Source organism: Pseudomonas sp. FBCC-B1667 (assembly GCF_059133255.1).
In genome coordinates this window covers 1,726,331-1,784,001 of the sequence record NZ_CP101437.1, presented here as the reverse complement: position 1 = coordinate 1,784,001, position 57,671 = coordinate 1,726,331, and the positions used below count along the sequence as shown (strand labels likewise).

The 57,671-nt window shown below is 57.2% G+C and carries 48 protein-coding genes (2 of these 48 running past the window's edge); 14 read left to right on the top strand and 34 right to left on the bottom strand.

The annotated features are described in order from the left end of the window. From NL116_RS07910 to aceK, 5 genes are all read right to left on the bottom strand, one after another. A protein-coding gene (locus tag NL116_RS07910) for an anti-sigma factor family protein (protein ID WP_494376701.1) crosses the window boundary here: on the bottom strand, positions 1–191 show its 5' portion. Its footprint begins 46 nt before the window's first position; the window shows 191 of its 237 coding nt (coding positions 1–191); it begins with the start codon at positions 189–191; its stop codon lies off the left edge, out of view. Next, positions 185–799: an RNA polymerase sigma factor gene (locus NL116_RS07905; protein WP_494376700.1), complete on the bottom strand. Its 615-nt coding sequence runs from the start codon at positions 797–799 to the stop codon at positions 185–187. The genes NL116_RS07910 and NL116_RS07905 overlap by 7 nt, the downstream gene beginning before the upstream one ends. A gap of 143 nt (positions 800–942) precedes the next feature. Then, on the bottom strand, positions 943–2,064 hold the full coding sequence (locus NL116_RS07900) for a beta-ketoacyl-ACP synthase III (protein ID WP_494376699.1): 1,122 nt from the start codon (positions 2,062–2,064) through the stop codon (positions 943–945). A 331-nt stretch (positions 2,065–2,395) separates the two neighbouring features. Continuing rightward, entirely contained in the window at positions 2,396–6,307 is a 3,912-nt protein-coding gene (gene hrpA / locus NL116_RS07895) for an ATP-dependent RNA helicase HrpA (RefSeq protein WP_494376698.1), read from the bottom strand. Between the two features lie 114 nt (positions 6,308–6,421). After that, positions 6,422–8,140: a bifunctional isocitrate dehydrogenase kinase/phosphatase gene (aceK, locus tag NL116_RS07890; RefSeq protein ID WP_494376697.1), complete on the bottom strand. Its 1,719-nt coding sequence runs from the start codon at positions 8,138–8,140 to the stop codon at positions 6,422–6,424. A 157-nt stretch (positions 8,141–8,297) separates the two neighbouring features. On the opposite strand from aceK, the gene NL116_RS07885 reads away from it, so the two are divergent. Beyond that, a complete protein-coding gene (locus NL116_RS07885) occupies positions 8,298–9,206 on the top strand; it encodes a DMT family transporter (protein ID WP_494376696.1) in 909 nt (302 codons plus the stop codon). Positions 9,207–9,337: 131 nt separating this feature from the next. Here the strand turns inward: NL116_RS07885 and NL116_RS07880 are convergent, their stop codons facing one another. The 6 genes from NL116_RS07880 to NL116_RS07855 all read right to left on the bottom strand — a co-directional run bounded on the left by NL116_RS07880 (position 9,338) and on the right by NL116_RS07855 (position 16,797). Continuing rightward, entirely contained in the window at positions 9,338–10,918 is a 1,581-nt protein-coding gene (locus NL116_RS07880) for an aldehyde dehydrogenase (NADP(+)) (protein WP_494376695.1), read from the bottom strand. Positions 10,919–10,939: 21 nt separating this feature from the next. Beyond that, positions 10,940–11,935 (bottom strand): AraD1 family protein, encoded by a 996-nt coding sequence (gene araD1 / locus NL116_RS07875; RefSeq protein ID WP_494376694.1) that lies wholly within the window; start codon positions 11,933–11,935, stop codon positions 10,940–10,942. Positions 11,936–11,987: 52 nt separating this feature from the next. Next, positions 11,988–13,163 (bottom strand): L-rhamnonate dehydratase, encoded by a 1,176-nt coding sequence (locus NL116_RS07870; RefSeq protein ID WP_494376693.1) that lies wholly within the window; start codon positions 13,161–13,163, stop codon positions 11,988–11,990. 328 nt (positions 13,164–13,491) lie between these two features. Then, positions 13,492–14,496 carry a 4-hydroxythreonine-4-phosphate dehydrogenase PdxA gene (locus tag NL116_RS07865; RefSeq protein ID WP_494376692.1) on the bottom strand — a complete coding sequence of 335 codons (1,005 nt, stop codon included), beginning with the start codon at positions 14,494–14,496 and terminating at the stop codon, positions 13,492–13,494. Next, positions 14,493–15,449, bottom strand: coding sequence for an amidohydrolase family protein (locus NL116_RS07860; protein WP_494376691.1), 957 nt, complete (start codon positions 15,447–15,449; stop codon positions 14,493–14,495). Before NL116_RS07860 ends, NL116_RS07865 begins: the two co-directional genes overlap by 4 nt. After that, a complete protein-coding gene (locus NL116_RS07855) occupies positions 15,442–16,797 on the bottom strand; it encodes an MFS transporter (RefSeq protein WP_494376690.1) in 1,356 nt (451 codons plus the stop codon). Before NL116_RS07855 ends, NL116_RS07860 begins: the two co-directional genes overlap by 8 nt. Positions 16,798–17,176: 379 nt before the next feature. On the opposite strand from NL116_RS07855, the gene NL116_RS07850 reads away from it, so the two are divergent. The 4 genes from NL116_RS07850 to NL116_RS07835 all read left to right on the top strand — a co-directional run bounded on the left by NL116_RS07850 (position 17,177) and on the right by NL116_RS07835 (position 21,320). Continuing rightward, entirely contained in the window at positions 17,177–18,193 is a 1,017-nt protein-coding gene (locus NL116_RS07850) for a Bug family tripartite tricarboxylate transporter substrate binding protein (RefSeq protein WP_494376689.1), read from the top strand. A gap of 52 nt (positions 18,194–18,245) precedes the next feature. Then, complete coding sequence (locus NL116_RS07845) at positions 18,246–18,779, top strand: tripartite tricarboxylate transporter TctB family protein (protein WP_494376688.1); 534 nt, start codon at positions 18,246–18,248, stop codon at positions 18,777–18,779. Further along, positions 18,776–20,305, top strand: a complete 1,530-nt coding sequence (locus NL116_RS07840; protein WP_494376687.1) for a tripartite tricarboxylate transporter permease — start codon at positions 18,776–18,778, stop codon at positions 20,303–20,305. The genes NL116_RS07845 and NL116_RS07840 overlap by 4 nt, the downstream gene beginning before the upstream one ends. A gap of 70 nt (positions 20,306–20,375) precedes the next feature. Then, positions 20,376–21,320 carry a LysR family transcriptional regulator gene (locus tag NL116_RS07835; RefSeq protein WP_494376686.1) on the top strand — a complete coding sequence of 315 codons (945 nt, stop codon included), beginning with the start codon at positions 20,376–20,378 and terminating at the stop codon, positions 21,318–21,320. A gap of 39 nt (positions 21,321–21,359) precedes the next feature. On the opposite strand, the gene NL116_RS07830 is transcribed toward NL116_RS07835, so the two are convergent. Beyond that, positions 21,360–22,223: a DMT family transporter gene (locus NL116_RS07830; RefSeq protein ID WP_494376685.1), complete on the bottom strand. Its 864-nt coding sequence runs from the start codon at positions 22,221–22,223 to the stop codon at positions 21,360–21,362. A gap of 96 nt (positions 22,224–22,319) precedes the next feature. Beyond that, positions 22,320–22,484: a hypothetical protein gene (locus NL116_RS07825; RefSeq protein WP_494376684.1), complete on the bottom strand. Its 165-nt coding sequence runs from the start codon at positions 22,482–22,484 to the stop codon at positions 22,320–22,322. 778 nt (positions 22,485–23,262) lie between these two features. Between NL116_RS07825 and cysD the strand changes: the two genes are divergently transcribed. Then, a complete protein-coding gene (gene cysD / locus NL116_RS07820; RefSeq protein WP_494378021.1) occupies positions 23,263–24,168 on the top strand; it encodes a sulfate adenylyltransferase subunit CysD in 906 nt (301 codons plus the stop codon). Continuing rightward, positions 24,168–26,063, top strand: a complete 1,896-nt coding sequence (gene cysN / locus NL116_RS07815; RefSeq protein WP_494376683.1) for a sulfate adenylyltransferase subunit CysN — start codon at positions 24,168–24,170, stop codon at positions 26,061–26,063. Before cysD ends, cysN begins: the two co-directional genes overlap by 1 nt. A gap of 137 nt (positions 26,064–26,200) precedes the next feature. On the opposite strand, the gene NL116_RS07810 is transcribed toward cysN, so the two are convergent. The 17 genes from NL116_RS07810 to cysK form a co-directional block, all read right to left on the bottom strand. After that, on the bottom strand, positions 26,201–26,647 hold the full coding sequence (locus NL116_RS07810; RefSeq protein WP_494376682.1) for a hypothetical protein: 447 nt from the start codon (positions 26,645–26,647) through the stop codon (positions 26,201–26,203). A gap of 25 nt (positions 26,648–26,672) precedes the next feature. Beyond that, positions 26,673–27,755 (bottom strand): glycosyltransferase, encoded by a 1,083-nt coding sequence (locus NL116_RS07805; protein WP_494376681.1) that lies wholly within the window; start codon positions 27,753–27,755, stop codon positions 26,673–26,675. Continuing rightward, positions 27,755–28,714 carry a glycosyltransferase gene (locus tag NL116_RS07800; protein ID WP_494376680.1) on the bottom strand — a complete coding sequence of 320 codons (960 nt, stop codon included), beginning with the start codon at positions 28,712–28,714 and terminating at the stop codon, positions 27,755–27,757. The genes NL116_RS07805 and NL116_RS07800 overlap by 1 nt, the downstream gene beginning before the upstream one ends. After that, positions 28,714–29,370: an acetyltransferase gene (locus NL116_RS07795; protein ID WP_494376679.1), complete on the bottom strand. Its 657-nt coding sequence runs from the start codon at positions 29,368–29,370 to the stop codon at positions 28,714–28,716. The genes NL116_RS07800 and NL116_RS07795 overlap by 1 nt, the downstream gene beginning before the upstream one ends. 57 nt (positions 29,371–29,427) lie before the next feature. After that, entirely contained in the window at positions 29,428–30,606 is a 1,179-nt protein-coding gene (locus NL116_RS07790; protein WP_494376678.1) for a glycosyltransferase, read from the bottom strand. Continuing rightward, positions 30,596–33,256: a glycosyltransferase gene (locus NL116_RS07785; protein ID WP_494376677.1), complete on the bottom strand. Its 2,661-nt coding sequence runs from the start codon at positions 33,254–33,256 to the stop codon at positions 30,596–30,598. The genes NL116_RS07790 and NL116_RS07785 overlap by 11 nt, the downstream gene beginning before the upstream one ends. A gap of 25 nt (positions 33,257–33,281) precedes the next feature. After that, positions 33,282–34,367 carry a DegT/DnrJ/EryC1/StrS family aminotransferase gene (locus NL116_RS07780; RefSeq protein ID WP_494376676.1) on the bottom strand — a complete coding sequence of 362 codons (1,086 nt, stop codon included), beginning with the start codon at positions 34,365–34,367 and terminating at the stop codon, positions 33,282–33,284. A gap of 29 nt (positions 34,368–34,396) precedes the next feature. Continuing rightward, on the bottom strand, positions 34,397–36,553 hold the full coding sequence (locus NL116_RS07775) for a sulfotransferase family protein (RefSeq protein WP_494376675.1): 2,157 nt from the start codon (positions 36,551–36,553) through the stop codon (positions 34,397–34,399). A 164-nt stretch (positions 36,554–36,717) separates the two neighbouring features. Beyond that, the gene (locus tag NL116_RS07770; RefSeq protein WP_494376674.1) at positions 36,718–38,049 is read right to left on the bottom strand and encodes an ABC transporter ATP-binding protein; all 1,332 of its coding nucleotides are present in this window, start codon (positions 38,047–38,049) and stop codon (positions 36,718–36,720) included. Next, positions 38,039–38,857 carry an ABC transporter permease gene (locus tag NL116_RS07765; RefSeq protein ID WP_494376673.1) on the bottom strand — a complete coding sequence of 273 codons (819 nt, stop codon included), beginning with the start codon at positions 38,855–38,857 and terminating at the stop codon, positions 38,039–38,041. Before NL116_RS07765 ends, NL116_RS07770 begins: the two co-directional genes overlap by 11 nt. Next, a complete protein-coding gene (gene rfbC / locus NL116_RS07760; protein WP_494376672.1) occupies positions 38,857–39,402 on the bottom strand; it encodes a dTDP-4-dehydrorhamnose 3,5-epimerase in 546 nt (181 codons plus the stop codon). The genes NL116_RS07765 and rfbC overlap by 1 nt, the downstream gene beginning before the upstream one ends. Continuing rightward, a complete protein-coding gene (rfbA, locus tag NL116_RS07755; RefSeq protein WP_494378020.1) occupies positions 39,402–40,283 on the bottom strand; it encodes a glucose-1-phosphate thymidylyltransferase RfbA in 882 nt (293 codons plus the stop codon). The genes rfbC and rfbA overlap by 1 nt, the downstream gene beginning before the upstream one ends. Positions 40,284–40,288: 5 nt before the next feature. Further along, a complete protein-coding gene (gene rfbD / locus NL116_RS07750; protein WP_494376671.1) occupies positions 40,289–41,185 on the bottom strand; it encodes a dTDP-4-dehydrorhamnose reductase in 897 nt (298 codons plus the stop codon). After that, positions 41,182–42,252, bottom strand: a complete 1,071-nt coding sequence (gene rfbB, locus NL116_RS07745) for a dTDP-glucose 4,6-dehydratase (RefSeq protein ID WP_494376670.1) — start codon at positions 42,250–42,252, stop codon at positions 41,182–41,184. The genes rfbD and rfbB overlap by 4 nt, the downstream gene beginning before the upstream one ends. 4 nt (positions 42,253–42,256) lie before the next feature. After that, positions 42,257–43,240 carry a glycosyltransferase family 2 protein gene (locus NL116_RS07740; RefSeq protein ID WP_494376669.1) on the bottom strand — a complete coding sequence of 328 codons (984 nt, stop codon included), beginning with the start codon at positions 43,238–43,240 and terminating at the stop codon, positions 42,257–42,259. A gap of 479 nt (positions 43,241–43,719) precedes the next feature. Continuing rightward, positions 43,720–44,658: an aspartyl/asparaginyl beta-hydroxylase domain-containing protein gene (locus NL116_RS07735; RefSeq protein WP_494376668.1), complete on the bottom strand. Its 939-nt coding sequence runs from the start codon at positions 44,656–44,658 to the stop codon at positions 43,720–43,722. 214 nt (positions 44,659–44,872) lie between these two features. Further along, positions 44,873–45,847 carry a cysteine synthase A gene (gene cysK, locus NL116_RS07730; RefSeq protein ID WP_494376667.1) on the bottom strand — a complete coding sequence of 325 codons (975 nt, stop codon included), beginning with the start codon at positions 45,845–45,847 and terminating at the stop codon, positions 44,873–44,875. A gap of 127 nt (positions 45,848–45,974) precedes the next feature. Here cysK and NL116_RS07725 point away from each other — a divergent pair, with 127 nt between their 5' ends. From NL116_RS07725 to NL116_RS07715, 3 genes are all read left to right on the top strand, one after another. Continuing rightward, positions 45,975–47,051: a DUF748 domain-containing protein gene (locus tag NL116_RS07725; RefSeq protein WP_494378019.1), complete on the top strand. Its 1,077-nt coding sequence runs from the start codon at positions 45,975–45,977 to the stop codon at positions 47,049–47,051. A 165-nt stretch (positions 47,052–47,216) separates the two neighbouring features. Beyond that, positions 47,217–48,062 (top strand): AAA family ATPase, encoded by an 846-nt coding sequence (locus tag NL116_RS07720; protein WP_010462104.1) that lies wholly within the window; start codon positions 47,217–47,219, stop codon positions 48,060–48,062. A 12-nt stretch (positions 48,063–48,074) separates the two neighbouring features. Next, on the top strand, positions 48,075–49,253 hold the full coding sequence (locus NL116_RS07715) for a vWA domain-containing protein (protein ID WP_027925858.1): 1,179 nt from the start codon (positions 48,075–48,077) through the stop codon (positions 49,251–49,253). A gap of 117 nt (positions 49,254–49,370) precedes the next feature. Here NL116_RS07715 and NL116_RS07710 read toward each other — a convergent pair whose 3' ends face one another. The 4 genes from NL116_RS07710 to NL116_RS07695 are packed head-to-tail and all read right to left on the bottom strand — an operon-like array spanning position 49,371 to position 53,078. Continuing rightward, positions 49,371–50,297 (bottom strand): 5-oxoprolinase subunit C family protein, encoded by a 927-nt coding sequence (locus tag NL116_RS07710; protein WP_494376666.1) that lies wholly within the window; start codon positions 50,295–50,297, stop codon positions 49,371–49,373. Then, entirely contained in the window at positions 50,294–50,998 is a 705-nt protein-coding gene (gene pxpB / locus NL116_RS07705; RefSeq protein WP_494376665.1) for a 5-oxoprolinase subunit PxpB, read from the bottom strand. Before pxpB ends, NL116_RS07710 begins: the two co-directional genes overlap by 4 nt. Then, the gene (locus tag NL116_RS07700; RefSeq protein ID WP_494376664.1) at positions 50,995–51,747 is read right to left on the bottom strand and encodes a 5-oxoprolinase subunit PxpA; all 753 of its coding nucleotides are present in this window, start codon (positions 51,745–51,747) and stop codon (positions 50,995–50,997) included. The genes pxpB and NL116_RS07700 overlap by 4 nt, the downstream gene beginning before the upstream one ends. A 44-nt stretch (positions 51,748–51,791) precedes the next feature. Then, entirely contained in the window at positions 51,792–53,078 is a 1,287-nt protein-coding gene (locus tag NL116_RS07695) for an MFS transporter (RefSeq protein WP_494376663.1), read from the bottom strand. Positions 53,079–53,227: 149 nt separating this feature from the next. Between NL116_RS07695 and NL116_RS07690 the strand changes: the two genes are divergently transcribed. The 4 genes from NL116_RS07690 to NL116_RS07675 all read left to right on the top strand — a co-directional run. Beyond that, positions 53,228–54,157, top strand: a complete 930-nt coding sequence (locus NL116_RS07690) for a LysR family transcriptional regulator (protein WP_494376662.1) — start codon at positions 53,228–53,230, stop codon at positions 54,155–54,157. Positions 54,158–54,268: 111 nt separating this feature from the next. After that, positions 54,269–56,191, top strand: a complete 1,923-nt coding sequence (locus NL116_RS07685) for an IucA/IucC family protein (protein WP_494376661.1) — start codon at positions 54,269–54,271, stop codon at positions 56,189–56,191. Beyond that, positions 56,181–57,392 (top strand): MFS transporter, encoded by a 1,212-nt coding sequence (locus tag NL116_RS07680; protein WP_494376660.1) that lies wholly within the window; start codon positions 56,181–56,183, stop codon positions 57,390–57,392. The genes NL116_RS07685 and NL116_RS07680 overlap by 11 nt, the downstream gene beginning before the upstream one ends. Positions 57,393–57,404: 12 nt before the next feature. Continuing rightward, positions 57,405–57,671 carry the start of a TonB-dependent receptor gene (locus NL116_RS07675; protein ID WP_494376659.1) on the top strand. Its footprint extends 1,842 nt past the window's final position, so the window shows 267 of its 2,109 coding nt (coding positions 1–267); its start codon is at positions 57,405–57,407; its stop codon lies beyond the right edge, outside the window.

Below are 57,671 nucleotides of genomic sequence, written 5' to 3'. Positions count from 1 at the left end.
GTATCGGCGTCCGGCACGGAATCCTCGGGCATGGCGCGCAATGTCGCCTGCATCACCCGCATCTGACGAATGAACCGCCGGCAATTAGGGCAGAACATCAGGTGATGACGCACCATCAGCCGCTCACGAAAACTCAACTGCCCGTCAAGGTAATCGCTGGAACGTGCCACTTGTTCCTTACAGGTCAGCATTCGCCGGTTTCCTCAAAATGTTCTACGGTCGCAAAGACCTTCAGCCGTGCCCGATGCAGCAGCACACGAACATTGGAGAGCGAGATTTCCAGAAGATTACAGATCTCCTCCAGCTCCAGCCCCTGCCGCTCGCGAAGTAATAACACACTGCTTTGCAGTTCCGACAGGCTGAGCAGCGTGTGTTCCAGGCACTCGCGCAGCTCGTTTTCGGTCAGTAGCGCTTCCGGGGTGTCCTGATGCCAGGCAAACGGCGCCACCAGCCAATGACCATCGCCGGGTGAAAAACGATCATCATCGATGGTGCCATGGGGCGACGGCAGGTCATCGAGGAGCACTTCACGACGGTTTTGTTTGTATCGACCTTTTGCCGCATTGGCGGTAATGGTCAGCAACCAGGTCTTGAGGCTCGAACGCGCCTCGAATCTGCTCAGGTTACGCACTACAGATAGCCATGCATCCTGGACGATTTCGTCGGCATGCCGGCTGCCCACAATCGCATAGGCCACCGCGCGCATGGCGCTCTGGTAAGTGCTGACTAATTCTTTGAAAGCCTTTTGCTCGCCGGCCAGTAATCGCGCAAGCAGTTGCGAATCGTCAGCCGCCATCAATCAATCCCCTTGTTCAGACGTCGAAAATGACGACGGCAAGACTTCGCCCGCTGCGCAGTCCTGCCGTCATTTCCGAAAACTACAGTGTCCTGACGGTTTCGACTGTAGGAAACGTCCTAACCATCCAATGAAAAAAGTTCGGCTCAACGCTTGCGCAGAATCACACTGCCAATCGAATAACCGGCGCCAAACGAACTGAGCACGGCGAGCGAGCCAGCAGCCAGATCATCCTGGTTCTTGTGAAACGCAATCACCGAACCGGCGGAGCTGGTGTTGGCGTAGGTGTCGAGAATCACCGGAGCTTCTTCTTCGGTGGCCTCGCGACCCAGCAGTTTCTTGACGATCAGGTGGTTCATGCTGAGGTTGGCCTGGTGCAGCCAGAAGCGCTTCACGTCACCAATGTTGAGTTTGTTCTCGTCCAGGTGCGTGGCGATCAGCTCGGCAACCATCGGGCACACGTCGCGGAACACCTTGCGGCCTTCCTGCACGAACAGTTTGTCCTTGGCACCGATGCCCTCTTCCGCGGCGCGGTTGAGGAAGCCGAAGTTGTTGCGGATGTTGTTGGAGAACTTGGTCAGCAGCTTGGTGCTGACGATGTCGAACTGGTACTTGGAGGTCGCCAGGTCCGCACGTTCGATGATCACGGCCGTGGCCGCGTCACCGAAAATGAAGTGGCTGTCGCGATCACGGAAGTTCAAGTGACCGGTGCAGACTTCCGGGTTGACCATCAGAATCGCCCGAGCCTGGCCCAGTTGCACGCTGTTGGCCGCTGCCTGAATGCCGAAGGTTGCCGAGGAGCAGGCCACGTTCATGTCGAAACCGAAGCCCTGGATGCCCAGCGCTTCCTGCACTTCGATGGCGATGGCCGGGTAGGCGCGTTGCAGGTTGGAGCAGGCGACGATCACGCCGTCGATGTCCGCGGCAGTCTTGCCAGCGCGCTGCAAGGCTTGTTCGGCAGCGCCGATGGCCATTTGGCAGAGCACCGACCATTCGTCGTTCGAACGCTCCGGCAGGCGTGGTGCCATGCGTTGCGGATCGAGAATGCCTTCCTTGTCCATGACAAAGCGGCTTTTGATGCCGGAGGCTTTTTCAATAAACGCAGCGCTGGACTCGGTCAAGGCTTCGACTTCGCCACGGGCAATGGCCTCGGCGTTGTCGGCGTTGAATATTGCGACGTAGGCGTTGAAAGACTGCACCAGCTCTTCGTTGGAGATGCTGTTGGCCGGGGTATACAGGCCGGTGCCGCTGATGACGACGTTATGCATGGTCGTTTCTCTAATCTGTTCAGGCAGAAAGCATTGGCACCGACGTACCAATACAAAAAGGGTCTGTTCCCGTCACGGGAAGCCGGACAGGCATCGCTTTATTCCGTCGCGCCCGGACCTTGAAAGGCTCAAAACCGCGGGGCCGGCGTTTATAGGCGCGAAGTTTGCCATAAACGTTAGATTTTGGCGCCTTTTGCGCGAGTAACGGCGTACCTAAAATGCGGGAGCGAGCTTGCTCGCGATGAGGCCAGTACATTCAATATCAACGTTGTCTGACAGTCCGTCATCGCGAGCAAGCTCGCTCCCACAGGTTTTGTGGCGAGCCCCGGTTTCAGGGTTCGACCTGAGTCCACTGTTTATTCAGGCGTTTATCGGAGATCGGCACCTTGGTCCCCAATTGTTGGGCGAACAGCGAAACCCGGTATTCCTCCAGCCACCAGCGGTACAGCTCCAGCTGCGGATCACGCTTGCCTTCCTGGGCATGTTTGTTGGCGCGGGTCTGGTATTGCGTCCAGAGGCCGGACAATTCGCCGCTCCACACCCGATCCCGTTGCACCTGAGCAGCGATTTTCTCGAAACGCTGCTCAACCGCTTTCAGATAACGCGGCAATTCCTTAAGCCACGCCATCGGTGTTTCACGGACAAAACCGGGATAGACCAAGTGACTGAGCTGCTGCTTGATGTCGTTCAGGGCCACGGCTTGCGCCAGGTCGATCTTGCCCTTGAAGCGTTTTTGCAGGCCATGCCACAACTTGAGGATGTCCAGGGTCAGCTTCGCCAGGCGCTCGGCGTGGTCGGTCCAGCCGCCACGTTTGCGCTCGGCCAACGCCGCCAGCCCGGCACCATCGCGCGGCAACGGGTCTTCGCCATCGAGAATGCAGCTGTCGAGACTGGCCAGCAGAATGTCTTCCACCAGACTGTCGACGCGCCCCATGTCGCGGTACATCAGGCCCAGCTCGGTGAGCCCCGGCAATTTGCCGCGCAGGAATTTCGCGGGCTCCGCCAGTTGCTGCATCAGCAAACGCTGCAACGCGCGACGATGCTGGAATTCGGCTTCGGCCGGCGTCGAGAAACGCCCTTCCTTGACCGTACCGGCCTCTTCAACCAACGCCGGATAGACCGTCATCGACAGCCCGGCAATCTTTTGCTGGGTTTTCTCGGCGACGGCGGCAAAGACTTTGGCTTCCACCGGTTGCTGGCTTTTCGCGGTTTGCGGGACCGCCAATGCGGCCTGGCTGGCTTCGGCAAAGCGCGCGGTCAGTTCCGCCAGATCACGCCCTTCGCCCAGAAACTTGCCCTGGCCGTCGACGATTTCCAGGTTCATGCGCAAATGGCTGTCGACCTGCTGCGACGCTTCTGCCCACGCTTCGTCGCTGACCCGCGCGCCGGTCATGCGCAGCAATTCGCGGCCCAGCGCCAGCGGCAATGACCCTTCGGCGAAGGTCATGCGCTGCAACGCGGCTTTGACGAAGTCCGGCACCGGCACGAAATTCTTGCGCAGGGCCTTGGGCAGGTTGCGTACCAGCGCAATGCACTTGGCTTCGATCACGCCGGGCACCAGCCACTCCAGACGTTCCGGCGGCAGCATCGGCAGCAACGGTGCCGGCACGCGCAAGGTCACGCCATCGCGAGGGTGGTTAGGCTCGAAGTGGTAACTCAACGACAGTTCCAGATCGCCAATGTGCAAGGTGTCCGGGTAATGCAGGGCGGTGACTTCGCTGGCCTCGCGGGCCAGCACGTCTTCTTCGCGCATGATCAGCAGCTGCGGGTCTTTCTGGCTGTTGACCCGGTACCAGCTATCGAAGGTCGCCGTCTGATGGATCTCCGCCGGCAACCGCGCATCGTAAAAGGCGAACAAGGTTTCTTCGTCGGCGAGGATGTCGCGACGGCGGGCCTTGGCTTCCAGTTCGTCGAGTTGTTCAAGAAGTTGCGCGTTGGCCGTCAGGCATTTCGCCTTGGACTGAATCTCGCCGCGCACCAAGCCTTCGCGAATGAAATACTCACGGGACACCACCGGATCAATCGGCCCGTAATGCACCGGCCGGCGGCCGACCACGATCAGCCCGAACAACGTGATTTGCTCAAAGGCCACGACCTGACCGCGCTTCTTCTCCCAGTGCGGCTCGAAGTGGTTTTTCTTGATCAGGTGCCCGGCCAGCGGCTCGATCCAGTCGGCGTCGATCTTGGCGACCATGCGCGCATAGAGCTTGGTGGTTTCCACCAGTTCGGCGGTCATCAGCCATTGCGGACGCTTTTTACCCAGTCCGGATGACGGGTGAATCCAGAAACGCCGCTGACGGGCGCCGAGGTAATCGCCTTCATCGGTTTTCTGGCCGATCTGACTGAGCAGGCCCGAGAGCACCGCTTTGTGCAGTTTCGGATAATCCGCCGGCTCTTTGTTGATGTTCAACTGCATGTCGCGGCAGATCAGGCTCAACTGACGGTGCGAGTCGCGCCATTCGCGCAATCGCAGGTAATTGAGGAAATTTTTGCGGCACCAATTGCGCAACGGGCTCGCCGTCAGCACCTGACGCTGTTCTTCAAAACCGCGCCACAGATTCACCAGCCCGGCGAAGTCCGAGTCCACATCCTTCCATTGAGCGTGCGCCTGATCTGCCGCTTGCTGGCGCTCCGGCGGACGCTCGCGCGGGTCTTGAATCGACATGGCGCTGGCGACGATCAGCACTTCCTGCAAGCTGCCGAGTTTCGCCGCTTCCAGCAGCATGCGGCCCATGCGCGGGTCCACCGGCAAGCGCGCCAGATTGCGCCCCAGCGGGGTCAGCTGACTGTTGCGGTCCACCGCCGAGAGTTCTTGCAACAGGTTGAAACCGTCGCTGATCGCCTTGCCGTCCGGCGGTTCGATAAACGGGAAGTCGGTGATCTCACCGAGACGCAGGTGCAGCATCTGCAAAATAACGGCCGCGAGGTTGGTCCGCAGGATTTCCGGATCCGTAAATTCCGGACGCCCCATGAAATCGTCTTCACCATAGAGACGGATGCAGATGCCGGGCTCGACCCGACCACAGCGACCTTTACGCTGGTTGGCGCTGGCCTGGGAAATCGCCTCGATGGGCAGGCGCTGGACCTTGGCGCGGTAGCTGTAACGGCTGATGCGCGCGGTGCCGCTGTCGATCACGTAACGGATGCCCGGCACCGTCAGCGAGGTTTCCGCGACGTTGGTTGCCAGTACGACGCGGCGTCCCGGGTGCGACTGGAAAATCCGCTGCTGCTCGGCTGGCGACAATCGCGCGTACAACGGCAGGATTTCGGTGTGCTTGAGCTGCGCCTTGCGCAGCATGTCGGCGGCATCGCGAATCTCGCGCTCGCCGGGCAGGAACACCAGCACATCGCCGGGGCTCTTGCGTTCGCTGCGTTCGAACGCGGCGATTTCATCGAGGGTGGCGAGAATGGCCTGATCCACGGTCAAGTCATCCTCGACGCGGTTGCCCTCTTCGTCTTGCTCCAGCGTCAGCGGGCGATACCAGGTTTCCACCGGGAAGGTGCGGCCGGAGACTTCGACAATCGGCGCATCGTCGAAGTGCTTGGAGAAGCGCTCCAGGTCGATGGTGGCCGAGGTGATGATGACTTTCAGGTCCGGGCGTCGCGGCAGCAGGGTTTTCAGGTAACCGAGCAGGAAGTCGATGTTCAGGCTGCGTTCGTGCGCTTCGTCGACGATGATCGTGTCGTAGCGTTCGAGGTAGCGGTCGTTCTGGGTTTCCGCCAGCAGGATGCCGTCGGTCATCAGTTTGATCAGGGTGTTGGAATCGCTCTGGTCCTCGAACCGCACCTGATAGCCGACCAGCGCACCCAACGGCGTCGCCAATTCTTCGGCCACCCGGCTGGCGACGCTGCGTGCCGCAATCCGACGCGGCTGGGTGTGGCCGATCAGGCCATGCTGGCCGCGCCCGATTTCCAGGCAGATCTTCGGCAACTGGGTGGTTTTACCCGAGCCGGTTTCGCCCGCGATGATCAGCACCTGATGCTTGAGCAGCGCTTCTTTGATTTCGTCGCGCTTGGCGGCGATCGGCAGGCTGTCGTCATAACGAATCACCGGCAAACTGGCGCGCCGCGCCAGCACCTGATCACAGGACGCCTGCATGCGCGTCACCCACAGGGCCAGCTTGGCCTCGTCAGGCTTCTTGCGCAGCTCAAGCAACTGCCGCCGCAGCCGGTGGCGGTCGGCGAGCATGGCGTGATCGAGGTTTTTCAGCAGTTTGTCGATGGAGGGCGATTCGTCGGTCATCGGGTACGCAATTCAGTCGTCTAGTGGCGCAGGGTGGCGATTGTCGCAGATTTGCGCGGCCCTGTGGCGAGGGGGCTTGCCCCCTCGCCACAAAAGCCCACTAGCCAAAGTGGGTTATTCGTTTTCGAGGCCTTTGCGCCGATACGGGAACACGTCGATGATTTTTCCCGCCCGAATCGCTTCCTGCAGGCTTTTCCAGTAATCAGCGTTGTACAACTCGCCGTGCAACTGATCAAACAAGCGCCGCTGACCCGAGTCAGCAAACAAAAACGGCGGAAACTCCTCGGGAAACACATCCAGCGGGCCGATCGAATACCAAGGCTCCGACGCCATCTCGTCTTCCGGCGTACGCGGTTGCGGGATGTGGCGAAAGTTGGCCTCGGTCAGGAAGCAGATTTCGTCGTAGTCATAAAACACCACGCGACCGTGGCGGGTGACGCCGAAGTTCTTCAGCAACATGTCGCCGGGAAAGATATTCGCGGCCGCCAGTTGCTTGATCGCCAGACCGTAATCATCCAGCGCCTCATACACCTGCGCCTCGTTGGCGTTTTCCAGGTACAGGTTCAACGGCGTCATCCGCCGTTCGGTCCAGCAGTGGCGGATCAGCACGGTGTCGCCTTCCACCGACACCGTGGACGCGGCCACTTCGAGCAATTCTTCCAGGCATGCCGGGTCGAACTTGCTCAACGGGAAACGGAAATCGGCGAACTCCTGGGTATCGGCCATGCGCCCGACGCGGTCGACGCTTTTGACCAGACGGTATTTCTCAATCACCGTAGCGCGGTCGACGTTCTTTGACGGCGAGAAGCGGTCCTTGATGATTTTGAATACGGTGTTGAAGCCCGGCAGGGTAAACACGCTCATGACCATGCCGCGGACACCGGGGGCCATGATGAACTGGTCATCGGTATTGGCCAGGTGATTGATCAGCGCCCGATAGAACTCGGACTTGCCGTGTTTGTAGAAACCGATCGAGGTGTACAACTCAGCGATGTGCTTGCCCGGCAGGATGCGCTTGAGGAACCCGATGAACTCCGCGGGCACCGGCACGTCGACCATGAAATACGAGCGGGTGAAAGAGAAGATGATCGACACATCCGCTTCGTCGGTAATCAGCGCATCGATCTGAATCCCCCGACCTTCGCGGTGCAGCAGCGGAATCACCAGCGGCCACTGCTCGTCCCGGGTGTAAATGCGCCCGACCAGGTAAGCCCCTTTATTGCGGTAGAGCACCGAGGAAAACAGTTCGACGCTCAACTCCGGGTCCTTGCACACCCAGTCCGGCAGGTTCTCGCGCAATTGCGCTTCGAGGCGATTCAGGTCGCCGGCCAGGTCCGCGTAATCCTCGCTGAAACGGTAGTCGGCAAAAATGCTCGCGAGCATGCCGGACAACTGGCCTTGAGGTTTGTACGTACGGGTTTGGGCGGCGCGGGCCCGGCGCAGACTCGGCCGGGTGGTGTGGATGAACATGCAGCCATCGCTGATCAGGTCATGGCTGAACAATCCGCAGAAAATCGAGTTGTACCAGGTTTCGGACAATTCATCATCGAACCGCAGGTCGATCAGCGTGATGTACGCGCTTTTGACCAGCGGCCAGCAACTGACATCCAGCGTGTCGCTGTCAAACGCGACGCGCAGCCGCTCCACCGTTTCACTGACTTTTTCTTCATAGAGATTGATTCGCGCAGCCGACGCAATTTGCGCCTCCTGCCATTGGGCCTGTTCGAAGCGGGCTCGCGCACCGTCGGTGATCTGACGGAAATGCTCGCGGTAATCGTCAAAGCCATCGAGGATCATTCGGGCGATATCGGCGGCTGGCCATTGCTGCGGCATGGTGAGACCTCTGCGGGAATTCGTGAGCCCTGAGCTTAGCCAGTGAACCGGGTGCAGGAGAAGCGTAATTTTCCACTGCAGTTATTTGCCCGTTTTTCGGTTGCCATCGATCAGGCACTCGGCAACACTCTCGTCCCCATAAAGGAAGGAGAGCAGCGTGAACCCCGTCGATATCGTCCGTTTACTGTCACTGGCGGCCATTTGGGGTGCGAGCTTTCTGTTCATGCGCATCATCGCCCCCGTGATTGGCACAATCCCCACTGCGTTTTTTCGCGTGTCGATTGCCGCGACCGGCCTGCTGATTATTCTCGGGCTGATGCGCATCAGCTGGGATTTCAAAGGCAAACTCAAAACCGTGATGCTGCTCGGGGTGATCAACTCCGGGATTCCGGCGACTCTGTATTCCGTGGCCGCCCAGGTGCTGCCGGCCGGGTACTCGGCGATCTTCAACGCCACCACGCCGTTGATGGGCGTGTTGATTGGCGGGTTGTTTTTCCATGAACGACTCACCGCCGCCAAGCTTGGCGGGGTATTTCTCGGATTGTTCGGTGTGGGCGTGCTGACCCGCGCGGGCCCTGTGGCGTTCGACCTGCAATTGCTGATGGGCGCCCTCGCCTGCCTGATGGCCACGACGTGCTATGGCTTTGCCGGTTTCCTCGCCCGCCGCTGGCTGGACCAGGCCGGTGGCCTCGACAGCCGTTTGTCCGCGCTGGGCAGCATGCTCGGGGCGACGCTGTTTCTGTTGCCGCTGTTCGGCTACAGCGTGATCAGCCAGCCGCCGGCGAGCTGGGGCGGCTGGCATGTCTGGCTGTCGTTGCTGGGGTTGGGGCTGGTGTGTACGGCGCTGGCGTACATCATTTATTTCCGTTTGCTCAGCTCGGTCGGGCCCGTGCGGTCGATGACCACGACCTTCCTGATCCCGCCGTTCGGGGTGTTGTGGGGGGCGTTGCTGCTGGATGAGCCGTTGTCGATGGCGCATATCTATGGCGGCGTGTTAATTGCGGCGGCGTTGTGGTTGGTGTTGAAGCCGGCGGTGGATAAAGTGGCTGAGGTGACTGCCAAATAAAGTTGTGGTGCGGCTGATTAAGCCATCGCGAGCGAGCTCGCTCCCACATTGGATCTCCTGTGAACACAATATTTGTGAACACTGAGATCACTGTGGGAGCGAGCTTGCTCGCGATGGCGATAGTCCAGACACTACAAGGCCGACTGACTCACCTCCCCATCCACCAACCGCCGAATTTCCAGCGGATTAGCGTTCTGCAACGCCTCGGGCAGCAACGCATCCGGATAATTCTGGAAGCACACCGGCCGCAGGAACCGATCGATCGCCAGTGTCCCCACCGACGTCCCCCGTGAGTCGGACGTCGCCGGGTACGGCCCGCCATGCACCATCGCTTCGCACACCTCGACCCCGGTCGGATAACCATTGAGCAGAATCCGTCCGACCTTCTCCTGAAGCATTTCCGCCAGCCAGCGGTACTCCAGCAACTCCTCGGCCTCGCCAATCAACGTCGCCGTCAATTGCCCGCGCAACCCCTGCAGCGCCTCTTCCAACTGCGCACGGCTCTCGACTTCGACAACGATGGTGGTCGGCCCGAACACTTCTTCCTGAAGCAGCTCATCCCCCTTGAGCAACAAACTCACGTCAGCCTTGAACACCTGTGGCTGCGCTTGATTACCCTGTTGCGGCCGGCCCGCCAGGTGCGTCAGGCCCGGATGTTCGTGCAGCTCACCAAGGCCCCGGCTGTAGCTGAGCAGCGCACCGGCGTTGAGCATGGTTTGCGCCGGTTGCTGGTTCATGCTGGCGCGAAAAGTTTCCAGGAAGGTGCTGAACTGCGGCGAACGCAGGCCAATGACCAGGCCGGGATTGGTGCAGAACTGGCCGCAACCCAAAGTCACCGACCCGGCCAGTTGCGCAGCAATTTGCTCGCCGCGTACCGCCAGTGCTTCGGGCAACAGGAACACCGGGTTGATGCTGGACATCTCGGCAAACACCGGGATCGGTTGCGGGCGGGTTGCGGCCATGTGGCTCAGGGCATTGCCACCCTTGAGCGAACCGGTGAAGCCCACTGCCTGAATCGCCGGGTGCTTGACCAGCCACTGACCGACGCCCCCGCCGTAGATCATGTTGAACACGCCGGCTGGCATTTCAGTGCGTTCAGCGGCACGGATGATCGCGTCCGCCACCCACTCGGCCGTCGCCATGTGACCGCTGTGCGCCTTGAACACCACCGGGCAACCGGCGGCCAGGGCCGACGCGGTATCGCCACCGGCCGTGGAGAACGCCAGCGGAAAGTTACTCGCGCCAAACACCGCGACCGGCCCTAAGCCGATACGGTACTGACGCAGGTCCGGGCGCGGCAATGGCTGGCGCTCCGGCAGCGCCCGATCAATGCGCGCACCGTAGAAATCCCCGCGACGCAGGACCTTGGCAAACAAACGCATCTGACCGCTGGTGCGCCCCCGCTCGCCCTGAATTCGCCCGGCCGGCAACGCGGTTTCGCGGCACACGGTGGCGACGAAATCATCGCCGAGTGCATCGATTTCATCAGCGATGGCGTCGAGAAACCGTGCGCGCTTTTGCGCACTCAGGTTGCGATAGACCGGGTAAGCGGCGGCCGCAGCGTTGGCGGCGGCATCCACTTCGGCTTCGCTGGCCTGAAAAAACGTGCCCGGCAGCGGTTCGCCAGTCGTCGCGTCGAGGCTTTGCAATTGCAATGTGCCGTTGGCGCTGCGGCGACCGCCGATGTGGTTGTGTCCCAGTGGCAATGTCATGGAAGGTTCCTTTTGAAAGGCTTAAAGCGCACGCACCTGGCCGATAGCCAACGGCTGGGCGCTTTCGCCGATGCCGTTCACCAGTGGCGCACCAAACTCATCGAGGCTGATCTGGAAGCGATCACCCGGTTGGGTTTTCACGCCGTCGGCAAACGACAACGTGGCGGTGCCGAAGTAGTGCACATGGACATCGCCGGGGCGCAAGAACTGCGTGTATTTGAAGTGGTGGAACTCGAGGTTGGCGAGGCTGTGGCACATGTTGTCTTCGCCGCTGAGAAATTCTTTCTCCCAGACGGTTTCGCCGTTGCGCTTGATACGGCTGGTGCCCGCCAGATGTTTGGGCAGTTCACCGACGCGCAACTCAGGACCGTAAGAGCAATAGCGCAGTTTCGAATGCGCCAGGTACAGGTAATTTCGGCGTTCCATCACATGGTCGGAGAACTCGTTGCCCAAGGCATAACCGAGGCGATACGGCTGGCCGTCGTCGCCGATCACATAGAGGCCGGTCAACTCGGGTTCTTCACCGGCGTCTTCGGCAAACGGCGGCACCGGAAAATCCGCGCCGGGACGCACGACGATGCTGCCGTCGCCTTTGTAGAACCATTCCGGCTGCGCACCAACCTGCCCGGCGACGGGTTTGCCGCCTTCCAGGCCCCACTTGAAGATCCGCATGGTATCGGTCATGCCAGCTTCGACGGCGCCGTCCTGCTGGTGCATCTTGTCCCGTGCCGAGGCGCTGCCCAGATGGGTCAGGCCGGTGCCGCTGATCAGGCAATGGGCCGGGTCTTCGTGGTCCAGCGGTGGCAGAACGTTGCCTTGCTGCAACAGCTGCGCGTAATCGGGCCCCGGTTCGGTGCCGCGCCGGGCGACCTCTTCTTGCAGGCTACGCTGGGCGCGGATTGCCGCGAGGGCCAGTTCACGGGTGCTGCCGGTGCCATTAAGCACCTGGACCTGTGCACCCTCGACGAGGCCGACCTGGCGCTCGCCGGCGGTGTTTTCAAATTGAATCAGGCGCATGACGGCCTCCAGAAAGTCAGGGATGGCGCCGTACGTTTACGGCGCCTCAAGGTCACTCGATGATGTTGAAGTCGCTCAGGTACTCATCGGAGATTTCCAGGCCCAGGCCCGGCTTATTGTCGTCGAGCTGAATGTAACCGTTGACCGGTTGCGGCTCGCCCTTGAACACGTAGTAGAAAAGTTCGTTGCCGACCTCGACGTCGAACACCGGGAAGAACTCAGCCATTGGCGAGGCGGTGGTGGACAGGGTCAGGTGGTAGTTGTGCATCTGCCCGGCGTGGGGAATCACTGGCACCGACCAGGCTTCGGCCATGGCGTTGATCTTGCGCGCAGCGGTGATGCCACCCACGCGATTGGTGTCGTACTGGATCACGTCGACGGCGCGGCGTTCCAGCAGGTCCTTGAAGCCATAGGAGGTGAATTCATGCTCACCGCCGGAGATTGGCATGATCCCCATTTTTTTCAGCTCGATGTAACCTTCGATGTCATCGGCGATCACCGGCTCTTCGAGCCAGCGCGGTTCGAACTCAGCCAGTTTGGGCAACATGCGTCGGGCGTATTCCAGGGTCCAGCCCATGTAGCATTCGAGCATGATGTCGATGTCAGGGCCGGCCAGGTTACGCAATGCACGCACTTGCTCGATGTTCTTGCGCATGCCCGCCGGGCCGTCTTTCGGGCCGTAGCCAAAGCGCATTTTCAGCGCGGTGAACCCTTGGTTGAGATAACCCTGGGCTTCTTCGAGGAACAGGTCGAGGTTGTCGTTGGCATAGAGCTTGGAGGCGTAGGTCCAGATCTTTTCCTTGGTCCGCCCGCCGAGCAACTTGAACACCGGTTTGTTCACGGCTTTGCCCATGATGTCCCAGATGGCGATGTCGATCGCCGAGATCGCCGCCATGCCAATGCCTTTACGGCCCCAGGCGTGGCTTTGGCGGTACATCTTCTGCCAGATGTATTCGTTGTCGAAGGGGTCTTCGCCGATGGCAATCGGTGCCAGGTAGGTGTCGATGATTTCCTTGGCTACGCGCGGCGCCAGGGCACAGTTACCGATGCCAACGAGGCCGGTATCGGTCTCGACTTCCACCACCAGCCAGCCGTGAAAACGGAACGAGCCCATGGCGTCGCCGCGCTCGAACAGGATGTCGCTGGCGTTGGTGCAGAAGTGCGCTTGAGGCGGAACGACTTTGCCTTTCCACTCAAAAACGCGGGTACGGATGGCTTTGATTTTCATGAATACAATTCCTTGCACTGCCGGCTTCTTGTAGTTGTTGGGTCGCTGCGCAGAACCGCTGGGGTCGCGGGTTCCAGGCATTCGATGGAGCGACTTTAGCCAGCGCTCGGGGGTGCGGATAATCACTTATGCGTATCCGGCGATAACCTGGGGTGATCGCAAAAAGCGGTTATTGGCTGGATCGAGTTATCAGCCACAACACAAATAAATGTGGGAGCGAGCCTGCTCGCGAAGGCGGTGTGTCAGTTGACATGAATGCTGTCTGACACACCGCTATCGCGAGCAAGCTCGCTCCCACAGGGGATTTATGTTGTCTTAAAGATTGGGATCAGTAGTTGTTGGTGCCCATCCGGCATGCAATCTCGAACGCCTGGCGAATCGCACCGACGTTCGCCTTGCCTTGCCCCGCGATGTCGAATGCGGTGCCGTGCGCCGGGGTGGTAATCGGAATCGGCAAGCCGCCCTGTACCGTCACGCCACGGGAGAAGCCCATCAACTTGATCGCGATCTGGCCCTGGTCGTGATACATCGTGACCACCGCGTCGAAGGCACTGGCATCGCCCTGCACCTTGAGGAAAATCGTGTCTCCCGGGTACGGCCCTTCCGCTGCAATGCCCAACGCCTGGGCGGAGCGCACAGCGGGGCCGATGATGTCCAGTTCTTCGCGACCGAACGAGCCGTTGTCGCCGTTATGCGGGTTCAGCCCGCACACACCAATGCGCGGCTTGGCCAGGCCGTTGCGCTTGAGCGCGGTGTCGATCAGCTGAATGGCTTCCACCACGCGCGCTTGAGTGAGCATGCCGGGCACTTCAGCCAGCGCCACGTGGGAGGTCACCCGCGACGTCCACAGGTTGTCGAGCACGTTGAACTCGCAGAACGGCCCGTGGAAATCCAGCAGCTCGGCGAACCAGTGCAACTCATCGCTATGGGCCATACCGGCCATGTGCAGCGAGGTCTTGTTCAGCGGTCCGAACAGCACCGCATCCGTGGTGCCGGCCTCGGTCAGGCGCAGGGCCTTTTCCAGGGTGTCGAGGCTGTAGCGGCCCCCAATGATGCTGGCTTCATTGCGCGCAAATTCGCCAATCGTGTCGCCGCGAAAGTCGAAGAACAGTGGCGTGTCATCCACGAACGACAACTGCTCCAGCGACTCGACGCGACGGTACGGAAACTCCGTCCCGGCAATGCGCATGCCGCGACGCATTTCCGCCTCGTCGGCGATCAAAATCACATGGGCCTGGCTGCGCACCTCGGGTTCGGCGAGCAGGCGTGCAATCAGTTCCGGGCCGATGCCGGCCGGGTCGCCCAGGACCATCGCGATGGTGGATTTGTTCATGCTTCACTCCTCAAGGATTCAGGCCGCGCCCGGTCAATGGCGCAAGGCTCGCAGCGATAGACTTGCTGCGCGTTGCTGTAGAAAAGTCGTTGCTGATCGGCGCTCGGAAAATCGGCAACGATGGCTTTGAAACCGCTGTAGATGTCGTCGAACGAGCCGCACAGGCTGTCCACGGGAAAGTTGCTGGCGAACATCGCCCGGTCGCTGCCGAACATCGCAATGACTTCGCGCACGATCCAGGCGTTGTCCTTGGCATGCCAGCGTTGACCGCCCTGCCCCAGACCGGAAATCTTCACCCGCACGTTCGGCCACTGCGCCAGCCGCGCCATCGCCAGGCGCCAACCGGCCAGGCCTTCGGCACTGCGGTCGTTGGGCAATCCGGCGTGGTTGAGAATCAGCGTGATGCCGGGAAAGTCCCGGGCCAGGCGCTCGGCTTCGTGCAAATTCCACCAAGGAGTCTGCAAGTCGAAATGCAGGCCCAGGCCCTCGAGCGCGGCGTAACTGCGCCGCCAGTGCTCGTTGCTCATCAAGCTGCGAATGTGCCCAACCTGCTCCGGCGCGATCGGGCCGCCGGGCTTGTGGCGCACGCTGCGCACGCACTTGAAACCGGCTTGTTCGGTCAGCACCGCGATGGCGTCCGCATGGTCGAGCCAGGCTTGCGCGACGATGGCGTTTGGCACGCCGTAGCGAGCGGCCAGGCCCTCGACGAAACGGGTTTCGCCAATCGGGTCTTGCGGGTTCCACTCCGTCTCGACGTACACCGTTTGCACGACGTTATGGACACCGGCATCGGCGAAGTAGTCATCGGGAAAATAGCGACGCTTGATCGCGCTGTAATCACCGTAGCGAAACGCGATGTTGGCCTCGGGCGCGAGCCACGGATGGTCATTGATCGCGGGGTCCCAGAAGTGATGATGGGCGTCTACGATCGGGCCGTCCCACAGCTTAGTCATGGCGCACCTCATCCAGGCTGATAAACAATGTGGCCAACACGAAGACCGCCGAGCACGCCGCGAAGAACCCCAGCACCGGCGCAAACCCTCCGGCCATTTGCACAATAACGCCCACCAGGATCGGCACGGCAATGCCGCCCGTGCTGCCGGCCATGTTCATCACGCCGCCGATCAAACCGACTCGAGCCGGTGCCGCCAGCAACGCCGGGAAGCTCCAGTAAAGACTGCCCCACATCAGGAAAAACGCGGTCATGGCCAACAATGCCACCGCCGCAAACGGATCGCTCAGGGTCGGCAGCAACAGGAACGCGCCCAACGCCACGACCCCGGAAAACGCCAGTAGACTCTTGACCGCCACACCGCGGCTCACACCTTTGCGAATCAAGCCATCGCAGAGGAAACCACCGGTCAACGAGCCCAGCGCACCGCAGATGAAAATCACGAACGTCGCTGCGCCAATGCCTTTGATGTCGAAGCCGCGAGCCTGCGACAGATAACTCGGGCCCCAGGTCAGCAAACCGAAATAGACCATCGCCCAACTCGCACGACCGATCAGCAAACCCGTCAACGAGCGGGCCGCGATGCCCAGGCCCTTGACCGGCGCACGGGCGGCTTCGGCAGCCGGCGTGGCGCGTCCGGCGTTGATCTTTTCCAGCTCTTGGGCATTCACTTGCGGATGCGTGGCCGGGTCATCGCGCAGGTAACGCCGCGCCAGCCATGCCAGCACCAGCGTTGCGAGGCCGGCGATCACGAACGCCAGACGCCACGAATCCAGAGAAGCAATCAGGTACGCAATGATCAGCCCGCCCAGTGCCACGCCCAACGGGCTGCCACTGTCCATCAGCACCGCACCGCGACTGCGCTCGCTCGGCGCCAGCCACAGGGAAATCAGCTTGCCGCCGGACGGAAACAACGGCGCCTCGGCAGCCCCCAGTGCGACGCGGGCGAACAGCAGTGACACGCCTCCCGTGGCAAACGCGGCGATAACCTGAAACGTCCCCCACAACCCCGTGGACCAACTGATCACCCGGTGCGGGCCAAATCGGTCGATCAGCCAGCCGCCGGGAATCTGCAACAGCGCATACGCCCAGAAGAAACTGCTGAGGATCAGCCCTTGCAGGCTCGGTGACAGAGAAAATTCATGGGCGATGGTCGGCATCGCAATCGACAGCGACACCCGATCGATCAGGTTGACCATGGTCAACGCAAAGATGATCGCGAAAATCCGCCAGCGCACGCTGCTGGCTTTGCTCGCACCGGAGAGCGGGACGGCCGCTGCCGTTGATTGAGCACCTTCTGATTGAACACATGAGTTGCGCAGATGCAGGGAAGCACTGGGACGAGCCATGGTGCGTACCTCGATTATTATTCTTGTGGTGACGACATGCCGCTGCGTGGCGGCGTTGGTGAGCACTATCGAAGGCTCAGTGATAACCGTCTAATCAAAACTTGAAATCAGGCGATAGCCTCGAGTTATGGCATGCCTGGCTTTCAAGCAGCTTTCAATGGATAGCAGCCTTTTGGGCTTTCCTTGAAAACGGCTCTGGCGCATAGCCTGGAGCGTCAGTCGCCACTTTCACTGCCAAGACCTATAACCCCAGGCTATCGGTGTATGTATTGTTTTGACTAGACGCGGAGCCGGTGGCTTCACACACTCAGGCCAGGCTTGCAGCTTCACTGCATCGACAAGTCACTCATAACAACTACAAAAACGAGGCTCTTCCATCATGCGAAATGCATTCGTCCGTCGCACGTCCCGTCTGGTTCTTGGCTGCACACTGATCGCCGCTGGCGCCCTTCCCGCTTTCGCTCACGCTGCCTGGCAGCCGGACAAGAATGTCGAAATCGTCGTCGCCGGGGGCCCTGGTGGCGGCACTGACCAACTGGGGCGCCTGATCCAGTCGATCATCACCACCCACAAATTTCTCGATGTGAATACCATCGTCTTGAACAAGGGCGGTGGCAATGGCGCCGAAGCCTTTCTCGACCTGAAAATGAACAAGGGCGACCCGGAAAAACTGGTGATCGGCACCAACAACATTTACCTGTTGCCGCTGGTGTCCAAGCTCGGTTACCAATGGCAGGAGCTGACGCCGGTCGCCGCCGTGGCCGAGGATGACTTCATTCTCTGGAGCTACAAAGACGCGCCGTGGAAGGACGCCAAGGGTTTCTATGCCGCGGTCAAGGCGGACCCGTCGAACCTGCGCATGGGCGGCAGCCAGTCCAAGGATGTCGACCAGACCCTGACCCTGCTGCTGAACCAGACCAACGACGCCAAACTCGTCTACATCCCGTTCAAGAGCGGCAGTGAAGCCGCGACCCAACTGGCCGGCAAACACATTGCCGCCAACGTCAACAACCCCAGCGAAAGCATCAGCCAATGGCGTGGCGATCAGGTCGAGCCACTGTGCGTCTTCAGTAAGGACCGCATGAGCTACACCGAGAAAGTCGCCGGAGATAGATCCTGGGCCGACGTGCCGACCTGCCACGAACAAGGCCTGGGCATCGACCAGTACCGCTTCCCGCGCACCGTGTTCATGCCCGGCGATGTCACCGCCGAACAGCGGGCGTTCTATGTCGAGCTGATGCGCAAAGTCACCGAGACGCCGGAGTTCAAGGCGTACGTGAAGCAGAACGCGCTGGTGCCGACCTTCCTCGAAGGCGAGCCGCTGACCGCCTACATTGAGAAAGACACCGCCCGTGTGACACCGGTGTTCAAGGAAGCCGGCTGGCTGAAAAACTGAGTCGCCAACGGCCGTTCGCACGCGCGCGGCCGTCACCTGCTGGAGGTGTTTCATGTCCCATTCTTCGGATTCACCGGCGCTGGTCGGCACCCGCTGGGTCGAGCTCGGCCTGACACTCTTCACCGCGCTGATCGGCGCGGTGGTGATGTTCGGCAGCGTCGAACAAGGTATCGGCTGGGGCGATTCCGGCCCCGAGCCGGGTTACTTCCCCTTCTACATTGGCCTGCTACTGAGCGCCGCCAGTGTCGGCAACGGCGTGTTGACCGTGGTGCGCTGGCAAGCCCTGAGTGTTTCATTCGTCAGCCGCAGTGCGTTCAAGCAAGTGCTGTCGGTGTTCATCCCGATTGCGCTGTTCGTTGGCGCCATGCCGTTCACCGGCATCTACGTGGCCTCGGCCTGTTTCATCGCCTGGTTCATGTGGCGTGACAAGGTCCGCGTCAAACCCTACGGCAAGCTGATGATCGGCACGGTGTCGCTGGGCGCTGTGCTCGCCAGCTACCTGATTTTCGCGCTGTGGTTCAAGGTCCCGCTGGATGCCGGTCCGATGGGCGACTGGATTGCCCTGGCCGGGAGAAATTTCAAATGAGCGAGTTCGATTCCCTGCTGCAAGGCATGAACCTGATCCTGACTCCGGGCCATATCGGCCTGATGGTGATCGGCGTGCTGCTGGGCATTCTGGTCGGCGTTTTGCCCGGCCTCGGCGCCCCCAATGGCGTGGCGTTGCTGCTGCCGCTGACGTTCACCATGTCGCCGGTGTCGGCGATCATTCTGCTGTCGTGCATGTATTGGGGCGCGCTGTTCGGCGGCTCGATCACTTCAATTCTGTTCAACATTCCCGGTGAGCCCTCATCGGTGGCGACGACGTTCGACGGTTACCCGATGGCCCGCGAAGGTCGCGCCGCCGAAGCCCTGACCGCCGCGTTCAGTTCCGCACTGATTGGCGCGCTGGCCGGGGTGTTGCTGCTGACGTTTCTGTCGACAAAAATTGCCGCGTTTGCCATGTCATTCAGTTCGCCAGAGTTCTTCGCGGTGTACCTGTTGGCGTTCTGCACGTTCATCGGCATGAGCAAGAACCCGCCGCTGAAAACCGTGGTGGCGATGATGATCGGTTTTGCCATGGCGGCGGTCGGCATGGACACGGTGTCCGGCAACCTTCGCCTGACGTTCGATCAGCCAATCTTGATGACGGGCATCAGTTTCGAAGTGGCGGTGATCGGTTTGTTCGGCATCGGTGAAATCCTCTGCACCGTCGAGGAAGGCCTGGTGTTTCGCGGCGAGCATGCGCGTATTACGCCGATGATCATCTTGCGCACCTGGGCCAAGTTGCCACGTTACTGGTGGACGATTGTGCGCAGTACGCTGGTCGGTTGCTGGATGGGCATCACGCCGGGCGGCCCGACTGCCGCCTCGTTCATGAGCTACAGCCTGGCGCGGCGTTTCTCGAAGAACCGCGACAACTTCGGCAAAGGTGAACTGGAAGGCGTGATCGCCCCGGAGACTGCCGACCACGCGGCGGGCACCAGCGCCCTGCTGCCGATGCTGACCCTGGGCATTCCCGGTTCGGCCACGGCGGCGGTGATGCTCGGTGGCTTGATGATCTGGGGCCTGCACCCTGGCCCGACGCTGTTCGTCGAGCAGCATGATTTTGTCTGGGGCCTGATCGCGAGCATGTACCTGGGCAACGTGGTCAGTCTGATCGTGGTGTTGGCCACCGTGCCGCTGTTCGCCTCGATCCTGCGGATTCCGTTTTCGATCATCGCGCCGATCATCATCATGGTCTGCGCCATCGGTGCCTACTCGGTGCACAACTCGTTCTTCGACGTGGTGCTGATGCTGGGCTTCGGCGCGCTGGGTTATCTGTTCAAGAAACTCGGTTATCCGATTGCACCGCTGGTGTTGGCAGCGGTGTTGGGCGACAAGGCTGAAGATGCGTTCCGTCAGTCGATGCTGTTTTCCGATGGACATTTGGGGATCTTCTGGTCCAACCCACTGGTGGGCAGTCTGACCACGGCGGCGCTGCTGATGCTGTTCTGGCCGCTGATTTCGAAGGCGCTGGGTGGCCTGATAGGCCTGCGCAAACCCCACGTCGCCAATCCCAAATCGGTGCTTTGACACAGCAATGCTGGCAACGCCTGACAATTGTTGTCAGGCTTGCCGCAGACTTCCTTGCGAGCCACGGCCCATGACCCGAATTCCTGCTGCCAATGTGATCCACAGTCGACTGCGTTTGCGCCAACTGCGGCTGATGCTGGCGTTGCAGGAATTCGGTTCGTTGCGCCGCGCCGCCGACCACATCGGCATGACCCAACCGGCCGCGACCAAAATGCTCCACGAGGCCGAGGACTTGCTCGGCGTCGAGCTCTTCGAGCGTCTGCCTCGGGGCATGCGTTCTACCCCGTTCGGTGAAACCGTCATTTACTACGCACGCATGGTGTTCGCCGAACTCAGCGGCATGCGCGAGGAACTGGTGGCGCTGGAGTCCGGCAACCTTGGCCGCGTGGCGGTCGGGGCAATACCAGCACTGGCCTCGGGGTTGCTGACCCGCACCATCGCGACCCTGAAACAGAGCCATCCGCGCTTGTCCATGAGCATCCAGGTCGATACCAGCGACGTGCTGGTGCAAGCGCTGTTGCAGGATCAACTGGATATCGTCTTGGGGCGGATTCCCGCCGGTGCGCGGGCCGAGGAGTTGCTGTTTGACAGCCTCGGTGAAGAAGCCTTGTGCGTGATCGCCGGGGCGAAAAACCCGCTGGCGCAGGAGAAACAGCTGAGCTGGGCGGAACTGCAGCACATGACCTGGGTGCTGCAACAGCATCCGAGCCCGATGCGCGCCATCATCAATCAGGTGTTCCACAACGCGCGGGTCGACATCCCCAGCAGCATTGTCGAAACCACCTCGATCATGACTTTGCTTTCGCTGGTGCAGCAGACCGACATGCTCGGCGTCACGCCGGTGTCGGTGGTGGAAGACTATCCGGGGCGGGATTTGCTGGCCATTTTGCCGATCAAGTTCGAAGCGCGGCTGCCGCCTTATGGACTGATCACCCGGCGTCATCGCATTCAATCGTCGGCCATGCAAGCGTTCATGAATTCGGTGCGGGCCGAGCACGCGCTGGCTGTCACATAAAAAGGCCCGGAGCATTGAGTGCTCCTGGCCTTTTTCGGTTCACGCGCTTTTACGGAACACGAAGACCAGACCGACGATGATCAGCAGCATGCCCAGCAGGCTCAACGCCGCCAGCTTGTTGCCGAAAATCAGGTAGTCCATCACCGCCGTCACCGCCGGCACCAGGTAAAACAGACTGGTGACATTCACCAGATTGCCCCGGGCGATCAAGCGGTACAGCAGCAACGTCGCCAGCACCGACACCACCAGCCCCATCCACACCACCGGCACGATGAACCCGATGCTGTGTTCAAAATGAAACGGCTGGAACGGCACGAAAATCCCGCACAGCAACAGCCCGGCGAGGTATTGCACAGGCAGTGTGCCGAGGGGATTGTCAGTGATGCGTTTCTGCATGATCGAACCGAACGTCATGCTCGCCAGCGCCAGCAATCCGAAGAGCATGCCAGCCACCGACATGCCGGCCAGGCCAATACCCTGATACACCACCATGATCAATCCAGCCAATCCCAGCCCCAGACCGAACATCCGGCTGAGGGAGCGCTGACGTTCCATCAGCACCACGGTGAGTATCGGCTGTATGCCCATGATCGTCGCCATCACCCCGGGAGTGACTTTCAGGTCCAGGGCCAGCAGATAGAAAATCTGATAAGCCCCCAGCAACACCACACCCGTGGCCATCGCATACAGCATCGGCTTGCCGCCCTTGGGCAATTTCAGCTTGAGCCACGGCACCAGCAGCACCAGACCGCACAAGGCGATAGCGAAGCGAACCAGCAAAAAAGCAAAGGGCGATGCATGCGCCAGGCCCCATTTGGAGAAGATCGCCCCGCTGCTCCACAGCAGGACGAACAGGCTCGTGGACGCCGCCGCGAGCGCGGATTGTTTCGAAAGGACAAACATGAAGACCACCTGTAGTCAGGCAAAAGCCAACTCAGCCGAAGCTGAAATTCAGTAGTTTTTTCAGACGGGCAAAGGGCAACAGCAAGGAGCCGCTGATCAGCCCGAAATGCCAACACCCGGCGGTGATACGACTGCGTACACCGGCGTGCTACGGACAGGCGGGGGGTAATGACTGATCTGCGCAGGCTGCTGATTCCCGCACGGCATGACGGCAGCGTTGACCGCTGAATCGACTACCGCGTTGATGAGGGATGCAGGCATGGGCTGATCTTTTGGGAGGGCCGTGCTGGGTGAGCAGGCGAGTGCCGACTATAACCAGCGCCGGACATCGATTGCAACCTACAGAAACGCTCCAAACAGCCTTTAGCTAAGCGCGAAACTTTCAGCAGCGACCTGTCGCATTACGTGATTAAATTAGAAAAACAATGACGATATCGATTAAAGCGTCAGAAAGCGAAGCCGATAAAACATCAAACGCATATTGCGACAAGGAAAGCAGCTCATGCTTAACCCAGACCTTCTTGGATTGGACGCCCCCGTGGTATGGGACACACAGCTGGCATTCCTTCACCTGAACCAACTCGAATACGCGGACACCAAGCGCACCGCCGAGCGGCGCTTGCACGAACTCGATCTGCTTCCCCCCGAGCTCACAGCGTCAAGCCTGCGTGATGAGTCCGGCCGCCAGCCGACACCTTCGGTCCTTGCGTCGGATATTGAAAAAGCCCGCACCAAACGCAAATTGGTGCTGTTCGTCCAGTTGCTGCGCACCGCTGACGACGCCGATTTTTTGCACGCCAACGATGCCCGGGGCGCTCGCTACTGGCTGCCACTGGCCACACAACATGTTGACGCATCGCAACTCACTGACGCGCTGCAACGCCTCCAGCTCCACCTCGCCAAACCCATCGTCATCTTCCCGAGTGGTCGCCTCACTGCGGTTTGCCGACACGCCAGCGTACCGCCGAATGTCGAATGGGGACTGCTGAGCTATCCCGCCGTGCTGGAAGAAAACCGTCAACATACAACGGTCGATTCATTGTCGGTGCGCACGCCACACCTCAAGCGCCTGGAAGCTGAAAGCCTGCAGATTATTCGCGAGGCGGTCGCTGAAGCAGAGAATCCCGCCATGCTGTATTCGATGGGAAAGGACAGCGCCGTGATGCTGCACCTTGCTCGCAAGGCCTTCTATCCATCAGCCCCGCCCTTCCCGCTGCTGCATGTGGATACGCGCTGGAAATTCCAGGAGATGTACCTGTTCCGCGACTTCATGGCACGGGAAAGCGGCATGGAACTGTTGGTGCATATCAACCCGGAAGCCATCAACAAAGACATCAACCCCTTCGATCACGGCTCAGCCCTGCACACCGACATCACCAAGACCGAAGGCCTCAAGCAGGCGCTGGATCACTACAGGTTTGATCTCGTCTTCGGCGGCGCGCGCCGGGATGAAGAAAAATCCCGGGCAAAGGAACGTATATTTTCGTTCCGCACCCAGAGCCATCACTGGGATCCGAAACAGCAGCGACCCGAGCTGTGGAATCTCTACAACGCGCGTAAAAACCAGGGCGAGAGCATTCGGGTCTTCCCGCTCTCCAACTGGACAGAACTCGACATCTGGCAATACATCTATCAGGAAAACATTCCGGTCGTGCCGCTCTACTTCGCCAAGGAAAGGCCCGTCGTGGTGCGTAACGGCATGACACTCATGATCGACGATGAGCGTATGCCCCTGCTGCCCGGCGAGAAGATCGAAGCCAGGAACATCCGCTTTCGTACCCTTGGCTGCTATCCCCTGACGGGGGCCGTGGAATCGACTGCCACCAGCGTCGCCGACATAGTGCTGGAGCTGCTGGGGTCCAACGGCTCCGAGAGAGAGGGGCGAGCCATTGACCGTGACAGCTCAGCCAGTATGGAAAAGAAAAAACAGAAGGGCTATTTCTGATGGTACTCAAAGCACACACCACCGCCGACCACCGGCCCTCGACGATTGAAGCCTACCTTGAACAGCAACAAGGTCAGGACCTGCTGCGTTTTATCACCTGCGGCAGCGTGGACGATGGCAAAAGTACCCTGATCGGACGGCTGCTGTGGGACGCCCGACAGCTGACAGACGATCAGTTGAGCGCACTGAAAAACGAATCGAAAAAATATGGCACCCAAGGCGAGGACATAGACTTTGCCTTGCTGGTTGACGGCTTGTCGGCTGAACGCGAACAGGGCATTACCATCGATGTGGCCTACCGATATTTCGCCACTGCCAAACGCAAGTTCATCGTTGCCGATACCCCGGGCCATGAGCAATACACACGCAACATGGTCACCGGTGCTTCAACGGCCGACGTAGCAGTCATCCTGGTCGATGCTCGGCAAGGCGTGCTGACGCAAACGCGGCGACACGCTTACCTGGTCTCGCTGATGGGGATTCGCCAGGTCGTGCTGGCGGTCAACAAGATGGACCTGATCGATTTTGATCCGGACACTTTTCAACGCACCGTCGACACCTTTCAGGCGTTCGCGCAAACACTGGGTTTTGAAAGCATCACACCCATCCCGGTCAGCGCACTGAGGGGTGACAACATCGCTCAGCGCTCAATCAACACGCCTTGGTATTCAGGACCGACGCTGATGGGATGCCTGGAAACCATTGCGGTCAACACCGTCGAATCCGAACGCCTGGTGTTTCCTGTGCAATGGGTCAACCGACCTGATGCGTCGTTTCGCGGGTACAGCGGCTATGTCGCTGAGGGCAAGGTCAGTGTTGGCGACGAGGTCCGGGTCACCCTCTCCGGGCACACGGCAACCGTCACTGACATCGTCAGCATGGACGGCCCGATGCAGGAAGCGTCGTGTGGTGATGCGGTGACGTTGAAGCTCAGCCAGGAAATCGACACCTCGCGGGGCGATATTCTTGCCCTGAGCCAACGCCCACTGGAAACCACCGACCAGTTTGAAGCAACCCTGGTGTGGATGAATGAAGAGCCGGGCCTGCACGGTCGTAACTACGACATTAAACTGGCTACGCAATGGGCTTCCGCGTCGATCACCAACATCAAGTATCGGGTCGATATCAATACTCTGGCCCACGATGCCTGCACGCAGTTGCTCCTCAATGACATCAGCGTCTGCACCCTGGCACTCAGCAAACCATTGGTCTACGACAACTATCAGCACTCCAGAACGCTGGGCGGCTTTATTCTGGTGGACCGGATCAGCAACGTCACGGTGGCCGCTGGAATGATCACCCACAGCCTGCGACGCGCGCAAAATGTGCATAAGCAAGTGCTGTCGATTACCCGCGAAAACCGCGAAAAGCTTAATGGGCACAAGGGCAAGGTCATCTGGTTTACCGGTCTCTCCGGCTCGGGCAAATCGACGCTCGCCAACGCACTGGAAGTCGAGTTGCATGCAAGCGGTTACCGTACCTACCTCCTCGATGGCGACAACGTTCGCCAAGGGCTCAACAAAGACCTCGGCTTCACCGACGCGGACCGTGTGGAGAATATTCGACGCATCGCCGAAGTCGCCAAACTAATGATGGATGCCGGGTTGATCGTCATGACCGCTTTTATTTCACCGTTCCAGCGGGAGCGGCAAATGGCGCGGGAACTGATCGGTGAAGATAACTTTGTGGAGGTGTATGTCAGCACCCCGCTGGAGGTCTGTGAACAGCGGGACGTGAAGGGGTTGTACAAGAAGGCGCGGTCAGGGCAACTGCCAAACCTGTCGGGTGTGGGCAGCCCTTACGAAGCCCCTGACGCCGCTGACTTCGAAATCGATGCCGGACAGATAGAACTGGGTAATGCAATTACTCAATTAATGCGCTCTATCAAACAGTAATTGATTACCCAGGCATAAAAAAACACCCCGAGCTCCGGGGTGTTTTTTTGATCGGTGCAGGTGAAAACTGCCTCTAGAACCCATCCATGCTCAGAGATACCACGACGTCTGCGTCGGGATTCTTCCGGAGTTATCAATTAACCCTTGGTGGATTTGATATCAAACTTTGACGGGCTGGTGCATGCAAAACGGCTTACACCTTCTTGCTGGATGATCTTCACGGTGTAGACACCGGATTTCAGCGCGCCGATGTCTATGACACCGGTGAAACCAGCCATTTCCAGGTCTGGCTTGGCGAAAGCTTTGGCCACGTCTGGACGCGAGGAACGAACCAGAGGTGCTGTCATCGCAACCTCTCCACCCGAAGAAATAATCTGGAGAGAAACGTCTTTAGGCACAGTACCCGCCGCCACGTTGTAGGCCCATCCCCACACTTCAAACGGTGCGCTTGTCGAAAGCTTTGCTTCAGCTTTCGGACTGTCCAGAGAGCAGTAGCTATTGACCGCGATATCCTTCGGCTTGCCCGCATCACAAGCAGCCAGAAGACCCAACATAGCAACCGCTGGCAAGTACAAATAGCGCATAACACTTCCTTTATGTATGTTCATTTCAATAATCATCGCGCTTCAAAAATTTTTTCAAGGCGCGTCTCACCCCAATAGTTTTCCCGGCAATCGTGGCCAAGAACTTCGGCCGCAATATGTCGATTTCGCCCATTTTAGCCTGAAACCATTGTCCATCTATGCCGTAGGCTTCTTCGAGTACCTTTCGATGCACACGGCTAGCGAGCAAATGATTCAGCTTGATCATTCCGATCATTCTGTAGGCCTTGCCGATAGCAGCGTTCGGCAAAAAAAACAGCAGCACCTTTTCGATCTCAAGGTGGATCGAGCTGGGTATTTCCGGGTACCTCAACAACCCGAAAAAACCATCTTTCAGGTGTTGCACGCCGACGTCATGAAAAAATGTCTCGGCGATCAGATAGTGTTCGTTCATCGTACGAATGGAATTGGTCACCGACTGGCTACTGACATTTTCGCCCGGCATGACTCTGAAGCAGATCAACTCCCGTTCGGAGATATGGATTGGATAACGTTTTATCAGTCTGATCCACATATCATAATCAGGCAGCTGTCGGAGATTGTTACTGTATCCCCCAAGCTCTTCGTAGCACTGGCGACGGATCATCAATGTCGGGTGACAGAGGCAGTTGCCGTGATCCAGGAAGTAGCGCAGCCATTCACCTTGAGTTCGGTTCGCCTGATCAAACACCGAGCCAAATGACAAGCTTTTCTTGTTGATGACATTCCCGTGTTTGTCTACAAAACGGGCCCGGCCGAAACTGGCCCCCAGCTCTGGATTTGAGCGCAGAATATCGAGCTGAAAAGCCAGCTTGTCCTCGTCCACCCAATAATCGTCGGAGTTGATAAGTGCCACAAATTCGCCCGTGGCATGCTCGATTAATTCATTGGTGACGACACTCGCCCCGCGATTGATTGGATGTGGAAAAAAACGAATCCTCGCATCCGTAAATCCTTCGACCACCGCACGCGTAGTGTCGCTGGAGCCATCATCGGCGATCAAAAACTCGAAGGCTACGTCGCGTTGCGCCAGCACGCTTTTTATAGCCTGTGCAACGTAAGGGGCATGGTTGTAGGTTGCCATCACCACACTAACAACGGGCAGTTTCATTACATTCGCCCTCGACGGGCAATCTTCAACAACTGTCGGGTGACGATGGGGGGCGTCAACGCACGAAAGATGGCAAGAATGATCGGCGGCATGAACTCATTCAGTCTCGCCAATATCTTGAGGGCGGGGCGCGCGAGGCTTCCGGCCAGACGTTCGCCATGCGCGAGCAATATGACCCGCCGCAGATTGTGTTCCAGGCGCGTGAATTCGGCATGGTACGTCTGCCGGGTGATCGTGTCATAAGCGGGGATCAGGCTCAGTTGCAACTGGAGCTTCTCTAAATGCGCAAAACCGGACCAAGCGCCGCTAGCGTGGACACGGTAAACCGACATTGGCTCTTCGATAAAACCGATCAGGCTGGTGCGTGCTACGCAGATATTAACAATCCAGTCATAGGACTTGAGCTCGAACAATTCCGTCGGCAGATTATCAAGCGCCGACTGTCGATACATGCACGTGGAAAAATTACCGACGAGATTATCCGCAATCAAATCACGAGCGCCCAACAACCGATGGCCCGCGCCAATGGTCGTCCGCTCGGTAAACGTTGCACTCTCTTCATAGAAAACAAAATAATTGGCGGAGCAAAGGCCGCATTCCCAATGCTCGTTCAGAAACCGGACTTGCCGGGACAGCTTGCTTGGACTTATCCAATAGTCATCACCTTCCAATACAGCAACATACTGGCCCGTGCACGCAGCGAAACCACGCTGATAGTTTCGGGTGATGCCTATGTTGTCGCCCGACAGGTACGTGAAAACAAATCGTGAGTCGACACCGTCGTAGGCCCGAATGCGATCCAGCGTCCCATCCGTCGATGCATCATCCGCGACCACCAATTCAACAGGACCTGCGTAGTCCTGTTTGAAAAGTGATTCCAGCGCTTGATCGATGTAGGACTCGTGATTATAGGTAACCAGCAAGACCGACAACCCGACGTGTGGTTTAACCTCTGACATTACTTCACCATGGGCCGGGCGGGATTGCCCACTACGGTTGTATTCGGTTCGACGTCCTTAATCACAACCGCTCCCATTCCGACCACCGCTCCCGCGCCGATCAACAGCGGTTTACCGTGCCTGCCTTGCTTGATCAACGCGCCAGCGCCTATGTAGGCGTGATCACCGATAGACACATTCCCATTACATTTGACTCCCGGTGCGAAGGTCACGTAGTCCCCGATCACACAATCATGAGAGATATTGCATTGGTTGTTTGCCTGAAAGAAACGGCCGATCGTGACGTTGGACGTAATGATCGTCTGCTCGGAAATCATGCTGCCTTCGCCGATTTCGTTGTTATCCAACATCGTCACACTGTTTGCGACCAGCGAGAAAGGCTCGATTTTCCGGGCGAGGCAAGCTTCAGCGATTCGCTGACGCACCTTTGAATCACCAATTGCCACATTAAAGAGCTTGACCCCTTCCAGTTCGAAAAACGCTTGCAAGCTGATAGTCCGGTACCCGTTGATCTGCGTCTCTTGTTCCAGATTCTCTACAACAAACAGTAAATGAGCGTTCAGGTCGGCTATTTTATCCTGCAGCATGCCATGCAACATCGGCATGACTTCCCTGCCATGCCCACCCGCACCAATCAGACCAAAATAGGTATTCATAGAGTTCTGCATTCCAATCTCAGTGGATAAGGTGCGAGCGATGAAGGCATGCCCATCTCAGTTCTGACGCACCGCATGACGCAGCCGGCGAGCGAGAGCCTTGAGACAACGAACAGCGCGATCCACCAGCGTCACAGGGATATCGGGGTGTCCGCCGAGTCCGACGCCCGCGACGGGGGCAGGAGAACTGTGGGCGAGCATCATATAGTGACCGAAGCCCGCTTGCCCCGTCAGCCGATAGAAGTCGAATACGTTAAACATGTACTCGTCACGAAGCACTCGCTCGAACTCGGGATCAGCCAGGTTCTTTATGCACGAGGACAGTCCGGCAGCCCTACCGGCAGCATGGGCAAAGGCGCTATCAAGCAGCAGGAACAGCCGTTCACATTTCAACCTGGCAGGTGTGGCGGGTACACCTTTGAGTCGAAACTCCTTGCCGAACCCCTCAACGAAAACCTCATCTGATACGCCGTCGAAGTACGAACCGAATATCTCGACCAGTTCAGTCAGGTTGCGTGCCGAGTTCTCGGGCGAAACAGCGCTGGTGTTATTTCCGTCCCGAAGGTGCGCGACAAGATTTTCTTCAACGATATGGATTGGGTAGTTCTTGACCAGTCGGATCCACATGTCGAAATCAGGCAACTGTTTCAATCCCGGGTTGTAGAAACCCAGCTCATCGTAGATTTCCTTGCGCGCCAGCATGCTCGGGTGACAGATACAGTTGCCACTAAAGAAAAAATGCCGCAGCCATTCACCTTGAGTTCGGTTTGGTTGCCTGAACACATCATTCCATATGGCCTCGGGCCCGGATATTTCACGCCCTTGGCCATCAACCAGATCGGCCCAGGTAAAACAGGCTCCCAGCTCTGGCCGAGCGTCCAGCACGGCGACTTGCTTGCTGAGTTTCGACGGGTACCAGGCATCATCCGAATTCAACAGGGCAATGTACTTGCCACGCGCCTGCTTGATCAGAAACACAAGGTTTCCCACCGGACCGAGGTTTTTTTCCTGCCGGAACGAACGTATCCGCGGGTCATCAAACTCGCAAATGACCTCCCAACTGTTGTCGGGCGACATATCATCCGAAATCAACAGCTCGAAGTCGGTGAAATCCTGACCCAATACGCTATCGACAGCCTTACGGATGTACTTCGCGTGATTGTAAGACGGCACAACAACGCTGACCAATACCGGCCCAATCGCATCAGTCGAGCCGACCTTATCACTAGGAAACATAATTTGCCCTCACAGAGCGGTAAAGTTTTTTAATGGGCTCAGGGCAAATTTTTCGTAATACCTTCCAAGCAACTTGAGTAGTCTGTACAGGGGCCTCAACGCCACCCTGCACATGCCCATTTTCTACTGACTGCGAAACTTCATCGACACAGGATTGCAACTCGACAAGCACCGGATATATTTTCGGCTCGCGAATGACCTGGCGCAGCACCTCAATACGAGGCGACATTTGTGCATCGAGGCTATACAACTTACGCATTGTTTCTATAGAGCGTTCGCCCACGGCCTTCAACTCGACGGGGTCATTATAGTAACGCTCGACCTTCTCGACGATCGCCCATAAATCATATTGAATGAGAACGATGTCCTGGCCGTCAGTGAAACGCCCATTGGAGGAGTGGAATTCGTCAAAGGCAAATACTGCAGTGCCACGCAATCCAGCTTCGGTGCAACTGGCGGTAGGAAAACCGTCAAACGAACCGGGGAAAATCTTGCCGCTGATATTCGGCGACAGGATGATATCCATATTCTGGAAAAAACCATCAAACTCTTCTGGATTGAGCGATCCGTGAAACTGTATCCGATCATTAAACAAACTGACATCCAGCACAGTTTTATCGAAAGGACCCACAACATGGAAATAAATATCTTCGTAGCGTTGACACAAGATACTGGCGACATTCACAAAGACGTCATAGCCCTTATCCTCACCGTAGGTTGTGTACTTGTGAGCCATGAAGCAGATATCCAGACGTCGTTTTTCAAAACCCCATCTGTTCTTTTCAAGTATCGATTGCGCACCAGATACCTCCGGCATCACCACCCCGAAGATCAACTCCACCTTTTCCGCAGGGCACAGCCCGCGCGCAATGAGGTAGTCGTAGATCACTTGCTGGGTAACAATAACTTTCTGGAAGCAAGGAGAATCAAAGATCCGTTTCAGCTTCTTGTCACCCTCTGCACTGTTCAAAGCGAAACCGGCACCCGGATAGAGCGTAAATACGAATGGCACACCGAGCGATTCCGCGTGCGGAAGTAATTTGTAGGCATTAGAAAGAAAATTGGCGTACAACACCTTTCCAAGCGTAAGCGGAAACTGTTCATTGGAGATCATCACCCGATTACCCAATTCAGGATAACTTCGCTGATAATCCCGAACCACGTCCTTGATCGAAGCACTTTCAAGAACATGCAGAGTTGCCCCGGTGGTCAGCACCAGCGAACGTGGAAAAGCTTCCAGATACGACGTAAATTCCGCGTGGCGAAACCCGCTTTTTCTCGAGGGAAAAACATCATCTACTATGATGACGTCAAATTTTTCCATCTCGGCGGAGTAATTACCGTTCAACCAAGAATACAGGCGCTGATTGTAACTCTGGAACCCTTCATCATAGTTGTAATCAACAAAAGAGTTGTACTGAGCGATTAGACCGAGCAAGGCGGTCCCTTTGTCCAGATCTCTACGAGCACTCCACTCTCCGCCCTCGTGCTGACGATAGACAGACAGTGGCATTTTCAAGTGGGCAATACTGCCGAACTGCGCGCAATATATATTGAAAAACCAATCAACAGTGTAAATATCAAACAATGCCTGCGGCACAACATCAAGCAAAGCGCCACGATAAAAACACGCAGTAAAGTTTCCGATTACGTTGTTAGCGGAGAGTGCCAAGCCATCAAGCGTATCACCCACCAGGCCGGCATGTTCTGAAAACAATTTACGTGATGATCCGTCAGCATCGCAAAGCTCAATAGAGTTGAACGACATCACCGATTCGGGATGACTGTCGAGAAAATCAATGTGCTTCTGGATTCTGAATTCAGAACTCCAGAAATCATCACCTTCACAAAAAGTCAGATAATCACATCCTGCCGAAAGACGTATTGCCGTCGCCAGATTTGCAACGACTCCGGCATTTTTCTGATTCGCATGAAACTCAATGTCAATGTGGTCGGCGTGAAAGCCGTTAATAATTGTTCTTACTACTTGTGCGGTGCCATCAGGCGATGCGTCATCAATAATGATGACACGCATACGAAAGTTACCCTGTTGACTCAATACCGATTGCAGGCTTTGAGTAATATAATCCTGGTGTTTATACGTCAGGACAACCACCGTGACCAATGGACACTCGGCATTCAAAGAGCGAGCAGCATGGCTCTTTTTCTGAAAATAAAGATTTCGACGAAACAAGTCGATTTGGTAGCAAGTGCTGCGAATCGAACGTAGCCCTTTCGATCTGGCAAAAATCGAAAAGCCTGGAGTAACCATTACCGCTTCAAATGCCTCAGCAGATAGCAACTCTGCCGCGATGGCGTCGACACTGGATTCAATACAAATCAAGCCTTTTTTCGAAACAAGACTGATGAGTCCATTGACTGACGAAGCACGGTCACGAAGAGTGCGCTCATCCAGATAGAGTAAATCTATACGGGTACCACGCAGGGAGTATTGCTCGAAAAGGAACCGTGCCGCCACGGCAAAATCTGCCCCCTTCAATATCACGGGCTGCTGGAGCTTAAACTCCTGCATGATAAAGTTGAGCAGGGCGAGTTTGTCCTCTTCAGCGAAGCTATCGTCCTTAAAGAGTTCTATCCCACCCATTTTACTAACACCCTGCGCACCTGAATCACCACTCAACGAAACCATCTGAAACGTCCCTATTTACAAAATTCTATTCGCAAGAAAGCTCTTGCTTAATAAACCGGCAAATCATATCGACTTCTTCAACCGACAGCGTGTGATAGAGCGGCAGACAAAGAATCCGACGGGAAATGTCTTCCGCAATGGGTGCACTCTGCTCACTCACATATGGCAGTTTGGTCAGCGATGGATAGAAGTAGCGACGAGGAAAAATGCTATGAAGATTAAGAAACTCCACTAGTTTCAGCATTTTTGCTTCACTTTCGAATATCACTGGAAAGTAGGAATAGTTGTATTCGGTTTTTGCCTGAATTTTCTGAAACTGAATGGGCAGGTCTTGCAGATTGTTTTTATACCGTTCAGACAGGGTACGGCGAACCGACAGAATATCAGGAATATGCTTCAGGTTGCACAACCCCATGGCAGCATGAAACTCAGAGTTCTTGCCATTAATACCGACACTGCCAAAGTCAGTGGCAGAAGAGTGGCCAAAGTTTCTCATCATAGCCATCTGCTTCAAAACGGAAGCATGAGGACTGATCACTGCGCCGCCTTCAACGGTATGGAAAAGCTTTGTCGAGTGAAAGCTGCAGGTCGATACATCACCGTAGGCGAGCAGCGACTTTCCTTTGTAGAGAGTGCCAAACGCATGCGCCGCATCATAGATAACTTTCAGGTTATGCTTCTCGGCAATAGCATGAATAGCGTCTACATCACACGCATTACCAAAGACGTGCGTCGCAAGAATAGCAGTGGTTTTTTCAGTAATGGCCTGCTCGATTTTCGACGCGTCGATGTTCAGCGTGTCAGGGCAGATATCCACCATCACTGGGTCACAGCGTTCCCACACAATACTTGACGTTGTCGCGACGTAACTGAACGGCGTGGTGATGATTTCACCCACGAGGTCGAGTGCACGAATGGCGATTTGAATGGCCACGGTACCGTTGCTCAGGAACAGCAGATGATCAACATCCAGATGTTCCTTGAGCTTGATTTCCAATTCATTCAACAAAGGACCGTTATTGGTCAACCATTCCCGGGACCAAATACCTTCCAGGTAGTTTTTGAAATCCGCGTACGGCGGCATAAACGGCTTGGTGACTGTAATATTCATGAAATACTCAAGCTACAATTAATAACATCTCACTTACCGAGATATTCTTTTAGGATTCCATACCACGAGCGCCTGAATTCATTACTACGCTCTTCCAACTGATCAATTAAAACCTTTTGATCCGCAATCTCCTGATCAAGTTGGGAGTTCCTGTTGAGACTCACGATATTTTCTTGCGACAGTTGCTCAATATGCTCAGCCTGGCTTTTTGTCTCTTGCACCAATGCCTCGACAGACAGCGTGAGCTTATCAATCACATTTCCACGCGCTTCCCACCGGCTCTCTGTTTCTTCTACTTGTTCGGTTTTCTGAAGCAATGCTTGCTCAAGCACATTTATATGCTCAGCACGGCCCTCGCTCTCTTGTTTCAATGCGTCAAGGGTGGCGCTCAGGTGATCGAGCAACTGCCCTCGGCCTTCCCATTCTTTCTCTACATTATTGACATGTTCAGCCTGTTTGAAGAGGCTTTGTTCGAGCGTATGAATATGCTCAGCCCGCCCTTTGCTCTCATGCCGCAATGCATCAATGGTCGTGGTCAGTTGATTGAGCAACTCCCCTCGGGCTTGCCACTCTTTCTCTACAACACTTGAATGCTCGGCCTGCTGAGCAAGCGATTGCTCAAGCAAACGAATACACTCAAGCCGGCCCTGACTCTCTTCGGTCAACACATTGATTGTGTTGGACAACTGCGCAAGCAAGTCTCCGCGCGCTTCCCATTCCGTCCCTATTACACTTGCTTGCTCGGTCTGTTGGCGCAGTGCTTGCTCAAGCGTTTGAATATACTCAACTCGACCCTGACCCTCTTGTGTCAATGCATCAATGGTCGCCGCCAGTTCATCGAGTAGCGTCCCTCGGGCGCTCCATTCTTCTTCAACATTGCTGACCTGCTTGGTCTGACTGGAAAGCGCACACTCAAGTACATGGATATGATCGACCTGCTTCTCGATCTCCTGCCCCAGCCTATTGATGGTAGCGGCCAATTGATCGAGTAACTCCCCTCGGGCGACCCACTCCTTCTCTATTGCTCCTGCCTGCTTGATCTGTTTGGCAAGTACTTGCTCAAGCGTGCGTATATGCTCAGCCCGGTTCTCGCTTTCACGCATTAGCAAATCCATGGATTTACCAAGCTGCTCGATCAAGACACCTCGGGCTACCCATTCTTTTTCCAGAACAACCAAGTTCTCGGCCTTACGGGTCAACTCCTGTTCAAGCGTATGGATATGACTGGCCCGCGCAAGATTGTCCTGCTCAAGTGCGCCGACACTGTACTCGTGCCAACTCTGGTTCTTTTCTACTTCCGTCGATACTTTTTCACAAACGTCATAGCCGTACCGGGAGAGCCAGTCGGATATTTCGATTGGCAAAAAGTCATCGAACAGGTTATCGGTCTTGCGCCAGGCTTCGACATTCTCCGAAAAAACGGCCCCGTCCTTTCGTTCACGCCACGCGGAATAGGCCTTAGAGGAAACCTGCGCCATATCGAATTTGCACAGTTTGTCGTAATCAATGAACCCAATCGGGTCAAGCATCCGCGGATCAAAATCGATGCTCAGAAATGTACACACTTTTCTAAGTTCGGACTCCGGGCTGGCCACCAGGTCTTCATACTTTACTTCGAGGTAACAGTCTGGCTTAAGGAAACTATTTGCATCGGTGGCGATTTTTTTGATTTCACGTTGCCACCTCGCCAGATTCAAGCGGGGAGATATGTGCCACCAGGTTGTTCTGGCGAACGACAAGGCAACATCACGCCCATCGCGCACCATATGAATGAATTTCGCGTCGGGGAACAGCTTCGAAACAAGGTCAAGGCGCTGGCCATACCATGGCGTTTGCTCGACCAACCACGACTTCCCGTGGGCAGACGCAATAGCCGTGTAAAACGACTTCACGAACTCGGCCAAAGACATTTTGGGCGTGTCCTGCTTTCGGCAAAATTCCCGGTAGTCGAAGAACATTTCCAGCTTGTGCGGGCAGCAGCGCTCGATGACCGAAGCCAGCTGTTCGCCGCTGAGTCCTTTCTGATCAGCCAGGAAAAACTCTTCGAATAGTCTGTTACCGTTTCCGGAGTATTCGAAAAGCAACTGGATCTCTGGAGGCACGCACAGCTCGGCATGGCTGTTCAGCATCTGGCCCAGCCAAGTGGTGCCGCAGCGTCCGGTACCAATGATGAATGCGTTATTCATATTGAGATCCAAAGAAGTGAAACTTTTGTTGTGCCGACCTTAGTACCGCATCAAAATCTTTCAGCACGCCAAATAAATCGGCATTCACTTTCTTGCCGCGCAGGACCAAAAACTCCGAACCATGCGATATAGACAAATATTTCAGATTCGGCATGCTCCGCATTTCACACCTCAAACTCATGAAGTTTCAGCTGGGAAAACGCGTGCACTTTTGACCAAACTCTAGACTTATCCCAACGCCCAACCCGAAACACCAAGGCATCATTCACCAAATCGACAAACTCAGCAGACTCATTTTCAATAATCGGGGATGAGATATTAATTCTCAGGGAGTAAATCCCTTCTTGCAAAGGTAGTTTTAGAGAGTATTCAGCCATGTACTTAGCCCCATCTCTTGTCAGAAGATACGGCTGGTCGACATGTGGAAAACCACAACCCATTATATTGTTTTTCTTATCATCGAAGACGCTTAGATTAACGGACACTGTCTTTTCGGAATAAGCCTCGAAATAGACCTTAACTTTGACGTCTTGATTGAACTCTACGAACGTCATGTCCTCTCCGTGACCGTCCAGCATCTCCACGAATACGACTTTAACCTCGCCAGTCCCATAACGAAATTGGGCAACCTTATTATCAAACACTTCTGAACGTTTGAAACCTGGATCTTCGATAATGCTTGGTTGCGCAGGCGCTGCCACCGGCTTTTCGTCAAAAGCTGCCGAGACCCGTGCGAACTTTTTATGCTCTTCGTTCATCTCCTCGTGCATCGTCCGGATATAGCGCTCGGCGACTTCTGCAGCCGGCCCTACCGTGATGACCTGACCGCGCTCAAGGTAGACGCCGCGTGAGCATAAGCTTTTCACCGAACCGACATCGTGACTGACAAAGAGAATAGTCGCGCCATTGTCCTGAATCCGCGTCAGCGCAGTCATGCACTTGGCCTGGAAATTCATATCGCCGACTGAAAGCGCCTCATCGACAATCATGATTTCCGGGCGCGACATGATATTTGATGCAAACGCCAGGCGCACAAACATGCCGCTGGAGTAGGTTTTGACCGGTTGCTCAATGAAGTTGCCGATATCGGCAAAGGAAGCAATTTCCTCAAAGCGAGCGTCGACCTGGTCTTCAGTCAAACCGAGAATTGCGCCATTCATGTACACGTTTTCACGCCCGGTAAACTCCGGGTTGAAACCTGCACCCAACTCGAGCAATGCGGCAATCCGGCCTTGGGTCTGGATGCTTCCGCTGGTTGGATTCAGTGTGCCGCAAATCATTTGCAGCAATGTCGACTTACCGCTGCCGTTTCGGCCGATAATCCCGACGGTCTCGCCTTTCTTGATTTCAAAGGAGACATCGCGCAGTGCCCAGAACTCCTGGAAATACTGCCGCCGCCCCCGCATCAGCATCTGTTTCAGCCGGTCATGTGGCTTGTCATAGATGTGATAACACTTATTAAGGTTTTCAACTTTGATGGCAATATCAGAGCACATCGGCAAACCCCTTACGTGTTTTCTGGAACCAGGCAAATCCCAGCCACGCAAACAACATAGAGCCGACCAAGTACCCTGACAGGAACTCAATTTGCGGTAGCTTGCCCCAAAACAGCACGTCCCTGACGCCCTCAATCACGGGTGTCAGTGGATTAAGCAGAAGCAAATTGGCGTAATCGGGCGGCAAGGCACTGGACGGATAGAAAATCGGCGACAAAAACATCGTTACCGTTGTCAGTATCCCAATGAATTGAGTGACGTCGCGCAAGTAAACACCCAGCGAAGCCAAGGCCCAGGACAAGCCTAGAACCACAAACATCAGTGGCAGCACAACAATCGGCAGCAACAACGCCGTGACATGTGGCACTCCGAAGAAAATCACGTAGGCGACTATCCACACCCCCAGACTGACCAGCGAATGGAACATCGCCGAACCGAGACTCACCCACGGAAGTATCTCTAAAGGAAACACGACTTTCTTCACGTAGTTGGCATTGGCCAGAATGATGCCGGGTGCTCGATTCACGCATTCGGAAAACAGATTGAACACCATCAACCCTGCAAACAGGACTAATGCGAACTCTGTTTTAGAATCACCACCACCACTCCAGCGCGCTTTGAAAATAACGCTGAAGACAAAGGTGTAGACGGCCAGCATCAAAACAGGATTGAAGAACGACCAAAAAATGCCAAGAAAAGAGCCTTTATATCGCCCAATAACTTCGCGCTTGATCATTGCCTTGATCAGACTACGGTTAGACCAAAGGCTTTTAACGAGCTCTTTGGGGGAGATGGAGTGAGTTTGCATCAGGCAAACACCTCGGCATCTTTCAATAGTGATCCCTGCTGATCTTTTACAGAGAGGTCTGGGCGACCCACGCACGGCCAATTGATGCCCAAGGAAGGTTCATCCCACGCGATGCAACGCTCATGCGCAGGCGCATAGTAATCGGTCGTCTTGTAAAGAAACTCGGCAGCCTCCGACAACACATAGAAACCATGCGCAAACCCTTCAGGCACCCACAATTGCCGCTTGTTTTCAGCGGACAGGATTTCGCCCACCCAGTGCCCGAAGGTTGGCGACGATTTGCGTATATCAACGGCCACGTCGAAGACTTCACCGGACACCACCCGTACCAGCTTCCCTTGTGCCTGTTCAACCTGGTAATGCAGGCCGCGCAGGACGTTTTTCAGGGAGCGGGAATGGTTGTCCTGTACGAACTTGACGTCTTTGCCAATGGCCTCTGAAAACTGCGCTTCATTGAAGCTTTCAAAGAAAAAGCCACGCTCATCGCCAAATACTCTGGGCTCGAACAGCACGACGTCAGCTATGGCTAATGGTGTAGCTTTCATCAGAAAATCGTCTCGTGCAGAAGGCGTTTCAGGTACTGGCCATAGCCGTTTTTCATCAGCGGCGCTGCGAGCACTTCGAGTTGTTCGGCGGTGATCCACTTCTGACGGAAGGCAATCTCTTCTGGGCAAGCCACCTTTAGACCCTGGCGGTGTTCGAGAGTGGCAATGAAATGACTCGCTTCCAGCAGGGAATCATGAGTACCGGTATCCAGCCAGGCGTAGCCGCGCCCCATGATCTCGACCGACAGGTTGCCCTGTTCGAGATAGACACGGTTCAGGTCAGTAATTTCCAGTTCGCCCCGAGGCGACGGCTTGATGCCTTTTGCAATTGCGACAACCTGGTTGTCATAAAAGTACAGGCCGGTGACCGCGTAGTTCGATTTAGGCTTGAGCGGCTTCTCTTCCAGACTGACGGCCCTGCCTTGAGCATCGAACTCGACGACGCCGTAACGCTCAGGGTCATTGACGTGGTAGGCGAAGACGCTGGCACCTTCCTGGCGCGCCATGGCGTTATGCAGCAGTTCATAGAAGTCGTGGCCGTGGTAGATGTTGTCACCGAGTACCAGGGCAACCGGATCATCGCCGATGAACTCTTCACCGATGATGAAGGCTTGCGCCAGGCCATCCGGTGATGCCTGCACCGCGTAAGAGATGTTCAACCCCCAACGGGTGCCGTCACCCAGCAACTGCTCGAAGCGCGGGGTGTCTTGCGGCGTGGAGATGATCAGGATATCGCGGATGCCCGCCAGCATCAGGGTGGTCAGCGGGTAGTAGATCATCGGCTTGTCGTAAACCGGCAGCAACTGCTTGGATATAGCCAGCGTTGCAGGATGCAGTCGAGTGCCCGAGCCGCCGGCCAGGATGATTCCTTTACGTTTAATCATGCTTAATTCTCTAATATTTCTGTGAGCATCCGTGCCACACCGGTTTGCCATTCAGGCAAGCGCAGTACAAAGGCATTTTGCAGTTTTTGAGTATTGAGTCGCGAGTTGTTCGGACGCTTTGCCGGTGTCGGGTAAGCCTCGGTCGTAATCGCGCCGACCATTGCCGGGGTCACTTTCAGATCCACGCCTGCCGCCTGGGCTTGCTCAAGCACAAACCTGGCGTAACGGCACCATGTGGTTTCGCCCGCTGCCGCCAGATGGTACAGCCCACCCAATTGCGGCTGTTGCTGCACAGTGCGGATCGCATGAGCGGTCACATCGGCCAGCAGATCGGCGCCGGTCGGTGTGCCGAACTGATCGTCGATCACGTTCAGGCTGTCGCGCTCGCGGGCCAGACGCAGCATCGTCTTGGCGAAGTTGTTTCCACGCGCGGCGTACACCCAGCTGGTGCGAAAGATCAGGTGCGAGCAGCCAGACGCCTGAATGGCCTGCTCGCCCTCAAGCTTACTGGAACCGTAGACACTCAGTGGCGCAACCGGATCACTCTCCTGCCAAGGGGTATCGCCATTTCCGGCGAATACATAGTCGGTGGAGTAATGCACCAACAAGGCGTTGATACGCTGGGCTTCGCGGGCCAGTACCGCTGGCGCTTCTGCATTCACCCGGCGTGCCAGTTGCGGCTCGCTTTCGGCCTTGTCGACAGCGGTATAGGCCGCGGCATTGACGATCACGTCAGGCGCAAAGCGCCGTACGGTGTCAGCCAGCCCCACCAGGTCATTCAAGTCGCCACAGTACTCCTGGCTGCGGGAGTCCAGCGCAAGCAACTCTCCCAGAGGCGCGAGGCTGCGTTGCAGTTCCCACCCCACCTGGCCGTTTTTACCGAGTAAAAGAATTTTCATTCATTGCGCCCGGCGTAGTTTTTTTGTACCCACTGGAGATAAGCGCCGGACTGGATGTTGCTGACCCAATCCTGATTATCCAGGTACCACTGAACGGTTTTGCGAATACCGGTTTCGAAGGTTTCCGCCGGTTTCCAGCCCAACTCACGCTCAAGTTTGCGAGCATCAATGGCGTAACGACGGTCGTGCCCGGGACGATCGGTCACGTAGCTGATTTGAGCCTTGTAAGGCTGGCCATCAGTGCGCGGACGCAGTTCATCCAGCAAAGCGCAAACGGTGTGGACGATGTCGAGATTTGGCTTTTCGTTCCAACCGCCGACGTTGTAGACCTCTCCCACGGTGCCGGCTTCCAGCACGCGGCGAATGGCGCTGCAATGGTCTTTTACATACAGCCAGTCACGAATCTGCTGGCCGTCGCCGTAGACAGGCAATGCCTTGCCCTGCAGCGCGTTGACGATCATCAGCGGAATGAGTTTTTCCGGGAAGTGGTAAGGCCCGTAGTTGTTCGAGCAATTGGTTGTCAGTACCGGCAGGCCGTAGGTGTGGTGATAGGCGCGAACCAGGTGGTCACTGGCTGCCTTGCTGGCGGAGTAAGGACTGTTCGGTTCGTACTGGTGGCTTTCGCTGAACGCTGCCTCATCTTTGGCCAGAGAGCCGTAGACTTCGTCCGTAGACACATGCAGAAAGCGGAACGCCTGCTGTGCGTCGGACGCCATCCCCTTCCAGTAGGCACGGACAGCTTCCAGCATGCGGAAAGTACCGACGATGTTGGTCTCGATGAAGTCTTCCGGGCCATGGATGGAGCGATCGACATGAGATTCGGCGGCAAAGTTCAGAATCGCACGAGGCTGGTGCTCTTCCAGCAGGCGCGCGACCAAAGCGCTGTCGCCTATATCGCCACGCACGAATACGTGCCGCTCGTTACCTGCAAGGCTGCTCAGATTATCCAGGTTGCCTGCATAGGTCAGCTTGTCCAGGTTGATCACGGTCTCATCGGAATGAGTCAGCCAATCCAATACGAAGTTCGCCCCGATGAAGCCTGCACCGCCAGTTACTAAGATGGTCATGGAATTAGATCTTTTTCAGTAAAGTTGCGAGGATCAGCCCCAGGTTCCCAACGACAGTCTGCCGATATAAACCGGCACGTTTGAAACCCAGAATCCTGGGTAATAATGGTTGCTCGCGCGCCACCTTGAATTGGTCCAGCTTCGCTTGATGCTCATGACTCAAACGATGACGCATGGACTCAAGGGCATCGATATTCTGGGAGTTCCACTCATAAAAACGCCCCTGAAACGCCATTCGCAGCCGCTTGAGGCGAGCCCACCAGCTGGAGTTGGTTCCGACCACGTTTTCATCGTGCTGGCGATAGAGTACAGCCGGGACGGGGTCATAGTAGACCGCACCGCCTGAACCGGAAATCAGCTGGTAAGCCCACCAGTCGTGCGAGGGAACATCCATGTTTTCACCCGCCTCTTGCAGAAGCGCCCGGGCAGCCTGGTTAAACACCATGGTGTTTCCGCCGCCAATGTTTTGCACCAGCGCATTGGAAAAATGCGGGGGAAGAATAAATTTGGGTGAATAGCCGAAAGGTACACCTGATTCACAAATCAGCTCGGTGCGGCCGCAGTAAAGCGCTGGAGTATTCGGCGGTACAGTCCTTAACCAGGCGAGCGCCCGCTCAAGTTTGTCGTCCTTCCAGACATCGTCCTGATCGGCCCATGCGTAGAAGTCGGCCGCTATCTCTGTCCGGCAAGTCAAAGACAGGAAATTTGTTACAAAACCATTCCGAGGCCCTTCATAGATCTGCAGGCGCCCTGGTTCCCACAGGCGGCTTGTCGCGTGAAGGATCTCCAACGTCCGGTCTTGGGAGCCATCATCCGAAACATAAACACTCCAGTTAAGGTGTGTCTGCCGCTGGAACGACTCCAACTGCTCGGCTAAAAAAGACTCGCCATTGTAGGAACACATCAGGATTGCGACTTTCTCAGTGCTGCAATCACTCAATGTGTCACTGACACAGGAATGAAGAACGCTGGATTCCAAGATACCCACAAAATTTCCTTCCCTGCTTTCTTACAGGACTGCTGCCAACTTATATGAATTCAAAAAACAAACGATAGGCGTCAAAAAATTGTTATCGGCATCAGCTCAGTAAACTTGCGAAAGATTTGCACAGAATATTGACGACCCGGTTAAACCCCAGCAATCCGCGGGTCTCGACCGGAGGCTATCCGACGCGCCCTGCTTAAGCCCGCAGCCTGACCTGGGAAATATTTGAATATTTTCGATTAGAACGCCAGACAGTACGAGTTCTAATCCCAAGCGCATACTTGGACTGACAGGAAAGACGAAGGTTATGAAAGCAGCATGAAAATTATGCTGTTCAAATTTACCGCAGATTCAGCGACAGGCCGCTGAAGCTTCTGGGCGTTTGCGGGTGCGAATCGTACTACAAAGCCGTAGGAAAGCTCCCACAAAACAAAAAAAAAGATCACCGTTCGGCGATCTTTTTTCTTGACCCGCAGACCCACTCAGCCAAACAACCAATACCCCAACAACATCAACACCAGCACCGCCAACACTGGCCGCAGTACGCGGTAAGCCTTGGGATAACGGCGCTTCCACCGCTTGACCACTCCACTGACTTTGTCGCTGGAATTCTTGCTCCAGGCATAGGCCCGGTTAATCCCGCCCACGCGTTCATCATCAAGGTTTTGCGGGGCTGTGGCACGACCGAGCCAACCGCTGATCCACCGGTTAATGCCCGTCATGACGCGATTACTCAGCGGACGCTCAATATCGCAGAACAAAATCACCCGGGTTGTCCCGGTTTCGTTCTTGACCCAATGCACATAGGTCTCATCGAACATCACGTCTTCGCCATCGCGCCAGGCATAGACCTGGCCGTCAACGAAGATGCGGCAATCATCGGAGTTGGGTGTCGACAGCCCCAGGTGATAGCGCAAAGAACCGGCAAACGGATCACGGTGGGGATTGAGGTGACTGTCACCTGGCAGTAACGCAAACATCGCACCTTTTACGTTGGGAATGCTGTTGACCAGTTCCACGGTCTTCGGGCACAGGGCTTCTGCCGAGGGCAATGCCTTGTCGTACCACTTGAGGTAAAAACGTTTCCAGCCTTTCTTGAAGAACGAACCGAAACCGGCATCGTTGTTCTTCTCGGCAGCGCGGATATAACCCTCGTCGAACAAGTGCATCGCTTCGTCGCGGATAACTTCCCAGTTGTCCTTGAGCACGTCCAGTTCCGGAAACTTGCTGCGATCCAGATAGGGTTTGGAAGGTACCCCGGAGAACAGGTACATCAAGGCGTTGTAGGGTGCGAACAATGCCGAGTGATTGACGAATTGCCGTAACACCGGCAATCGCGCCTTGCCGCGCAAATGGACATAGAGGGTGCTGCCCAGAAACAGCAACAACACCGACGCTTTCGCGGCAAAGGAAAAGCTCATCAACGACTCCTTGAGATTAGGCTCATCGCACAACGCCATTCACCCGACGTGGCGGTCGGCCATGATAAACATTCCCGACCTCGGGAAAAACCCGCCTCATCCAACATTCAGTATTAAGGATTGCGCAATAAAGCACTTCTTAACATAAGGTTCCTGAACGGGGGCTGATCTGAATTCAGCCCCCGTTCAACCAACACTTACCCCCAAGTCACGCTTATTGCTGATTCTCCTGCTCGGTAAACAAATCGCTGAACAACATGCTCGACAGGTAGCGTTCGCCCGAATCCGGCAGGATCACCACGATGGTCTTGCCTTGCATTTCCGGGGTTTCCGCCAGGCGAACCGCGACGGCCATGGCAGCGCCGCACGAGATACCGCACAAAATCCCCTCTTCCTGCATCAAGCGCAAGGCCATGGCCTTGGACTCGTCGTCAGTCACCAGCTCGACCCGATCAACCATCGCCAGATCAAGGTTCTTTGGTACAAAACCGGCACCAATGCCCTGAATCTTGTGCGGGCTCGGCTTGATTTCTTCACCGGCGATGGCCTGGGTGATCACCGGAGAAACCGAAGGTTCAACGGCCACCGAGATAATCGGTTTACCTTGGGTATTCTTGATGTACCGCGAGATACCGGTAATAGTTCCACCTGTTCCGACGCCTGCCACCAGCACATCGACCGCGCCATCGGTATCGTTCCAGATTTCCGGACCGGTGGTTTTTTCGTGGATGGCCGGGTTGGCCGGATTATCGAATTGCGCTGGCATGAAGTACCTGGCCGGGTCGCTGGCAACAATTTCACCGGCTTTTTCAATCGCGCCTTTCATGCCCTTTGCCGGTTCAGTCAACACCAGTTCGGCACCCAGCGCCTTGAGCACTTTGCGGCGTTCAATACTCATGGACGCCGGCATGGTCAGCATCAACTTGTAACCACGGGCAGCGGCGACAAACGCCAGACCGATCCCGGTATTGCCCGAGGTCGGTTCGACAATAGTCATGCCAGGCTTGAGTTTACCGGTGCTCTCAGCGTCCCAGATCATGTTTGCGCCGATCCGGCACTTGACCGAATAACCCGGGTTGCGCCCTTCGATCTTGGCCAGGATGGTCACGCCGCGAGGGGCGATGCGGTTGATCTGCACCAGCGGTGTATTACCGATGGAGTGGGCGTTGTCAGCGTAAATACGGCTCATGGCTGGGTCCTTGTACAGCATTGAATAAGCCCACAAAGGTAAGCCTGTTGCCGGTGGTCGTCCAGTTCGACCGAACGTCCTGCAGCAGGCGCAGTCAATGGCTTTACATCGCCTGAGAATTGCCATCATGAAGCGTCGATACAGCTGGCCCCTGTGGACCCTCGCCGGCCTCGTTGTGCTGCTGATTGCGCTGCACATCGCCTTGCCCTACATGGTGCGCGACTACCTGAACGACAAACTGGCGAACATGGGTGATTACCGGGGCAAGGTCACCGATGTGGACCTGGCCCTGTGGCGCGGCGCCTACAAAATCAACGGACTGAAAATCGTCAAGGTCGACGGCAAGGTGCCGGTGCCGTTCGTCAATGCACCGCTGATCGACCTTTCTGTCAGTTGGCACTCGCTGTGGTACGACCATGCGGTGGTGGCCCGGGTGCAATTCTTCAATCCAGAGGTGAACTTCGTCGATGGCGGCCCCAACAAGCAAAACTCGCAGACCGGTCAGGGCACTGACTGGCGTTCGCAACTGGGCAAATTAGCCCCCTTCACCCTCGACGAAGTGCGGATCTACGACGGCAAACTCAGTTTTCGCAACTTCAATTCCAAGCCGCCCGTGAACATGAACGCCACGCAGGTCAATGCCAGCATTTATAACCTGACCAATGTGGTCGACAAAGAAGGCAAGCGTGACGCTCGCTTTGAAGGCAAGGCCCTGTTACTGGGACATGCGCCGCTGGAAACCACTGCAACGTTCGACCCGTTAAGCAACTTCGAAGACTTTGAATTCCGCCTGCGGGCCAAGGACATCGAACTCAAACGCATGAACGACTTCGCCTCGGCCTACGGAAAATTCGACTTCAATGCAGGTCATGGCGACGTGGTCATCGAAGCACAAGCGAAAAAAGCCCAATTGACCGGCTACATCAAACCGTTGTTGAAGGACGTCGACGTATTCAATTGGCAGCAAGACGTGGAGAACAAGGACAAGGGGATTTTCCGCTCCATCTGGGAAGCCATCGTCGGCGGCTCAGAAACCGTGCTTAAAAACCAGGGCAAAAACCAGTTCGCAACCCGAGTGGAACTGAGCGGTAATGTGCATCGCCAGGACATCAGCGCGTTCCAGGCGTTTTTGCAGATTTTGCGTAATGGTTTCATCCAGGCGTTCAATGCCCGGTATGAACGTCCGAAGCCGGAGGCGGGCTGAGCCTGCAAGCAGCCAAAACCGAGTCAAGATGTGACGCCCCATTCAGAGACTGAATAAGTCGTCTGCGTTCACAGTCGACCGGGCAGCGCGGTATAGTCGGGCATCACCATTATTGCGTCCCGCCCTGCCCCGTTCAGGTCGGCGTCACCGTTCGAGGATTAGCAGATGAAGTTCGAAGGCACCCAGGCCTACGTCGCCACCGATGACCTGAAGCTGGCGGTCAACGCCGCCATTACCCTGGAGCGTCCACTGCTGGTCAAGGGCGAGCCGGGCACGGGCAAAACCATGCTGGCCGAGCAACTGGCCGAGTCCTTCGGCGCCAAGCTGATTACCTGGCACATCAAATCCACCACCAAGGCGCATCAGGGCCTGTACGAGTACGACGCGGTGAGCCGCCTGCGTGATTCGCAACTGGGCACCGAAAAGGTCCACGACGTTCGCAACTACCTGAAAAAGGGCAAGCTCTGGGAAGCCTTCGAGTCCGAAGAGCGGGTGATTCTGCTGATCGACGAGATCGACAAGGCGGACATTGAGTTCCCGAACGACTTGCTGCAAGAACTCGACAAGATGGAGTTCTACGTTTACGAGATCGACGAAACAATCAAGGCCAAGAAGCGCCCGATCATCATCATTACCTCCAACAACGAGAAAGAGCTGCCGGACGCCTTCCTGCGCCGTTGCTTCTTCCACTACATCGCCTTCCCCGACCGCGTCACGCTGCAGAAAATCGTCGACGTGCACTACCCGAACATCAAGAAAGATTTGGTCAGCGAAGCGCTGGATGTGTTCTTCGACGTGCGCAAAGTGCCAGGCCTGAAGAAAAAGCCTTCGACCTCCGAACTGGTGGACTGGCTCAAGCTGCTGATGGCCGACAACATTGGCGAAGCGGTGCTGCGCGAACGCGATCCGACCAAAGCCATCCCGCCGCTGGCCGGTGCGCTGGTGAAGAACGAACAGGACGTGCAATTGCTTGAGCGCCTGGCGTTCATGAGCCGTCGCGGCACCCGCTAAGAGGCTGATGCCATGCTGCTCAACCTGTTTAATGAAATGCGCGCCGCCAAGGTGCCGGTCTCGGTGCGTGAGTTGCTGGACCTGATCAACGCGCTGAAACAGCGCGTGACTTTCGCCGACATGGACGAGTTTTATTACTTGTCCCGAGCGATTCTGGTGAAGGACGAAAAGCATTTCGACAAATTCGACCGGGCGTTCGGGGCTTACTTCAATGGCCTGGAAAAACTCGACGATCACCTTCAGGCCCTGATTCCCGAAGACTGGTTGCGCAAGGAATTCGAACGTTCCCTGACTGACGAAGAACGCGCGGCGATCCAGTCTCTTGGCGGCCTGGACAAACTGATCGAAGAGTTCAAGAAACGCCTCGAAGAACAGAAAGAACGTCATGCCGGTGGCAACAAGTGGATCGGCACCGGAGGCACCAGCCCGTTCGGCTCCGGTGGCTTCAACCCGGAAGGCATTCGGGTCGGCGATGCCGGCAAGCGCCAAGGCAAGGCAGTTAAGGTCTGGGATCAGCGCGAGTACAAGAACCTCGATGATTCGGTAGAACTGGGCACGCGCAATATCAAGGTGGCCCTGCGCCGACTGCGCAAGTTCGCGCGTCAGGGTGCGGCGGAAGAGCTGGACATCGATGGCACCATCGACCACACCGCCAAAGACGCCGGGCTGCTGAACATCCAGATGCGGCCAGAGCGGCGCAACACCGTCAAATTGTTGCTGCTGTTCGACATCGGCGGCTCGATGGACGCGCACGTAAAGATTTGCGAGGAATTGTTCTCGGCCTGCAAGACCGAGTTCAAGCACCTGGAGTACTTCTATTTCCACAACTTCATTTATGAATCGGTGTGGAAGAACAACATGCGTCGTACTTCTGAACGCACATCGACCCAGGACTTGCTGCACAAGTACGGTGCCGACTACAAAGTGATCTTCATCGGTGATGCCGCCATGGCACCTTATGAGATCACCCAGGCGGGCGGCAGCGTCGAGCACTGGAACGAAGAAGCCGGGTATGTGTGGATGCAACGGTTCAAGGAGAAGTACAAGAAACTCATCTGGATTAACCCGTATCCGAAAGATACGTGGGGCTATACCTCGTCGACCAATATTGTGCGGGACTTGATCGATGACCAGATGTATCCGCTGACCCTTCGGGGGTTGGAGGAAGGGATGCGGTTTCTTTCCAAGTAATCCGTTGCCAGTGATGGCCTCTTCGCGAGCAAGCCCGTTCCCACACTTTATCTTTGTCGTACACAAGTATGTGTCCACTGGAGATCAAATGTGGGAGCGGGCTTGCTCGCGAAGCTTTTAGCTATTTGAAAACCTACCCAGATACTCGACCTGCTGCCGATGCGCCACCTCCTGTACCACCGGCCGCAACCGCACCTTCGCCCCCGGCAGGCACTGCGCCAGCCGCGCCAGCGCCAATGGCGTCAACGCCCCCAGCCGCGGATAGCCACCAATGGTCTGCCGATCATTGAGTAACACAATCGGCTGCCCGTCCGGCGGCACCTGCACCGCGCCGAGCGGAATGCCTTCGGAAATCATCGGTTTCCCCTGGTACTGCAACGCTGTACCCAGCAGGCGAATACCCATCCGGTCGGCACGACTGTCGAGGGTCCACACACGGTTGAACGCGTCGAACACACTCTGCCCGCTGAACTCGCCGATCTGCGCGCCGAGCACCAGATCCAGCGGCGAATCATCGGAAAAGTCCGGACGATGTTCCACCGGTAACTCCCGCACCAAGAGCAACGCACTCCCGGAACAACTCAACTGCTCACCTTTAGCCAATGCCCGGCCCTGGCCATCCAGACCGCCCAGTTCCTCACGAACCACGGTCGAACGGCTGCCCAGGACGCTTGGTGCATCAAACCCGCCCGGCGCTGCGAGATAGGCCCGAGCCCCGAGCAGCGGCTGCGTAAACTGCAATCGCTGACCTTTATGCAGCCGAAAGCTGCGCCATGGCGCCAGCGCCTCGCCGTTCACGCTCGCCCCCAAATCGGCCCCGGCCAACGCCAGCACGCAATCTTCTTCAGCTACCACGGTGAAACCGCCGAGGGTGATTTCGATCACCGGCGCATTCAGGTCATTGCCCAACAGCCAGTTGGCCCAGGACATCGAACGCCAATCCAGCCCGCCCCCCTGCGTCACGCCCAGGTGACGCACACCGAAGCGACCGGCGTCCTGCAACAGGCACAGCGGCGTACTGGCTTCAATCGATAAGCGGCTCATACCTGCGCCTCCAATGGCGTGTCGTCACCGCCCAGATGGATGAACTCGGCATGGCTGACGGCTTCAAAACGCACCGTGTCCCCGGGTTGCATCAGGCTGTAGTCGTCGCGTTCACGGTCGAACAGTTTGGCCGGGGTGCGACCGATCAGGTTCCAGCCGCCGGGGGATATCACCGGATAGGCGGCGGTCTGGCGCTCGGCAATGCCGACACTGCCGGCCGCGACTTTCTTGCGCGGGGTGTTCAGGCGTGGCGCGGCGAGCACTTCCTCGACCAATCCCATGAACGCGAAACCCGGCGCGAAACCCAAGGCAAATACCTGGTATTCGCGCTCGCTGTGACGACGGATCACCTCCTCCACCGCCAGTCCACTGCGTCGCGACAACAGGCGCAGTTCCGGGCCGACACTCAGGTCATACCAAACCGGCAGCACATGGCATTTGCCGCCGGTACGAGTGTTGGGCGATAGATCGATCAACGCTTCGGCGATCAATTCCCGAGCCTGCGCCGGGTTCAGCGCGATCAAATCGTAATGCACCATTAATGTCGTATAGGACGGCACCAGATCGATGAGATGCGTACCGAACGCAGCCCGCAGATTTTCGCTGGCGGCCAGCATCCACGGCATGTTGGCCTCGCTGATCTGATCGAACAGACGCACCATCAGGCAATCCAGCGCCACCACTTCCACCCGCGGTTTCATGGTGTGCTCTGCTGATCAAGGGCTTCGCGAATCCGTCGCACAGCGGCGACCGAACTGGCATTGTCGCCGTGCACGCAGAGGGTATTGGCTTGCAAGTGCAACGCGCTGCCGTCGCTGGCGGTAAGGTAGTCGCCACGGGCAATGGTCAGCGCCTGCTCGATGATTTTCTCGGGATCATGATGTACCGCGCCCGGCAGTTGCCGCGAAACCAGCATGCCCGCACTGTCGTAGGCGCGGTCGGCGAAGGCCTCGAACCACAACGTCACGCCATATTCATCGCCCAGTTGCTGCGCGGCACTGTTGTCACGGGTGGCCATTAACATCAGCGGCAAGCTGCGGTCGTATGCCGCCACGGCCTGCAGCACCGCACGCAATTGCGCCGGGTTGGCCATCATGTCGTTGTACATCGCGCCGTGGGGTTTGACGTAGCTGACACGCCCGCCCTGAGCCCGGCAAATGCCGTCGAGGGCGCCGATCTGGTAATGCAGGATGTCCTGGAGTTCCTGGGCGGTATACGTCATGGAGCGACGGCCGAAACCGACCAGATCCTGATAGGCCGGGTGTGCGCCGATCTGCACGCCGTTGCTCAGCGCAAGGCTGACGGTCTTGCGCATGATGCTCGGGTCACCGGCGTGAAAACCGCAGGCGATGTTGGCGCAATCAATGAAGGGCATGACCTCGGCGTCCAGACCCAGGGTCCAGTTGCCGAAGCTCTCGCCGATGTCGCAGTTCAATTGCAGGCGGCTCACGGTGAACACTCCTGTAGGCATTGTTCTTGTCAGATGCAGGCAGATTACTGCGCATCCAGTTGTTTGCCACGGGTTTCCGGCAGGCTCAGCGCGGCGAGGATCACGACGCCGTAAGACACCGCCGCAAACGCCCCGATACCGACGCTCAAGGGCACCTTCTGGCTGAGCAAACCGATCAGCAGCGGAAACAGTGCCGCCAGCGCCCGACCGATGTTGTAGCAAAAACCCTGGCCCGAGCCGCGAATCCGCGTCGGGAACAGTTCAGTCAAAAACGCCCCCATGCCACTGAAGATCCCCGAAGCAAAGAAGCCTAGCGGGAAACCCAGCCAGAGCATCACGCCATTGCTGACCGGCAGTTGGGTGTAGAGCAACACGATGGTGAACGAGCCAACAGCGAACAGGATGAAATTCTTTTTACGGCCGAGGATGTCAGTCAGGTACGCGCTGATGACGTAACCGACGTAGGAACCGACGATCACCATCGCCAGATAACCGCCCGTACCGAGTACGCTCAAACCCCGTTCGTTCTTCAGAAACGTCGGTAACCATGAAGTAATCGCGTAGTAACCGCCCAGTGCGCCAGTGGTCAGCACGGAAGCGCGAATCGTGGTGAAGAGGATGCCCGGGGCAAAAATCTCGTAGAACTTCGCCGGGTTGCTCGGTTCCTGCCTGGCCTTGGCCTCGCGATAGATTTCCGGATCCTTGACCAGGCGACGCACGAAAATCACAAAAATCGCCGGCACGATGCCGAGAATGAACAGTGCCCGCCAGGCGTCTTCCGGTGGCAACACCGAGAACAGCAGCGCATACAGAATCGCCGTCAGCCCCCACCCCAGCGCCCAGCCCGATTGCACCATGCCGACCGCTTTGCCACGGTCCTTGGCGCGAATCACTTCGCCCATCAGCACCGCGCCGGCGGTCCATTCGCCGCCGAAACCGAAGCCCATCAGGGTGCGGCTGATCAACAGTTGCTCGTAGTTTTGCGCAAAGCCGCAGAGGAAGGTGAAGAAGGCGAACCACAGCACTGTCAGTTGCAGGGTGCGCACACGACCGATGCGGTCCGAGAGGATCCCCGCCACCCAACCGCCGATGGCCGAGGCGATCAGAGTGCTGGTGTGAATCAGCCCGGCTTCGCCGGTGGTGATGCCCCACATGGCAATGAGGGTGGGCACCACGAAGCTGAGCATCTGGGTGTCCATGCCGTCCAGGCCATAGCCGATCTTGCAGCTCCAGAAGGTGCGGCGTTCCTGCTGATTGATGTTGCGGTACCAGTCGAAAGGTCCCGGCCGAGCCGCGGTTTTGGGGATGTCGAGCGTGTCGGGCGCACTCATGGCAAATCTCCGCGCTGGTTTTTTATTGGTATTGTTCTGAGCCCCGACGACGCCTATCGTGGGAACCGGATGCGCCGATTTTTGGGTGCCTGGCCCTGTGGCGTCCAACTAATAAAAACCGGTCTTAGGCATAAGAAAAAGTTGATCCCATGAATCTGAAGTTTCTCGAGACCTTTGTCTGGGTCGCCCGACTCAAGAGTTTTCGCCTGACCGCCGACAAGCTCTTCACCACCCAGGCCTCAATATCCAGCCGCATCGCCGTGCTCGAAAGTGAGCTGGGGGTGAAGCTGTTTTTGCGTGATTCACGCGGCGTCAGCCTGACGCCCGAAGGCCTGAAAGTGCTCGACTATGCCGAGCAGATGATGGACACCATGCAGGCGCTCAAACAGTCGATCGAGACCCGTTCAAGCAAGGTCGGGCGGGTGCGGATCGGCGTGATGGACACGGTGATCCACACCTGGCTGAGCCCGCTGGTGGCGCAGATGACAGACCTCTATCCGTTGGTGGAAATCGAACTGGTCGCCGATACGTCGCTAAACCTTTGCGATCAGCTGCAAAAAGGCTTTCTCGACCTGATCCTGCAAACCGACCTGATGCGCCAGGAAAGCGTGCGTAGCCTGGAACTGGCCAGTCATCCCATGGGCTGGATCGCGGCGAGCAATTCCCTGTACAACCGCGAGTATTCAGGCATCGTCGATTTAGCGCGGGAGAGGATCATTACCTATTCGAAAAACTCCCATCCCCATCAGGAAGTGCTCGCCTTGATGCAGGCCAATGGCGTAATGACGCCACGCCTGAACTGCGTGAACTCGGTGTCGGCAATTACCCGATTGCTGCGCGATGGTTTCGGCATTGGCGCGCTGCCGCCGGTGCTGGTGGCCGAAGAACTGGCGCGTGGGGAACTGACCGTGCTGGCGATTGAGCAACGACCACCGGACTTGCAGGTGGTGGTGTCGTGGCGCACGGGCGTTGAGTGGGTCGAGGAGATTGTGGCGTTGTGTCAGCACGTCCTGGAGCGTTATGCGCAGAAAGTGGGTGAGCACTACATTGTCTTGAGCAATCCCCCGGCCACATCCTGAAGGAAATTTCCCACAGTCTAAATATGAAACACTATCATTTGCATTAATTTTTCAAGAAGGTATTCTCTGCGCGCTTTCAGCTAACCAACTGTCCACAAGGAACCGGACTTGATGCGCGCCTACACGCAAAAACAGCAGCTATTGCTCGCTCACTGGAGCGAAGCCCTCGGCACTCAGGCTTTTCAGTCCCACCGCATCACTCTCGACCATTTGAGCAATGCGCTGGAGCCTGCCGCCCAGCGCTGCTTCCAACGCCTGATTCAGGCGTTGTTTCGTGAAGGTCTGATCGACCCCGACGCTTGCGAATACGCCGACAATAACCGCTGCTGGCTGCCGCTCGACGATGGCATGCACCTGCGCTTCGAGCACTTGTCTGGCAACAGGATGAACAGCTGGGACGTACGCGGTAGCATCGTCCTGCACACCCCCGACAGACGGCCCCACAAAATCCAGCTGCCCAGCGAATTGCTCGCTCACCTCAGCACTCGGCTCAACCCGTCAGCCTCCCCCCAGGTACTGCAGCGTCTGGCCCGGGAGCTGGATGACAGCTTCAGCAACGACACCCTGTGCCTGGCGTTTCACCATGGATGGACCGAGCGCCTGAGAGAACAGATCGACACCGGTTACGACGACAACCTGCTCGCCTGGCTCAAAGCCGGTGTCGCTCATCAGAACCCGACATCACTGCTCGAACAGTGGGGCACGCTCGGCCATCCGTGGCACCCGAACTACAAGACCAAACTGGGTTTGAGCGCCGCTCAGGTCATCGCTTTCTCGCCAGAGTTCGAAGCGAGTTTTCCGATTGTGCTGTGCGCCCTGCATCGCCAGTACGCACACGTCGAAACGCTGGCGGGTACTGGCGATTATTGGGATTGGTGGCAAGGTCACTTCCCGCAGGCCGCCGACCAATTGCAGCACCATTTGCAGCAACTGGGCCTGGACGCCAAGGATTACCTCCCGCTCCCGTCGCACCCATGGCAAGCCCATGAAGAACTGCCGGATTCGTTCGCCAACGAGATCGCCGACAACCTGCTGATCGTCACTGACATCGTTGCTTTTACCGGTCACCCGACCATGTCCTTCCGCACGGTCCTGCCGGACGCCAGCCGCGTCGCGCCGATGGTCAAACTGCCGGTGGCCTTGCGCCTGACCAGTGTGCAGCGCACCGTGTCGCCGCGCTCGGCCCGGATGGGGCCGCGCATCAGTCAACTGATACTGAACATTCTCGATCAGGAGCCACAGATTCAGCGCCTGTTGAACATCGTTCCGGAGCGCGTCGGCGTGCATTACGCGCCGCAACCGGCCGATGACGAACGCTCCCGGCATGCCGCCGTGCTGTATCGCGACAACCCCCTCACCCTGCTGCAAAAAGGCGAGCTGGCGGTGCCGGTCGGCAGCCTGTTCGCCGTCAACGAATTCGAACAACCGTTGCTGCGTGATTGGGTAAAACTGGCTCAGGGTCGTGACGACAGCGAAGCGATGCTGGCGTTCTTCGATGATTACCTGTCGATTGCGGTACCGAGTCTGTTGGGCATCTACCTGATGTACGGCGTGGCGTTTGAAGCGCACCAGCAAAACAGTTTCATGGTGATGGGCGCTGACGGGCAGTTGAATCGGTTGCTGTTGCGTGACTTTGGCGACGTGCGTATCGATCGCAAAACTCTGCACGCCATGGGTCTGGACATCGAGCTGCATGATCCGGAAATGACCCTGTATGACGACGCCGGTTTTGTCCGCGACAAACTCCTGCACACCACGTTCATGTGCCACCTCGGCGAACTGACGTTGCTCTGTGCCCGCCATTGGGATGTGCCGGAAAACATCCTTTGGGAGCGATTGGCCGCGCACGTTGCACAGTGTTTCGAGACCTTGCGCGAGCGCGTTGAACCGGCACGCTGGAAAAGCGAGCGCCAGGCCTTGCTGGAACAGGATTGGCCAGCCAAATCGTTCATGCGCATGCGCTTGCTCGACAGTCATGCCGACATCGTCGGGCGCCTGAGTAACCCGCTGCGATCCATCACCCATGCTCGCTGACGGTCGCGCCCTGCGACTGCTGATCGTTATCCAGTTTGTCTCCATGGGCGCGATGGAAATGAGCGGCCCGTTCTGGCCCCTGCAGATCCAGCATCTGCTCGGTCCGGAGCGCGCCAGCTACACCGCGCTGTTATCGGCAATGGTCTATGCCGGCCCAATGCTGGCCGCCATGCTCCTGACGCCCCTGTGGGGCCGATTGGGTGATCGCACCGGACACAAACCGATGATTGTTCGGGCGCTGCTGGCACTTGCGCTGTGCCAAGGGTTGGCGGCAATCACGCCGGACCCGTGGCTGCTGGTGGGGATTCGCGTGATGCAAGGCGCGTTGGCCGGGTTTCTCGCCGCCGCGCAAGCCTATGCCTTGGCCTGCTGCGACAGTTCCAGACGGGGTCACACCCTGGCCCGCCTGCAATCGGCGACCGCGGTCGGCTCATTGATCGGCCCGGTACTGGGCGGCTGGCTGATGGACGTCTCGGGATTTGCCCTGCTCTGTTATGGCGCGGCGTCGATTTGCCTGCTGTGCGCCTTCGGGAGTTTTTTCCTGCCGGCCGACAAGGCTCGGGCCTCGAAGAAAAAACCTGTCGAACCCGCAGTGCTGCCCAAAGGCTGGCTCGGTGGAATCCTGTTCGTGATCGTGCTGATTCAGGCGGCGAAGATGATGCCGCAACCGTTCTACGCGCTGTACGTCGCAAACGTTCTGCACGCCCCTAGCTGGCTGATCGGCGCCACCTACGCGGCGAGCGCGGCGACCCTGGCCATTTCCGCACCGCTGTGGGGACGCCTGTTCGACCGCTGGCAGCCGGCCTACACCTTGCGCGTCATCGAAGGCGTGGCCTGGCTGTGTGCCTTGACGCTGGCGGCCACGGCATTGGCTAACGAATGGCTGGGATTTCTCGTCAGTCGACTCGTCTGGGGCATTTGGCAAGGCGCCCTGCTGCCGGTGGCTTATGCACTGATCGCCAACACCGTAGCTGCACACCAACAGGGCTTCGCGCTCGGCCTCGGCAATAGCGCGGCCAAGGCCGGCGCGCTGCTCGGTACCGTTCTCGGCGGAGTCGGCATGGGGCTGGTCGGGTTGGCCCACAGTTTCTGGCTGGTGGCGCTGACCTACGCCGTAGCCGCCACCGGGATCCGCTGTGTGCGGTCATTCAACGCCACACCTGGCTGCTCGAACGTATCTACCCACACTTATCACAACTAAAAAGTCCTCATCATGACCAGAACCAGACTCCCCCTGCTGATCCCGTTGCTCGGGACTTTCAGCGCCCAGTCGTGGGCCGAAGATACCGACCAACCCGGCACGTTGAACATGCAAGCCACCGTCGTTTCTGCGACTCGCAGCGAAGCGACCATCGCCTCGATCCCAGGCTCGGTCCTGGTGATCGACGAACAGCAGCTCCGTGAGCAGAGCGGCGCAGGTCGCCGCATCTCCGACATTCTCGGGCAATTGGTCCCCGGTCTTGCACCGTCCAGCGGAGGG

What these genes read in the sequence shown, in the direction of transcription:
- NL116_RS07900 (WP_494376699.1), bottom strand. Translation starts at nt 2,064, where the DNA reads ATGCATAACGTCGTCATCAGCGGCACCGGCCTGTATACCCCGGCCAAC.
- hrpA (WP_494376698.1), bottom strand. Translation starts at nt 6,307, where the DNA reads ATGACCGACGAATCGCCCTCCATCGACAAACTGCTGAAAAACCTCGAT.
- aceK (WP_494376697.1), bottom strand. Translation starts at nt 8,140, where the DNA reads ATGCCGCAGCAATGGCCAGCCGCCGATATCGCCCGAATGATCCTCGAT.
- NL116_RS07880 (WP_494376695.1), bottom strand. Translation starts at nt 10,918, where the DNA reads ATGACATTGCCACTGGGACACAACCACATCGGCGGTCGCCGCAGCGCC.
- araD1 (WP_494376694.1), bottom strand. Translation starts at nt 11,935, where the DNA reads ATGCGCCTGATTCAATTTGAAAACACCGCCGGCGAGCGCCAGGTCGGC.
- NL116_RS07870 (WP_494376693.1), bottom strand. Translation starts at nt 13,163, where the DNA reads ATGAAAATCAAAGCCATCCGTACCCGCGTTTTTGAGTGGAAAGGCAAA.
- NL116_RS07865 (WP_494376692.1), bottom strand. Translation starts at nt 14,496, where the DNA reads ATGAACAAATCCACCATCGCGATGGTCCTGGGCGACCCGGCCGGCATC.
- NL116_RS07860 (WP_494376691.1), bottom strand. Translation starts at nt 15,449, where the DNA reads ATGACTAAGCTGTGGGACGGCCCGATCGTAGACGCCCATCATCACTTC.
- NL116_RS07855 (WP_494376690.1), bottom strand. Translation starts at nt 16,797, where the DNA reads ATGGCTCGTCCCAGTGCTTCCCTGCATCTGCGCAACTCATGTGTTCAA.
- NL116_RS07850 (WP_494376689.1), top strand. Translation starts at nt 17,177, where the DNA reads ATGCGAAATGCATTCGTCCGTCGCACGTCCCGTCTGGTTCTTGGCTGC.
- NL116_RS07845 (WP_494376688.1), top strand. Translation starts at nt 18,246, where the DNA reads ATGTCCCATTCTTCGGATTCACCGGCGCTGGTCGGCACCCGCTGGGTC.
- NL116_RS07840 (WP_494376687.1), top strand. Translation starts at nt 18,776, where the DNA reads ATGAGCGAGTTCGATTCCCTGCTGCAAGGCATGAACCTGATCCTGACT.
- NL116_RS07835 (WP_494376686.1), top strand. Translation starts at nt 20,376, where the DNA reads ATGACCCGAATTCCTGCTGCCAATGTGATCCACAGTCGACTGCGTTTG.
- NL116_RS07830 (WP_494376685.1), bottom strand. Translation starts at nt 22,223, where the DNA reads ATGTTTGTCCTTTCGAAACAATCCGCGCTCGCGGCGGCGTCCACGAGC.
- NL116_RS07825 (WP_494376684.1), bottom strand. Translation starts at nt 22,484, where the DNA reads ATGCCTGCATCCCTCATCAACGCGGTAGTCGATTCAGCGGTCAACGCT.
- cysN (WP_494376683.1), top strand. Translation starts at nt 24,168, where the DNA reads ATGGTACTCAAAGCACACACCACCGCCGACCACCGGCCCTCGACGATT.
- NL116_RS07810 (WP_494376682.1), bottom strand. Translation starts at nt 26,647, where the DNA reads ATGCGCTATTTGTACTTGCCAGCGGTTGCTATGTTGGGTCTTCTGGCT.
- NL116_RS07805 (WP_494376681.1), bottom strand. Translation starts at nt 27,755, where the DNA reads ATGAAACTGCCCGTTGTTAGTGTGGTGATGGCAACCTACAACCATGCC.
- NL116_RS07800 (WP_494376680.1), bottom strand. Translation starts at nt 28,714, where the DNA reads ATGTCAGAGGTTAAACCACACGTCGGGTTGTCGGTCTTGCTGGTTACC.
- NL116_RS07795 (WP_494376679.1), bottom strand. Translation starts at nt 29,370, where the DNA reads ATGAATACCTATTTTGGTCTGATTGGTGCGGGTGGGCATGGCAGGGAA.
- NL116_RS07790 (WP_494376678.1), bottom strand. Translation starts at nt 30,606, where the DNA reads ATGTTTCCTAGTGATAAGGTCGGCTCGACTGATGCGATTGGGCCGGTA.
- NL116_RS07785 (WP_494376677.1), bottom strand. Translation starts at nt 33,256, where the DNA reads ATGGTTTCGTTGAGTGGTGATTCAGGTGCGCAGGGTGTTAGTAAAATG.
- NL116_RS07780 (WP_494376676.1), bottom strand. Translation starts at nt 34,367, where the DNA reads ATGAATATTACAGTCACCAAGCCGTTTATGCCGCCGTACGCGGATTTC.
- NL116_RS07775 (WP_494376675.1), bottom strand. Translation starts at nt 36,553, where the DNA reads ATGAATAACGCATTCATCATTGGTACCGGACGCTGCGGCACCACTTGG.
- NL116_RS07770 (WP_494376674.1), bottom strand. Translation starts at nt 38,049, where the DNA reads ATGTGCTCTGATATTGCCATCAAAGTTGAAAACCTTAATAAGTGTTAT.
- NL116_RS07765 (WP_494376673.1), bottom strand. Translation starts at nt 38,857, where the DNA reads ATGCAAACTCACTCCATCTCCCCCAAAGAGCTCGTTAAAAGCCTTTGG.
- rfbC (WP_494376672.1), bottom strand. Translation starts at nt 39,402, where the DNA reads ATGAAAGCTACACCATTAGCCATAGCTGACGTCGTGCTGTTCGAGCCC.
- rfbD (WP_494376671.1), bottom strand. Translation starts at nt 41,185, where the DNA reads ATGAAAATTCTTTTACTCGGTAAAAACGGCCAGGTGGGGTGGGAACTG.
- rfbB (WP_494376670.1), bottom strand. Translation starts at nt 42,252, where the DNA reads ATGACCATCTTAGTAACTGGCGGTGCAGGCTTCATCGGGGCGAACTTC.
- NL116_RS07735 (WP_494376668.1), bottom strand. Translation starts at nt 44,658, where the DNA reads ATGAGCTTTTCCTTTGCCGCGAAAGCGTCGGTGTTGTTGCTGTTTCTG.
- cysK (WP_494376667.1), bottom strand. Translation starts at nt 45,847, where the DNA reads ATGAGCCGTATTTACGCTGACAACGCCCACTCCATCGGTAATACACCG.
- NL116_RS07725 (WP_494378019.1), top strand. Translation starts at nt 45,975, where the DNA reads ATGAAGCGTCGATACAGCTGGCCCCTGTGGACCCTCGCCGGCCTCGTT.
- NL116_RS07720 (WP_010462104.1), top strand. Translation starts at nt 47,217, where the DNA reads ATGAAGTTCGAAGGCACCCAGGCCTACGTCGCCACCGATGACCTGAAG.
- NL116_RS07715 (WP_027925858.1), top strand. Translation starts at nt 48,075, where the DNA reads ATGCTGCTCAACCTGTTTAATGAAATGCGCGCCGCCAAGGTGCCGGTC.
- NL116_RS07710 (WP_494376666.1), bottom strand. Translation starts at nt 50,297, where the DNA reads ATGAGCCGCTTATCGATTGAAGCCAGTACGCCGCTGTGCCTGTTGCAG.
- pxpB (WP_494376665.1), bottom strand. Translation starts at nt 50,998, where the DNA reads ATGAAACCGCGGGTGGAAGTGGTGGCGCTGGATTGCCTGATGGTGCGT.
- NL116_RS07695 (WP_494376663.1), bottom strand. Translation starts at nt 53,078, where the DNA reads ATGAGTGCGCCCGACACGCTCGACATCCCCAAAACCGCGGCTCGGCCG.
- NL116_RS07690 (WP_494376662.1), top strand. Translation starts at nt 53,228, where the DNA reads ATGAATCTGAAGTTTCTCGAGACCTTTGTCTGGGTCGCCCGACTCAAG.
- NL116_RS07685 (WP_494376661.1), top strand. Translation starts at nt 54,269, where the DNA reads ATGCGCGCCTACACGCAAAAACAGCAGCTATTGCTCGCTCACTGGAGC.
- NL116_RS07680 (WP_494376660.1), top strand. Translation starts at nt 56,181, where the DNA reads ATGCTCGCTGACGGTCGCGCCCTGCGACTGCTGATCGTTATCCAGTTT.